At 37.3% G+C, this 57,671-nt stretch carries 22 protein-coding genes and 2 tRNA genes (2 of these 24 only partly in view); 21 read left to right on the forward strand and 3 right to left on the reverse strand.

The features are described from left to right. The 10 genes from IPJ80_09650 to IPJ80_09695 form a co-directional block, all read left to right on the forward strand. On the forward strand, nucleotides 1–3,980 hold the 3' portion of the coding sequence (locus tag IPJ80_09650; GenBank protein MBK7913749.1) for a LamG domain-containing protein. The gene continues 5,644 nt to the left of window position 1, outside the view; 3,980 of the gene's 9,624 nt are visible here — the last part of the coding sequence; its start codon lies off the left edge, out of view; its stop codon occupies nucleotides 3,978–3,980. An 8-nt stretch (nucleotides 3,981–3,988) separates the two neighbouring features. After that, nucleotides 3,989–4,957 (forward strand): hypothetical protein, encoded by a 969-nt coding sequence (locus IPJ80_09655; protein MBK7913750.1) that lies wholly within the window; start codon nucleotides 3,989–3,991, stop codon nucleotides 4,955–4,957. Between the two features lie 124 nt (nucleotides 4,958–5,081). Beyond that, nucleotides 5,082–6,215, forward strand: a complete 1,134-nt coding sequence (locus IPJ80_09660; protein MBK7913751.1) for a T9SS type A sorting domain-containing protein — start codon at nucleotides 5,082–5,084, stop codon at nucleotides 6,213–6,215. A gap of 809 nt (nucleotides 6,216–7,024) precedes the next feature. Continuing rightward, a complete protein-coding gene (locus tag IPJ80_09665; GenBank protein MBK7913752.1) occupies nucleotides 7,025–7,798 on the forward strand; it encodes a T9SS type A sorting domain-containing protein in 774 nt (257 codons plus the stop codon). Between the two features lie 1,344 nt (nucleotides 7,799–9,142). Then, a tRNA-Gly gene (locus tag IPJ80_09670) sits at nucleotides 9,143–9,215 on the forward strand. A 93-nt stretch (nucleotides 9,216–9,308) separates the two neighbouring features. Next, nucleotides 9,309–9,659, forward strand: a complete 351-nt coding sequence (locus tag IPJ80_09675) for a four helix bundle protein (GenBank protein MBK7913753.1) — start codon at nucleotides 9,309–9,311, stop codon at nucleotides 9,657–9,659. Nucleotides 9,660–9,770: 111 nt separating this feature from the next. Then, a tRNA-Leu gene (locus tag IPJ80_09680) sits at nucleotides 9,771–9,856 on the forward strand. A gap of 111 nt (nucleotides 9,857–9,967) precedes the next feature. Next, the gene (locus IPJ80_09685; protein MBK7913754.1) at nucleotides 9,968–10,315 is read left to right on the forward strand and encodes a four helix bundle protein; all 348 of its coding nucleotides are present in this window, start codon (nucleotides 9,968–9,970) and stop codon (nucleotides 10,313–10,315) included. 112 nt (nucleotides 10,316–10,427) lie between these two features. Next, nucleotides 10,428–10,775, forward strand: a complete 348-nt coding sequence (locus IPJ80_09690; protein MBK7913755.1) for a four helix bundle protein — start codon at nucleotides 10,428–10,430, stop codon at nucleotides 10,773–10,775. A gap of 112 nt (nucleotides 10,776–10,887) precedes the next feature. Continuing rightward, nucleotides 10,888–11,235 carry a four helix bundle protein gene (locus IPJ80_09695; GenBank protein ID MBK7913756.1) on the forward strand — a complete coding sequence of 116 codons (348 nt, stop codon included), beginning with the start codon at nucleotides 10,888–10,890 and terminating at the stop codon, nucleotides 11,233–11,235. Between the two features lie 678 nt (nucleotides 11,236–11,913). Here IPJ80_09695 and IPJ80_09700 read toward each other — a convergent pair. Beyond that, on the reverse strand, nucleotides 11,914–12,294 hold the full coding sequence (locus IPJ80_09700; GenBank protein ID MBK7913757.1) for a PKD domain-containing protein: 381 nt from the start codon (nucleotides 12,292–12,294) through the stop codon (nucleotides 11,914–11,916). Nucleotides 12,295–12,784: 490 nt separating this feature from the next. Here IPJ80_09700 and IPJ80_09705 point away from each other — a divergent pair, with 490 nt between their 5' ends. Together IPJ80_09705 and IPJ80_09710 are read left to right on the forward strand one after the other, a co-directional pair. Then, nucleotides 12,785–13,504, forward strand: coding sequence for a hypothetical protein (locus tag IPJ80_09705; GenBank protein MBK7913758.1), 720 nt, complete (start codon nucleotides 12,785–12,787; stop codon nucleotides 13,502–13,504). A 15-nt stretch (nucleotides 13,505–13,519) separates the two neighbouring features. After that, nucleotides 13,520–13,933, forward strand: a complete 414-nt coding sequence (locus tag IPJ80_09710) for a DsrE family protein (GenBank protein ID MBK7913759.1) — start codon at nucleotides 13,520–13,522, stop codon at nucleotides 13,931–13,933. Nucleotides 13,934–13,980: 47 nt separating this feature from the next. Here IPJ80_09710 and IPJ80_09715 read toward each other — a convergent pair whose 3' ends face one another. Further along, entirely contained in the window at nucleotides 13,981–14,601 is a 621-nt protein-coding gene (locus IPJ80_09715) for a hypothetical protein (GenBank protein ID MBK7913760.1), read from the reverse strand. Nucleotides 14,602–15,012: 411 nt separating this feature from the next. Between IPJ80_09715 and mnmA the strand changes: the two genes are divergently transcribed. The 3 genes from mnmA to IPJ80_09730 are packed head-to-tail and all read left to right on the forward strand — an operon-like array spanning nucleotide 15,013 to nucleotide 17,427. Then, on the forward strand, nucleotides 15,013–16,113 hold the full coding sequence (mnmA, locus tag IPJ80_09720) for a tRNA 2-thiouridine(34) synthase MnmA (GenBank protein ID MBK7913761.1): 1,101 nt from the start codon (nucleotides 15,013–15,015) through the stop codon (nucleotides 16,111–16,113). Between the two features lie 22 nt (nucleotides 16,114–16,135). Next, complete coding sequence (locus IPJ80_09725) at nucleotides 16,136–16,912, forward strand: hypothetical protein (protein MBK7913762.1); 777 nt, start codon at nucleotides 16,136–16,138, stop codon at nucleotides 16,910–16,912. Next, complete coding sequence (locus IPJ80_09730) at nucleotides 16,909–17,427, forward strand: hypothetical protein (GenBank protein MBK7913763.1); 519 nt, start codon at nucleotides 16,909–16,911, stop codon at nucleotides 17,425–17,427. Before IPJ80_09725 ends, IPJ80_09730 begins: the two co-directional genes overlap by 4 nt. On the opposite strand, the gene IPJ80_09735 is transcribed toward IPJ80_09730, so the two are convergent. Then, a complete protein-coding gene (locus tag IPJ80_09735) occupies nucleotides 17,424–18,731 on the reverse strand; it encodes a hypothetical protein (protein ID MBK7913764.1) in 1,308 nt (435 codons plus the stop codon). The two genes, IPJ80_09730 and IPJ80_09735, sit on opposite strands and share 4 nt — an antisense overlap. Nucleotides 18,732–18,797: 66 nt before the next feature. On the opposite strand from IPJ80_09735, the gene IPJ80_09740 reads away from it, so the two are divergent. From IPJ80_09740 to IPJ80_09765, 6 genes are all read left to right on the forward strand, one after another. After that, nucleotides 18,798–19,406: a uridine kinase gene (locus tag IPJ80_09740; GenBank protein MBK7913765.1), complete on the forward strand. Its 609-nt coding sequence runs from the start codon at nucleotides 18,798–18,800 to the stop codon at nucleotides 19,404–19,406. A 540-nt stretch (nucleotides 19,407–19,946) separates the two neighbouring features. Further along, nucleotides 19,947–23,963, forward strand: coding sequence for a hypothetical protein (locus IPJ80_09745; protein ID MBK7913766.1), 4,017 nt, complete (start codon nucleotides 19,947–19,949; stop codon nucleotides 23,961–23,963). A gap of 577 nt (nucleotides 23,964–24,540) precedes the next feature. Then, complete coding sequence (locus tag IPJ80_09750; GenBank protein MBK7913767.1) at nucleotides 24,541–37,380, forward strand: HYR domain-containing protein; 12,840 nt, start codon at nucleotides 24,541–24,543, stop codon at nucleotides 37,378–37,380. A 239-nt stretch (nucleotides 37,381–37,619) separates the two neighbouring features. Continuing rightward, a complete protein-coding gene (locus IPJ80_09755; GenBank protein MBK7913768.1) occupies nucleotides 37,620–42,932 on the forward strand; it encodes a T9SS type A sorting domain-containing protein in 5,313 nt (1,770 codons plus the stop codon). Between the two features lie 190 nt (nucleotides 42,933–43,122). After that, the gene (locus IPJ80_09760) at nucleotides 43,123–47,550 is read left to right on the forward strand and encodes a T9SS type A sorting domain-containing protein (GenBank protein ID MBK7913769.1); all 4,428 of its coding nucleotides are present in this window, start codon (nucleotides 43,123–43,125) and stop codon (nucleotides 47,548–47,550) included. A 384-nt stretch (nucleotides 47,551–47,934) separates the two neighbouring features. Beyond that, on the forward strand, nucleotides 47,935–57,671 hold the 5' portion of the coding sequence (locus tag IPJ80_09765) for an HYR domain-containing protein (GenBank protein ID MBK7913770.1). The gene runs 2,575 nt beyond the window's last position; 9,737 of the gene's 12,312 nt are visible here — the first part of the coding sequence; the start codon lies at nucleotides 47,935–47,937; its stop codon lies beyond the right edge, outside the window.

Raw genomic sequence — 57,671 nt, forward strand, 5'->3', positions numbered from 1 at the left:
CCATTCATTCACAATGCCAATATACAGGGGGTGCTGGATTTAATACGGATATTGTAGATTCTGTTTATCTATCTGCTCACTTTTTACCATCTTGTTCAAAAACAAGTCTGGCGTATCCTGAAGATCAATGGGTGTTAAATAAGTCATTCCATGATACCATGCCGGTTGCAATTGTAGATTATAACATCAACTTCTTTGATCTTGAAAATTTGCGATTTGATTATAAACCATCCAGTTCACCAAATTGGATTGGATTGGAAACATTTTATAAGGATACAACAGGATTAGGAGATCCAAATGCAAAACCCATTCCGCAAAATCAACCATTTACTTTGTATGACTGGGATGTAGCACAATTGCCGGATGGAGATTACGATCTGCGGGTTGTTTCAAATTGTGCACTCGCGGAAAAAGTTTCTGAAACACATTCAGGAGTAATTGATCGGATTAATCCGCATGCATTTGGTGCGCCATCTCCTGCAGATGGCATCTTATCACCCAATGATGAAATTTCGATCAAGTTTAATGAACCGGTAAACCTGGGAGCCATCAATCCGGCGTTTAATTTTGATATTCGAGGAGTAATAAATGGAACTGATGTAGATCATACGACCTCTTTGTATTTTGATGGAATCAATGATTGTCTTTCGATCTTAGGAGGAGTTCCTTTAGATTCAAGAGACTTTACCATAGAGTTATCGATCAAACGGGATGGATTAGGACAACAGGTGATCCTTTCTCAAGGGGTAGATGGTAACGAGCGAATTTCACTAAGCTTTGATGCCAATAATAAATTGGTTTTTACTATCAACAACACTACAGTCACTTCGACAACTGCATTTACGGATACCAAGTGGCATTATATAGCTTTGAGTTACAATTTTAAAAATGAGACGGCTACCATGTATCTGGCAGATGATATGACTACAGCAACTGTTATCAACAACGGTGCTACGAGCATTTTACCCGATTATATCGGTTCATCCCCAATGATCATTGGTAAAAATAGTGTAACAAACAATCAATTTTTTAAAGGCAACATTCATGAACTTCGTATTTGGAGTACACCGAGAAGTTTAGCACAATTCTCGTTATACAAATCAAAATTGCTTACGGGAACAGAAGCAGGCTTGTTATTTAATTGGAGAATGGATGAAGCAAGTGGAACTACAGCAGTTGAACATTTGAAACGCCGGGATGCAACGATCATAGGGCCAACCTGGCAAATAAGTCCAAATGGTTTTGCCTGCGATTTTACACCAGCAAATGCCCATTTAAAATTGAATACAGGAAATATTGCAATCACGGATGAAATGGATTGTACGCTAGAGTTTTGGTTTAAATCAAATCAAGCGGGTGCAGCCACTTTATTTTCAAATGGTACCAGTACCGGATTGCAATCAGATTCTTTGATTTCCTGGAACATTGATAAAGATGCTTCCGGAATCATACACATCAAGCACAATGGATTGGATTTTGTTGCTACTACTAAAAATTATTTTGATGGCAGTTGGCATCATTTTGCAATGGTCTTGCAGCGTAGTGGAAATTTATCAACTTTTGTTGATGGAGAATTTGAATTAGCAACACAAGCAATTAATTTCAGGCAATTGAGTGGTGCTAATATGTATTTGGCCGCAAGAGGTTATACCATAGCACAAACTGAAACCATTGGAAATTATTTTAAAGGCCAATTGGATGAATTCAGATTTTGGAATTTGGCCCGTACTACCGAGCAAATAAAACGCGATAAGCAAAACCGCATGAAAGGCGATGAATTGGGTTTGGAGTTGTATTTACCATTTGAAGCCTATTCATTGGATCCAACGGGTATTCCTTTGTTGACTCAAACTTTTATTGATCAGGCAACGGTCAAGCATTTAGTTTCACCACAAAATGGAGCTTCCTTAAATGGAATGACACCTACTATCAAAATTCAACGTCCTGTTCAAAAAATTGCATTTACTTATTCAGTTAATAATGATCAGATTATATTAACGCCAACAACTTCTCCGGAAATTATTGAAAACGTAACGCTGGATATTACTGTGGAAGGCATCCAGGATTTACATGGTAACGTAATGGAGTCGCCAGTAACCTGGATTGCATACATTGACAAAAATCAAGTCGTATGGCAAGACCAACTATTAAAGTTTACCATTACAAAAGGAGAAAATTTGGATTTTGCATCTGCTATTTTCAACAGGGGGGGATCAGTTAAGAAATTTGATATTGTGGATATACCGGCCTGGTTGACCGTTTCACCAACTTCAGGTACCATCAATCCAAACAGTTCATTGCCGATAACATTCAAAATTGATCCATTGATTAATTTAGGACAATACAATGTAAACGTGAGTTTATTGACAGATTTTAATTACAAGGAAAAACTAGCCATTGATTTAAAAGTAAATGCAAAAGAACCGGATTGGAAATTTGATCCTTCCGGCTTTGAACACAACATGAGTATCATTGGACAGTTAAAAATTAATGGTATATTTTCTGTAGATGTCAATGATAAATTAGTTGTGTATGTAGGTCAACAAATTCGTGGCCTGGCAAATGTTGAATATGTACCACAAATTGATGGGTATCGAGTTTTTATGAATATTTATAGCAATGCAACGACCGGTGAGGCCTTATCTTTTAGAGTGTGGGATGCAAGTGGTGGACGCATTTACTCAGACGTCACGGTGATCCCAGCAAACCTGACATTTGAAGTGAATACTTTAGTTGGGACTTTAATTGATCCTAAAATATTTGCAACAGGAGCTAATGTTTCTTACGAAATTCCAATTAAGAAGGGATGGAATTGGCTAAGTTTCTTTTTAACCAATCCAATACCAACTGATTTAAATGCAATTCTTGCTTCGGTTGCTATGACTGGAGATCAAATTAAAAACCGTGATGCATTTGCTAATTACAACGGGACGCTTTGGACGGGCTCATTGGTTTCAGGTGGAACGCCATATGGTATCCGACCGGAGTCTATGTATAAATTGTTTAAATCGGTTTCTGATACATTGATATTAAAAGGCACCGTTACCAATCCGACTTTAAAATTAATTAGTTTGTCAAATGGTTGGACCTGGGTTGGCTTTATTTCGATCCGACAGCAATCCGTTACACAAGCACTTGGAAATCTAAATCCATCACTTGCTGATATCATCAAAAGCAAAACCAGTTTTGCAGTTTACAATGGTCCTGCTTTAGGTTGGGTGGGAAGTTTAAAAACCATGATTCCTGGTGAAGGGTATATGTACAAATCGACTGGAGCAAAGTCATTCTATTTTCCTTTAGCAGGTATGTTTGAAAACCTGACAGATCTAACAGTCCGCACTGGAGAAGAAGCCTATTGGGAAGTTGACCACAGTGCTTATTTTTCAAACATGACAGTTATTTCAGAAGCCATCAATCCATGTACCGAATCATTTAAATCGGGTCAATACGGCATTGGATTTAAAGATGTAAAAGGAAATTGGAGAGGCAAGGCTCCGTTCGAGCAATTGTATGATAAAGATTATGGATTTATAACCATTGCAGGAGATCAGGACGAATCATTGGATGCGTATTTGATAGACAAGAAAACGGATGTCAGTTATAAATTGGATGTGAAACTTCCATTCAAGGCAAATGATGCCTTAGGCAGTATCGATTTTCCTTATCTGATAGAAATACCAAAAGCAATTTGTGAAAAATTATCGACTGAAGAAAACAAGGAACGATTCATTGTTTATCCGCATGTTTTTGATGATTTAATCAATATGGAATACAATGCAACAAATGAAGATCCAGCAGCAATTATTAAAATCAGCAATCTTCAAGGGAAGGTGTTGTTAGTAAAACAAATTGAATTGAACAGAGGATATAATCATAAGCAAATTGATTTATCAAAATTGGATTTAGTTCCTTCAGGTTATATTTTCGAATTAATTACTGCGGATAAGCAAAAGTCGCAAGCTATATTTAAAACGCATTAAGCCATTGTATGTTACATACAAAAATTTGGACTAAACTGTTTTTTGTGATTGCCTTAGTGGCAATCACAAAAAACAGTCAATCCCAACCAAACTGGAATTTTGATCCTGCACTGTATGAGTATACGATGACCTTAACAGGTGTAGCTGTAATTGAGTGCATGGAATCTATAGATGAAAATGATTTGGTAGCTGCATTTATTGGAGGCGAATTACGAGGAGTGCAACGATTTGATGGATTATTAAACAATCGGAATTACGCTTATATGGTTATATACGACAGTATATTTACCGGAAATTCAGTAAGTTTTAAATTGTATGATGCATCTCGAAATAAAATCATTGATGTTGCTCAAACTTTTATTTTTACAGAAAACAGCAATGTTGGAAATGACGAGCATCCCTTTGTATTTGAATCGACTGCTGAACCCTTGCAAGTTCATTTAAGTACATCGGATGTTTACAAGTTTGCAAATCCAGGCGATACAGTATGTCAATTATGGGTAAATAATAGTTTGCAAGATACTTTGGAGGCAAGCTATCATTTTATAAATGATACATTGGGTATAGACAATAATTATTTTAAAATTCAAAATAACTACCTCGTTTTAAATGAAGTTTTACATCAGCTAAGCCAAACTGAGTTGCATATTCATTTGGGACTTGAAACGATCAGTGGTTGTATTAAGGATTCAAGTTTCGTGTTAAATCTATCTGAGCTGGTAGCTGTAGATCCTTCAGGAGCTTTAAAAGAGGTACATGCGTATCCGAATCCAGCCGCAGATTTTATTTACTTAAGTCAAATACCGGATCATTCGAACCTATTACTCTATGACCCATTGAGGAATACCTATACAAGGCTAGAAATGGATTTAAGCAATGGGATTGCTGTGGGTCATTTAAGTAGCCAGATTTATTATTTGTTGATTCAAACTGCCAACGTTCAGAAATGGATCCGCTTTGCTTTAATTAGAAACTAATTCAGTTTATTGCAGTATCAGATTTTTTTTTTTTTTTGGAATGGCATTTATGTAAAATATCTTTGGAAGGTTAAAGTTTTTTAAAATTCCAAATAATTTTTTAATTTGCATTAAATATTCTGTTATGAAAGCAATACATTCATTGGCTTTTGTGATTGCAATGCTCCTTGCAAATTTGGTTTTAAATCCAGTTGTATTTAGCAGAAATCTGGATATTAGAAACCCCCTTAAAAAAAATGGAGCAGACCTGATACTTAACTGTCCAACAAACCAAAATGAATCGGCTTGCCAAACCCAATCTGCAATTAATACTAAATTTTCCAATTGGTTGAGTTCGGTAAGTTTTACGGGAGGTTGCAACGTTAATTTATTCAATAATAATTCCGGCGCTCCGCCAGCATGTGGAGGAGTTGCAGTGGTAACTTTTACTGCAACCAGCACCTGTGATCCAACGGTGACTTGTTCGGCTGTATTTAGTGTGACAGCTGCTCCTGCGGCAGTATTAAATTGCCCAACGAATCAGGTAGAATTGGCTTGTCAAACCCAAATAGAAATTGATACGAATTTTTCAAGGTGGTTGCGAACGGTTACGTATTCAGGAGGCTGTGATGCCAGTTTAAGCAATGACAACAGCGGAGCGCCCTCTTTTTGCGGAGGATCCAAAACAGTCCAATTTATACTCTCGAGTAGTTGTGAACCGCCCAAAACATGTAATGCGACATTTTCTGTGACTGATGCCCCACCGGTTGTATTAAGCTGTCCGCAAGATCGGGAAGAAGCAGCGGGACAAACCCAAGCTGCGATCGACACCAAATTTTCAGCTTGGTTGCAATCAGCCAGTTTTACGGGAGGTTGCAATCCCATTTTTTCTAATAACAATTCCGGTGCACCGCCAAGTACAGGCGGTACGACCCAGGTTACTTTTGAGGTAAAAAGCAGTTGTGAAGCCAATAAAAGCTGCAGTTCAAATTTTACTGTAAAATTTCCAAGTGCGCAAGAGGAAACCAATCTAATTCAAAAACTTAGCATAACCCCAAATCCAGTAAATGACCTTGGGTATATCGCGATACAATTTAATCGACCCACAGAAGCTACCATTGAACTTTTAAATTCATCCGGTCAGGTTGTATGGAATAGTTTATTGTGTAAATCGGATGAAGTGATTCCAGTAAATTTCAGGACTTTTTCACCAGGTTTATATTATTTAAGAATTGAATCCAGTCAGGCAGTAAGTTGTTTTAAGTGGTTGCATTTTTAATGGATGAAATTCCAATAAAATTCTGCAATACTAGGATGCTACAATTCTACAATCTCAGTAGTCAGCAATAAGGAGTCAGTAGTCAAAATTGCGGGTTAGAAATAAGTTCAAATAAAGAAAAAATAAATTCAGGACGTTCGAAATGCAGCGTGCGGCGAAAATTTTTCAGAGCCAAGTTAAACTAAGTATTCTATTAGTTGTAAAACTGGTGAAATTGTATAACTACCAAAAGCGTGAGAAAAATTTGAGCTGAAGCCTGCGTAAAGCAAGAACGCCTTCATTTCGAACAAGCTTTTTGGTTCTTTTGAGCGAATGCAAAAGAACAAAGCCCCTTATTATCCGTGTCATCAATTGAAGGTATCTGTTTTTTACCTTCCTTCGCTGGGCGTAGGCTTAGCCTAAGTCCTAATTTTCAATCGTAGATAAAATTAAGTTAAGCTTAAAATAAAAAGTGATCATCAAATAGGCTTAGCCTATAAAAAAAATGCATGTTTTAGATTGTAGAATATTTTTGCTTCAAATTATTTCATCACTCCATAGATTCAACCAATGCGCACCTCCCTTTTCAATTGAAATTTATTTGATTAATTTTTGAATCAACATTAGGGCTTTTGGTCAACAGTTAACAGTTAGTTTCCTGCAATTTTGACCCCTGACCCCTAATTGCTGAATACTTGACAACACCTATGTCCCGCTGAGTGTCTCGGATAAAATTAAATATTAGAATTTTTAAATAAGTGATTAAAAATTTGGATTTCAGGTATAGATTTATTTAAATTTGGTTATCTAATCACCTTAAATCCACCCGTATGAAAGCTATTGTACTTTCGTTTATTTCTATTTTAGTCTTGGGTATACTTCATGGACAAAGACAAGATTTTAAACTGGAATTCAAATTGAGATTTGAAAATCAAAAAATTTATTGTGATGTAGTACCAACGCAAGACTATCAAATTGCAGGTATGCAATTCGGAATCAACCACAATTCAGATTATGTCATTTTTGATACCGCGTATTCAAATGTGTTAGACTTTAGGAGAAAAGTATATAATGAGATTTGTCCTAAGAATGTAAGATTTCTTTGGTCTACTTCTACCGCTAACGAAAATACGCAATTGATCAAAAATGTTCCTTTTTTAACATTGGAATATGAGGAGTTAATTCCTACAAATCATTTTATATGCATGATGCAATCAGGATCTCCTTCTTGTACTACAATGAATAGAGAGGCATTTTATATTTCAGGAACTAATTTAATTTTTTATGATATTCCCGATATATGTGTTGAATATAGAATTCAAGATGGAGCCATAATTTTAGCAAATGATGATACCAAATTAAATCTATATGATCCGGTATGGTTTGATAATTTAAACAAAACCTTGCAAATAGATCAGTCCTTGATAAATCAGAATTGTGAGATCCGAATTCAATCAATTAATGGGGCCAGACTTTTTAATTTTGTTGGAAATTATTCAGGGCAGACATTTTCATTAAATGAATTGCGTTCAGGAGTTTATGTTTATTCAATTCAGACAGCCCAAGCACAATGGCAGAGTGGCAAGTTTGTAGTGCTTGATTAATAAGATTTCCCAAAACTATTGTAGTATCTACAGGATCAGTTGTCAGAGCTTCGGGGTCAGCTAAAATTCTGGAATATATCTATGCTGCAATTCTACAATTAAAAAGATTTACAATCCTATGCCCAGCAAAAATTAGTGGTCAGTAGTTAGAGGTCAGTATTCAGATGCAGAATAAGGAGTAAAATTCAAAAAAAGATTAAATAAATTCAGGACGTTCGAAATGCAGCGTGCGGCGAAAATTTTTCAGAGCCAAGTTAAACTAAGTATTCTATTAGTTGTAAAACTGACGAAATTGTATAACTACCAAAAGCGTGAGAAAAATTTGAGCTGAAGCCTGCGTAAAGCAATAACGCCTTCATTTCGAACAAGCTTTTTGGTTCTTTTGAGCGAATGCAAAAGAACAAAGCCCTTTGATAATCGTATCTTCAATTGAAGACAACTTTTTGTGCCAAGCATGTTTTATTCCTCTATAGGTTCAACCTATGCATGTCCCCTTTACAATTGAAATTTACTAGATTTATTTTTGATTCAAGTTTAGGACGTAGGCGCAGCCTACGCCCAGCTTTAATTCAGTGGTCAGTATTCAGAAATGCAGAATAAAAAGTAAAATTTATAAAAAATATAAAAATCAGGACATTCAAAATGCATCATACGATTTGATTTTATCTTTCTCCTAACAGCTGACTACTGAACTGTAGGCTCAGCCTACGCCCAGCGAAGGGATTGCAGTATTTTAAAATCACAACATTGTAGGATTTTATCGAATGTACTTTAGTTTGAAAATTGCTGTTTTATTGCACATTTTCCGTCATTTTCCGTGCTTTCTCGGTGTTTGACGCTATTACATGCAAGTATCCTGGGAGTATGTACGGGATATGTACGGAGTATCTACGGAGTATCGTGCCAGGATCTAGTAGTAAGCATTCAGTGGTCAGTGGTCAGTGTCTTGTCCTAGAATAGCTATACAAGTTAATAAATAAATCCTGTTCTGGTTATACAAGCCCCATCCGTCTAGAATAGAAATAGTGCTTTTGAGTTACCAATCAAACAAGAAACCACATTTTGGGCTGATTTTAGCGTATTTAGAAAAAATTAAAAGGGCAAGCATTCATAATATTAAGAATAAATAATTAATAATCAAAATAATATATATTAAATAAATATAGTATGTAAGATAATTTTGCAGAATATATTTACAAATTCACTAGTAGGAATTCCCTGAAATTGTATATTTGCAGTCCCTAAAAAAATAGCCATCCTATTTAATGAAATAGCTGGCAGATACCCAGGTTTTGTCAATTTTTCTAAATCAAACAGAAGAATTCCCCAAAACCCAAATTATTTGCGGGAGTAGCTCAGTTGGTAGAGCACGACCTTGCCAAGGTCGGGGTCGCGGGTTCGAGTCTCGTCTCCCGCTCAAATTAGTGGTCAGTAGTTAGGAGTCAGAAGTCAGTATTCTGGAATTTATGACCACTAATTAGAGTTAAATAACACGATTAATGAAAACACCATGTTTAATGAAAAGTATCGGGTTCGAACTTTTGATTTTGCATTAAATGTTCTGAAAACCTTGAGACAAATTCCTGATAATCAGGAATCTAGAATATTAAAACAGCAATTAATCCGATCTTCCACTTCAATAGCTTCTAATTTCAGAGCAGCTTGTGTGAGTCGTTCTGAAAAGGAATGGTATTCTAAAATTAGTATTGTAATTGAGGAAACAGATGAAACACAGTTCTGGCTCGAACTTTTTGAAAGTTTGTATTCAGAATATGAGTCTGGATTTGGTTTACTTAAGTTTGAATCCTCAGAACTTCTTAAAATATTTTCAAAAGCAAGGGGTAAACTAAATTTCAAATAATATCTTTGCGACCCTATTTATTACATAGGTAATAAAAATTCAAGTATAAAGTCAATGATTAGCATGTTCAGTCTTACTGACTCCTGACCACTGACTCCTAACTACTGAATTGCCCAGGTGGTGGAATTGGTAGACACGCAGGACTTAAAATCCTGTGGCCAGTGATGGCCGTGCGGGTTCAAGTCCCGCCCCGGGTACAAAAATCAGAATGAGTGAGAGAGCGAGAATGAAAATGAATCGAAGTCATACTCGAACTCATTCTGATTTTTTCCTCATTCTCTTTCTCTTTCTCTCTCTAACGCCTTAGCTTGATGTTTGATTTTCAAAATTTGGAAGTTTATAAAAAGGCTAAAAAACTTCATGCTACTTTAAAAATAATAGCTAAGGCTTCTTCCAGCAAGATTATTGCCGATCAATTATTCAGAGCTTCCCTTAGTATTCCTTTGAATATTGCAGAAGGTTCCGGAAGATTTACGTCAAAAGATAGACGTAACTTTTTTATTATTGCCAGAAGTTCTCTTTTTGAATGTGTTGCTATTGTTGATTCCATTTTGGATGAAGGACATTTTTCTAATGATCAATATGATGAAATTATTAAATCAGCTGATGAAATTTCAAGAATACTCTATACTATGATTAAAAATTTAGAAAAATAAATCAGAATGAGTGAGAGAGCGAGAATGAAAATGAATCGAAGTCATACTCGAACTCATTCTGATTTTTTCCTCATTCTCTTTCTCTTTCTCTTTCTCTCTCTAACGCCTTAGCTTGATGTTTGATTTTCAAAATTTGGAAGTTTATAAAAAGGCTAAAAAACTTCATGCTACTTTAAAAATAATAGCTAAGGCTTCTTCCAGCAAGATTATTGCCGATCAATTATTCAGAGCTTCCCTTAGTATTCCTTTGAATATTGCAGAAGGTTCCGGAAGATTTACGTCAAAAGATAGACGTAACTTTTTTATTATTGCCAGAAGTTCTCTTTTTGAATGTGTTGCTATTGTTGATTCCATTTTGGATGAAGGACATTTTTCTAATGCGCAATATGATGAAATTATTAAATCAGCTGATGAAATTTCAAGAATACTCTATACTATGATTAAAAATTTAGAAAAATAAATCAGAATGAGTGAGAGAGCGAGAATGAAAATGAATCGAAGTCATACTCGAACTCATTCTGATTTTTTCCTCATTCTCATTCTCATTCTCTTTCTCTCTCTAATACCTTAGCTTGATGTTTGATTTTCAAAATTTGGAAGTTTATAAAAAAGCTAAGAAACTTCATACTTCTTTAAAAATAATAGCAAAATCTTCAACCAGCAAGATTATTGCCGATCAATTATTCAGAGCTTCCCTTAGTATTCCTTTGAATATTGCACAAGGTTCCGGAAGATTTACGTCAAAAGATAGACGTAACTTTTTTATTATTGCCAGAAGTTCACTTTTTGAATGTGTTGCTATTGTTGATTCCATTTTGGATGAAGGACATTTTTCTAATGCGGAATATGATGAAATTATTAATTCAGCTGATGAAATTTCAAGAATACTCTATACTATGATTAAAAATTTAGAAAAATAAATCAGAATGGGTTCAATGTTTAAATCAATTGCAATCTTGGATATTTTAAAAGATTCAATCCATTTAAGTTCGGAACAGTATAATGATTTTGAGAAAAGTGAAGAAGAGCTGTCGAAAATTTTATTTGCTATGATACGAAATCTTGAAAAATAAGCAAAGCGATAAATAGAGCGAGAATCTGAGCGAGAGCGAAGGATTCTCGCTCAGATTTTTACTTCGTTCTCACACTGTTTCTCCAACTTTCTTCAATCCAAAGTTTGACTTCCAACAATTGGAAGTCTATAAAAAAGCAAAGGCAGTTTTTAACTTGTTCAACAATTCAAAATACACATTTTGAAAGGAGTTTTATAAGCACTTGATTTCAATAAAAGTAACTTATTTTTTATGCATATTGCATGCCCGGTAAAACCTATCGGATGCAAAGCATTGAGTTTTTAAAATAATCTGTGAATTTTTATGTGCTTGTTTTGTTTGAATTCACATTCAGATGGTGTTGTTGCAAATTGTTCCCTTCAAAGCAAAGAACAAGATATTATTCACAGGGATCATTTGAATCTATTGTTTACACACCAACTTAAATGACTCCCGTTTGTATCAAATTCTTATGCTTTAAATACAAATAAACAGCCAATTATAGCTTATCAAATTATAATCTGTCGACCATTCGATGTTTTAAACTTATATGTTATCGTGTTTACCCCCAAAAATGCAAAGTGCGACGATGTCTTTTTTGATTGTCTGGGTGCTACCATCCGCAGCGGTCACTGTCAAAGTGATGGTATAGTTGCCACAACGTGGATATGAAAACGCTGGTTGTTTTAAAGATGAAGTAGTGCCGTTACCAAAATCCCAGTAATAAGCCACAGCATTTTCTGAAGTATTGGTCAGCAACAGAACTTCTGTTTCATTGACTTTTCCGTTAGGGTTGTCAATTGTGAAACCGGCACTTAATTTATGTGCAGTTAGTGTATTTATGTCTAAATCGTTGATATTCTGTTTGTTACAAGCAGAAAATGCTGATAGACAAAGTAGGGATGCCAAATACAGAATTCTTTTCATAATTTATAAATTTATATCAATAGTAAAGATAGGTAAGTTGGGATGAAAATAAAATTGTTCATGTCAATTTTTTCAAAGGGCATATTTGTGTGTCTTAGCCCCCAATAAACTATGCAGTTTTTCTAAAGCAGTTTTGTACTAAATCATTGTTGTCCTGATCTCCATTCAAGATGATAAAATTCAGTCTGATTTGTTTTAGTTCTCTTTCTCTTTCTCTTTCTAAATTCCTTCCTACCCAATCTCCCATACTTATGGGATTGACATGCTATATTTTAAACCCCATCTTTGCTTGTAATATTTTTAATGACAATAACAGAATTGCATTGGCAACAAGGCTTTTTGGGAGTTGTATAAATTAAGTTTTAATTTATTGGTATTAAGACTTTAGAGAATTCTCGATAAATGTTTCACTTGTTGTTTGGAATTTGAAGTAAGTGTTTGTTCATTAAATTTTGGATACAAATTATTTTACGCTATAAATAAAATAAAAATGACTGAAAGCAAATTAAATCAAACCACCGAGCGCAGAGGATTTCTCGGCGCCATTGCAAGTGTTGCAACTGCACTTGGATTATCCGCCATTGCTTCTCCACTCAATCTCGTTGGACAACAACAGAAACCATCTACTTCAAAGGCACAGCCACCGGCAACGCATCCTGCTGATTTGTGGTTTAACAAAATTAAAGGGAGCCACCGGGTAGTGTATGATGCACCGCATCCAAACGGTCTGTTTCCATTTGCATGGCCTAAGGTCTTTTTATTGACCAATGCTGCAACCGGCAGTCCGGCGAGTGATTGTGGTGTGGTCGTTGTGTTGCGACACGATGCCATTGCTTATGCATTCGAAGATCGCTTGTGGTCAACTTATAAATTTGGTGAAACATTTAAAGCAGAAGATCCCAAAACAAAAGCTCCCGCTACTCGCAATCCTTTTTGGATGCCTATGAAAGGAGACTTTAAAATTCCAGGAATTGGTGAAGTTGAAATTGGAATCAATCAATTGCAATCTCACGGCGTACTGTTTTGTGTGTGTGAAGCTGCTATTACTGTATATAGTGCAGTAGTTGCCGAACAGATGGGCAAAGTGGCTGCAGATGTTAGAAAGGATTGGATCGCAGGATTGCTTCCAGGAATTCAATTGGTTCCTTCTGGTGTCTGGGCTTTGGGTCGTGCTCAGGAACATAAATGTAAATATATTTTTGCAGGATAAAATAAGCTCATTGAAATGAAAAATGCATTGCTATTTAGTTGTTTACTCTTGTGTGGCAATTTTTTAAAAGCACAATCCGCTCCGTATAACGTAGTATTTGATGTAACTTCAAAAGATACAATTGTCCACCAAATGGTCATACGTTGGATTAAAGAAATTACAAATACTGCTCCGGATGCAAACATTGAAGTCGTGTTTTATGCAAAATCAATGGATATGATTACCACCGGCAACTCGGTAGTTTCTAATGATGTTATAAAGTTTGCTGCGAAAAAAAATGTCGCATTTAAAGTGTGTGAAGTTGCACTGAAAAACAATGCATTGGATAAATCGCAACTATTACCGGGCGTGCAAACGGTACCGGATGGTATTTATGAAATCATTTCCCGCCAACACGAAGGATGGGGTTACATCAAAGCGGCGCGATAGTTAAAATGGTTTTTATAATTCATGACTTATTAAATAGAAATTGAATTCTATTTAAATTTATACTGAAATCCTAATCCATAACTCCAAACAGCTGAACTGCTGCTGAGTTTATGGTACAATCCAAGTTCAGGACGTATAGCCCATTTTTGAAGATTCTTACTTACACCAAATCCAATTGAAACGGAATAAAAACGTTCAAAGGAACCACCGACTGCAATTTCCATTTTCGGAATCAGTGAAATATCAAAATATTGACTGATTGGTTGGGTTAATATAATTTTAGGACTTAGGGTAAAGAGTTTGCCTTCATTGCCAAAATAAAAACTCAAAGGAATGCTGGCAGCAATTTTATTTTTATAAATAGAATATTTCGGACTGATACAGAAATGATGATTTAGATCCACCAAACTTAAATAAGTATAACTCAGTTGTAAATCAAATCGATTTGTAATTCCGTATCCGAGGCGAAGTCCAAAGTTCCTAATGTATTCGTTATCCGGGTATTCCGGTGAATGATCACATACCAATTGAAGACTGGAATAATAGGAACTTAGATTCATGCCTTTTTTACCCAGCGTTGAGGCAGATTCATAATTTTGATTTAACTGTGCTTTTAAACTAACAGCTAAAGCAATTAAAAAAAGAAATGAAAGGGTACATTTTTTCATGTTGCTTATTTTATGGTTTTAATTGGTTGTTGTTTATGATTTTGTTTATAATATTATAATAATTCACAAATGACAATCACCTAAGTCCCATTAGCTAATTATTTTAACGCAAAGAAGCAAAGAAGCAAAGAAGCAAAGAAGCAAAGAAGCAAAGAAGCAAGGAAGCAAGGAAGAAAAATATACCCTCATCAGCATCATTAATTTAAGTTAAAAAAAGTCAATCTATTTTAGGTAATGACATTCGCCTTCACTAAAACAATTTCACTGAAAAAATCTTATTAAAGATAAGAAATTGCAATTCATGTTGCATTCGAATCTGGAAATTGATCCTGAGAAATCTGATATTCCAAGGGAAATAAATTAATATTACTGATTATTATAATGTGTTATATCTTTGTATCTTAGTCTTTTATGAGTAAAAACGGCAAAATATTGGTGGCCATGAGTGGGGGTATTGACAGTACCGTTACTGCGCTGTTGCTGCATGAGGCCGGATATGAAGTCATCGGGGTAACCATGAAAACCTGGGATTATGCCAGTTCGGGATCTTCCAAAAAGGAAACGGGCTGTTGTAATCTGGACTCCTTACAAGATGCCCGTAGAGTGGCTGTGGATATGGGTTTTCACCATTTCATACTGGACATCCGGGATGAATTTGGTGATGCAGTTATTGAAGATTTTGTCGATGAATACTTAGCAGGAAGGACACCAAATCCTTGCATCCTTTGCAATACCCACATCAAATGGAATGCTTTATTAAAACGTGCAAATACCTTGGATTGCGAATTCATTGCAACCGGTCATTATGCACGAATTCATGAAAAGGATGGCCGTTATTTTGTTTCCAAAGCGCATGATCTCAATAAAGATCAGTCTTATGTACTTTGGGGTTTGAGTCAGGAATCCCTGCGCCGAAGCATGTTTCCTTTATCTGAATTATTAAAACCGGAAGTGCGTAAAATTGCATACGATCGGGGATACAGCGATCTGTCAAAAAAAGCGGAGAGCTATGAAATCTGTTTTGTTCCGGATAATGATTACCGGGGCTTTCTAAAACGACGCGTTGAAGGACTGGAGGAAAAAGTAAAAAATGGAAATTTTATTGACAAAAATGGAAAGGTCATTGGCCAACATGAGGGCTATCCTTTTTTTACCATCGGCCAACGCAAGGGTCTTGGAAAAGCGTTTGGCAAACCCATGTTTGTGGCAGAAATTTTTCCGGAAACCAACGCAGTGATGTTGACCGAAGAAGACGATTTAATACGTCAAAAGTGTTTTGTAAATAAAGTCAATTGGTTAAAATATCCTGAAACAAATACCAACACGGAATACGTTACAAAAATAAGATATAAAGATGCAGGTCATCAATCAATCGTTAAGTCTACAGGGGATCATTTGGAAATCGATTTTATTGGTCCGGTAAAGGGAATTGCCCCCGGCCAGTCTGCAGTGGTTTATGAAGGAGACGATGTGGTTTGTGGGGGAATTTTATATCGATCTATAATTAATTAATGCATTCATGATAAATTTCAACATGACTTTATCACTTAGAAAAAATAGAAGCAACCTCTTATACGCCTTTGTTTTAGGAATGTGGATATTGACATGTTTTGCTTGTTCAACCAATGAAACCGATCCATTGGATGATGAACAGCTTGGTTATAATTATTTTCCAATAAGCATTGGCAATGAATGGATCTATCAAACGGATTCAATTATTTATTCCTTGCAGGCTACCGTTCAAATTGATTCTTCCCGTTCGTTTATTCGCGAAGTTGTCGTTGACACGTTTAGAGATGCTGTCAATCAATTAATTTACCGGCTGAATGTATTTTATGCCAGAGACACTTCATTGGGTTGGGAATTGATCAATTCTTCGTTTATAGAAAGCAATTCCTTGCATGTAATTAAAAAAGAAAATGGATTGTCATTTGTTCGTCTGGTGTTTCCGGTGTTAGCAAACAAGGCATGGGATGGCAACAGCATGATACAACCCAAAACAAGCATCGTAATTCGCGGTGAATTGCTGGTTGCTTTTGATGATTGGTATTACCGGTACAAGTATGTAGATCAACAGGAGCTTATTGGAACAACGCTTTATGATAAAGTATGCAAGGTGATTGAAGTTGATGACGAAGACATTATCAGCAAGCGGTATTCTGAAGCACGCTATGCACGAGGCATTGGTTTGGTATATCGCGAACTGTGGATTTTGGATACCCAGAATACCAATTTGAACCAATCCTTCAGGGATCGTGCGGAAAGAGGTTTGATATTAAAGCAAACGCTTGTTTCATCTACGGTTTTATGATTCATTTAATTGAAGCAGGGCATTCTTATAAAGTATATGGACTCAAAGGAGCCCTTTGGATCTCTATCGATAAAGCATACCAGGCATTTGTTAAAAAACATAAAGTCATTTTTTTTATTGTAGAAGGAAATCCGGTTCCATATTTTATAGATAAAATTACTGCTGACGAAAGTTGGTTGGTTACCTTACGCGATGTCACCAATCCGGAAGACGCTGCCATACTGAGCAATCAAACCATTTATGTGGATCAATCCAGAATAAAAAATGTTTTAGACACAATGCCAACAGAAGAGGATATAGAACCCAGTTGGATCGGTTACCTGTTAATGGATGAGACTTCAGGACAATCGGGCATCATACAGGCTATTGAAGAATTTCCACAACAATTGATGGCGGTTATTTTGTATCAGGATAAAGAACATTACATTTTGTTGCGGGAGGAATGGATAACGGAAGTGGATGATAGTAAGAAAACCATTCACATGCAATTGCCTGATGGGATGTTTGAACTCTAAGCCTGATAGATCATACCAGCCACGCAGGCGGTCATCAGGCAAGCAATGGTCCCTCCAATCAGTGCTTTAATTCCCAACAAACTTAAATTCTCCCGTTGATTTTCAGCAAGTGTACTGATTCCACCAATTTGAATCCCGATACTGGCAAAATTTGCAAATCCTGAAAGTGCATACGTTACAATCAAGGTTGATTTTGAAAAAGGCTCTAAAATATTTTCACTCAACATTTTTGATAAGGTGCCGTATGCATAAAATTCATTGACCATCATCTTCTCACCTAATAATTGACCAACCGATAAAATATCTTGTAGAGGTGTGCCAATTAACCAGGCTAAGGGTGAAAATAAATAACCAAACAAAAGCCGCAGACTCAATCCGTCGTATCGGTTGTTGGTCCAGTCAATAATTAATGCGTTTAAATGAGTCAACGAACCAATTTTTAATAACAAAGCATCCGTTAAATAAATCAGGGCGGTAAATACAATCAGCATCGCACCCACATTGACGGCTAATTTTAAACCATCTGTTGTACCCATGGATATTGCATCCAATGCATTTCTACCCAAACTTGATTTTGGAACTTTGATATCGCGTTGCAAGTTGGATTCATCCGGATTTGGAAACATAATTTTTGATACTACGATGGCAGCCGGTGCAGAGATAATAGATTGAGTCAATAAATGAAGTGCATAATAGGATTGGGCAGCGGGGTCCGTGCCGCCAAGCATTTGTACATAAGCACCTAAAACCGAACCCGCAGTATTTGCCATGCCACCCACCATAATCAATAAGATTTCGGATTTATTCATGGCAGCTAAATAAGGTCTTATCATAATCGGTGCTTCTGTTTGACCCAGGAAAATATTTGCAGCTGTTGATAAACTTTCAGCACCCGAAAGTTTCATAGATTTTGAAAGCAACCAGGCAAATAACCAACATATTTTTTGAAGGATTCCTAAATAGTATAGCAAAGCAGACAACGCAGAAAAAATGATAATGGTGGGAAGCACTTGGATAGCAAAAACAAAAGCCCAGGCTTGTCCGGGATCTGCTAAATTCCCAAATAAAAATTCAATGCCTTTATGAAAGATTCCAATGAGGGTTACAAATCGCGAAGAGATCCACTGGAAGATGATGTGGATAAAATTTACTTTCATCACACCCAATGCAAACATAATTTGCAAAAAGCAGCCAACAGCTACTAATTTCCAATTAATATTTTTCTTGTTATTGCTAAATAAATAACTTATTAAAATCAAGGAAGCCAAACCAATCACCCCTCGAAGTATTTCAATTCCGTTCATACCTTGAATAAAAAAATGAAAAATAGAAATAAATACTCAAATTTATGCTTCTGAATTGATAAGTATATGTTTATAGGAATTTGCGGAGGAAGTGGTGCCGGCAAAACGGCATTCATAGAAAATCTGAGAAAACGGTTTTCAGAGGAAGAACTGGGATTGATTTCTGAAGATAATTACTACAAACCCAGTCAATTCCAAACGATTGACCAACAAGGGGTCATCAATTTTGATATCCCTGAAGCCATTGACCATGAGTTATTTATTCAGGATTTGTACAAATTGCAAGCCGGCGAGGCGGTGATCCATAAAGAGTATACCTTCAACAACGACAGCCAGCAATCTAAGACCATTCACATAAAACCAGCCCGTATCTATATCATCGAAGGCCTGTTTATATTGCATCATGAGGATACCAGATCCTTGTTGGATCTGTCTGTCTTGATACATGCAAAAGACAATTTGAAAATTATCAGACGAATCAACCGGGACAAAACTGAACGAAATTATCCATTAGAGGATGTCCTTTATCGGTATGAGCATCATGTAGCACCGGCATATGATAAATACATAGAACCCTATATTGATGAGCTGGATCTCATCATAAACAACAACAAGAGTTTTGAAAGGGGAGTAGATGTCCTGACGGCCTATATCAAAGCTCAGATTAATAAATAGGAATTGCAACACAGGCCTACCTGTTGAAGGATTCGAATCCCTGAAAATTATTGGTCAGCTGACATGGCTACAGACACGCAACATTCAAATTATTGAGTAAAACCCTTACAAGATTGCAGGATTTCAGCATTGCAGCATTGAACCATCGAACCATTGCACCATTGTATCAATGCATCATTGAACCATTGAACCATTGTATCAATGCATCATTGAACCATTGAACCATTGAACCATTGCAGCATTGCAGCATTGAACCATTGCACCATTTCACCATTAAACCATTGCAGCATTGCAGAATTGTACCATTGAAACATTTCTTTCTTTCAGCTACATTTTAAATTATTTAATCATATGAATTAATTATCATACATAATTATATTAATATATGTAATTAGCTAATAAACAATTATATACAATGGATAAATTCTTTAAATAGCTACCAAATCCGCACGCATTATAAATAATTGGTATATATTTTGAAGGGTATGCGGCAAGAGCTAAGCTTACACGTGATTACTCTAAACCTTAAACTGTTTATCCATGAACCGAAGTTTGATTTTATTTAAATGGCTCCGTTTGTTTTTTGTGCTGGGATGTTGGATCCCGACAATCGGAATTGCTGCCAACAAGGCAAATGCCAACTTTTTGCCACCCCTGGCATGTAATGATGTCGTTCAGATTTCATTAAATACGTTTTGCCGGGCAACGGTAACACCTGAAATGGTCTTGGAAGACATGATTGGTGTTGCTGCTGATTATACCATTCAGGTGTATTACAAAGATGGCTCTTTGCAACCCGATTTATTATTTGATGCCAGTGATATTAGACAAACCTACAGTTTTAAAATTTGGCACAATGCATCCGGCAATTCGTGTTGGGGAAAAATATTTATTGAAGACAAATATCCACCTGAGATGATATGCGAACGAGACACGGTTCGTTGTGGCGATACTATTGCTCCGGAAGAATTGGGATTTCCAATCCCTTCAAGTTTTGTAGTATCCATTGATTCGATTGGACCCACATCCTATTTGGTATATGGATGGGATTATTGTGGTTCAGTAATTTTAAGTTATACAGACATTGTAAAAACATTTCCTTGCGATAGTTATTGTATCCGCCAAATTATTCGAGAGTGGTGGGCTAGAGACGAGAGTGGAAATTCATCTCATTGCAGTGATACGATCTGTGTAATCCGACCTACATTCCAAGACATAGTCTATCCGCATCATTTCGATGATTTTGACTTGCCTCATATAGATTGTGATACCCTATATCCTAAATTGGCAAACGGACATCCTTCCCCTGATTTTACCGGTTGGCCGGTACCATCCGGATGTACAACTTTGAATGCTTCATATTCCGACTTAGTAATTCCTATTTGCGGTAGCAGTTATAAAATACTCCGTCGTTGGATCATTTTAAATTGGTGTGGTGGAGACATTATTGAATACAACCAAATCATTAAAATTGTCGATGATGAGGCTCCGGAATTTAAATGTCCAAAAGACTTAACCATGGGTATGCAAGCTTATTCTTGCAGTAGCTATGGTAAACTGCCTGTGCCAGATTCTGTATATGATTGCAGTGATTGGCATTATGAAATATTTACCATGCTTGCAGATTCTAAATCAGGGACTCCTCAAACACGAGGTAAAACTTATTTGGTTTATGATGCTGCACAGGATTGTTATTTTTTAGATGGTGCACCGGAAGGTAGAATTTGGATTATTTATCAATTAACAGATGTTTGCGGAAATCAATCAACTTGTACCATTGAAGTGGGTGTAGTTGATAATTTAGCGCCGATACCTGTATGTGATCAAAAAACAGTCGTAGCCTTAAATGTAGATGGAACTGCAAAAGCATATGCATATACTTTTGACGATGGCTCTTTGGATAATTGCGGAATTGATTCTTTTAAAGTTCGCCGAATGGACGATCCATGCAAAACGGGATCTGAGGTATTTGGAGATTATGTATGGTTTTGTTGTGAAGATGTAGGTAAAACCATTCAGGTGATCTTACAAGTTTCGGATTTTTACGGAAATAAAAATACCTGCATGATAGAAGCTACTGTACAGGACAAAGAACCACCGGTAGTCATTCCACCAACAGATATAACAGTAGAATGTACATTTCCAATTGACTGGAATAATTTAAGTCAATTTGGAGTTGTTCGATATAATGAAGCAGATCGTCAGCAAATTATTATTGCGGATCCGTATTACCAAAAATCAAATTACATTGCCGGACGCGATGGAATTGCTTTTGACAATTGTGAAGTTCAATTGGCTGAGCGTTATGAGAAATACATCCAATGTAATTCTGGAACCATTGTACGTTGGTTTGTTGCTACAGATCGACAAGGTTTAAAAGATTCAGCATATCAATTAATTACTATAATTAATTCACACAAGTTTGATTCATTAGATATTCACTGGCCGGATGATGTAACTATCCATTCATGTGATAATGTACAGACGCATCCGGATCAGACTAAGTATCCATGGTATGATAATAAAAATTGTGCTCAAATTGCTGCAAATTATACAGATACTAAATTGTTTGTAGCAGATAGTACCTGTTTTAAAATTATCAGACATTGGGTAGTTATTGATTGGTGTCAATACGATCGCAATGATCCAAGCTCTTATTGGGAACATACCCAAGTAATTGCAGTTAAAAGTTCGGAACCTCCAACCATTGAATCTTGTGGTCCGGTTGAATTTTGTGATCAAAATGCATTTTATAATACCACCACCAAGCAATGCTTAGGTAGTTATAAATTAGAAGGAAAGGGATTTGATGATTGTACCGAACCACAAAATCTGATATGGAATTACCGACTCGATGAAAACAACGACGGTAGTTTTGGTCCGGTTAAGTCTGGAAGTGCTACAGCAGGAGTGCTTCCAATTGGTACACATCGCCTGCGTTGGATCCTTACAGACCAGTGTGGAAACAGTTCGACCTGCGATCAGGTATTCACAATAAAAGAATGCAAGAAGCCGACACCTTATTGTATTAATGGAATTGTAACCGTTGTTATGCAGGGCAATGGAACTATAACAGTATGGGCGAAAGATCTCAATTTAAATAGTTTTGACAATTGCACTCAAACAGATCAATTGCGCTATTCATTTTCACCTGATATCAAAGATGTTTCGATAACCTATAATTGTGACAGTTTATTCAGACAGCGAGTGGTTACAAAAACGGTTCGGGTATACGTAACAGACGAATATGGAAATCAGGATTATTGTGAGACTACTATCCGGATTCAAGACAATAATAATGTTTGTCCGACCAATGGTCCTGGATTTAACTTATCCGGAAAAACGAATAAGGAGAATGCAGATGCCATTGGAAATGTAGAAATTGCATTTCATGAACCCACAACGGGCAGTGCCCTTTCACAACAAACCAGTAATCCAAGTGGAAATTACACATTCCAGGATTTGCAGTTAATTGAATTTTATCTTACAGCGAGCAAAAACGATGATATAACCAATGGCGTAACTACACTTGATATTGTATTAATACAGCGACATATTTTAGGATTGAAACCCTTAAATTCTCCATATAAAATATTGGCGGCTGATGTAAATAATTCAAAAAGTATTACAGCACGAGACGTTTCAGATATTAGAAGGGCTATTCTTGGAATTACCACTGAATTTCCAAATGCAACACCGGTATGGAAATTTGTTCCTGCTTACCACCAGTTTGCAGATTCCGAAAATCCCTGGGATGCTCCTTCGTATATAGACAGTAAAGAATTACAGGACCGTTTTAACAATGCAGATTTTACAGGGATTAAAACGGGAGATGTTGATTTGTCAGCCATATCTAATTCTAAAGAAGAGAAAAGTATCAACCGGGCTGAATCTTTTAGTTGGAATATTGGACCGGTTGTCCGTTTGGAAAATGGTTTGTATCGTGTAGATATACAAGCTTCCAAAGATCAACGAATCGATGGATTTCAGTTGGGCATTAAAACGCGATTTGATAATTTGCAATTCGTTGATTTAGTATCAGGAACCATTGCATTTGAAAAAGAAGAATACAAGCTTACGGATAAACAACTAAAAATAAGTTGGGCATCCAATGTAAGTATGGAAATCAAGAATTCAGACATCTTATTTTCGATTATCTTGAATGATGTTCAGAAAACGCAATTGGATAAATCACTTTTTGAAGGAATTGCTGGTTTTCTAAACGAAGTGTATTACAATGATCAAGCGTTTCCATTAAAAATAGGAGTTTCAGGAAAACAAGCAGTTGATTTACCAATGATAACATCCCATTCATTGAGTCCAAATCCGTTTTCCGAAGAATCTGTTTTGCGATTTGAATTGCATGAGCAAAGTCTTTGTCAACTTAAGCTGTTTGACCTGACTGGTAAATTGATAATGAGCAAAGAGCTGACAGGAGTACGCGGGAATAATGAAGTAATCATTCACAAGAAGGAACTAGGTTCCGGTGGATTGTTTTACTATGTTTTATCATCAAGTTATGGATCTGTATCCGATCGAATGATCGTCCAGGATTAAAGTTTATAGGTTTAATTACAGTATTTAAGCCGGTTTGGGTAGTTTCCAAACCGGCTTTTTATTTTTAGGTATCTATACTAAGCATTAAGATCATTTTACCTCTTTTTACAATGGATATCTATTGGGTTCAAAAAGAAAGTCCTCTGGCAATAAATGGAGGCAGAAGGAGCCAGGAGAATTGTAAATGGTTCTAAAAGCCAGACGAATTTTGCTGAATCAGCAGAATGGGAATCAGAAAGTATATAAGTGTATAATTATATATGTAACGAATTTATGCTTTCTAATTCTGAAAAAGGTCGTTTTAATTTATATTATCTAATATATTATTAATCAGTTAAATAAATATTACAATTTAACGTAATATTTAAATATAAATAATTCATATTTAATTTTTTTTAATGTTTTGATGATTAAATTGTAATAAGTTATATATTTGCATTGGAGATATATATAGTATTTTCATCCCACTAGTCTCCATCTCTTTAGTAATCAACGAGTTAGCAACTGGTTCGGATCGTGCTGCGCATGCAGAACGTCTGAATCACAAAATTTTGAGCCAAACTTATTGATTCATAAAATGAGAAAACTAATACGTACACACACAACTGGATTTTTTCATTTGACACGTTCCGCTATGGGATTTCGTCGGATGGCTTTGCTGTTAGTTCCAGCATTGATTTCATTTTGTCAAACACGTTCCTATACGCAATGTCAGACAAAGCCAAATGAAATCCAGGGAATTGTATTCCTGGACCAGAATTACAATGGTCAATTGGATGCACAAGATCTGCTCCAATCCCAAGTCAAGATTTTGGCTTTTGGAAAGGATGGACAACTTGTAGCACAAGCTATTTCGGATGTAAATGGGACCTACCGCCTCAGTGGTCTGGTCAATAACATCGTGTATCGCCTGGAAATGCAAAAGCCAGCAGATTTTTATTTTGCAAAATCATCTTCCCAGGGAGCTCACGACATTCGTTTTACAACCGCACCTGCTTGTGATGTCAATTTTGGATTGCAAAATAAAGAAGCACTCTGCGCACCGGAAATAGCAAACGTATTTACAAGCTGTTTTGTAAAAGCTGATGGTTCGGATGCAGCACCTACCTTAATTCAAATGCCATTTCAATTTAAGAGTTCGACAATGCCTTCTAAAATTGCGATGCAAAATCAAACCGGTTCGGTTTGGGGATTGGCATTTAATCGTTCCAGACAAGCATTGTATTCATCTGCATTTATTAAATACGGAGCCGCATTAGGAGTAGGTGGTTCAGGAGGTATTTATATTACAGATCCTGCAAAACCAAGTACAGAATTATTTTTAAATTTAAATACCTATGGTATTCAAACAGGTCCCGGACAATTTTTGAATCCTTTAGATTGCGGATACTCGAAGCTTGTTGGAAAAAGTGGTTTGGGGGACATGGATATTTCAGATGATGACCAGTATTTATTTGTGACGAATTTATACAATAAGTCTCTGGTTATTATTCCAACGGATCATCCAACGGCATCTTCTATATTGGAAATTAAAATTCCGGATCCTGGATGCAATCAAGGTGATTATGTTGTTGGTGCAGTTGAATATTACAATGGTCAGGTTTACCTAGGAGTTACCTGCACCGCTGAAACCAGCAAAAATAAAAATGACTTTGCATTTCATATTTATCAGTTTAATCTGTTATCCAAATCGTTTAATCTTATTTTTTCAAGTTCATTTGCCCGCGAGTATTGGTTATCAAATCCAACCGTGGAGCGTCCAGTTTCTCAATGGCTTACCAATATCGCTTTTGCAGATGACAACTTTATGATCCTGGGGATTGCTGATCGCACAGGACATACATATTGTGATCCAGTCTATCCCTTAACTGGAACTTATGGAGATATATTAATGCTTTATAAAAGCGGTACATCCTGGTTTTTAGAAAACAAAGGAGTAGCTGGAAGTCGCACCGGTAGCGGACCTTATAATTTTGAAGGACCGGGTGGTGGTGAATTTTTTGGAGATGATTTTTGGACTATTGGTCCTGGATTGCACCCTGAAACTTCCTTTGGAAGTGTTTGTGTATTGAAAGGTACTCCAAGTGTGGTCAATGCCGTTTTTGATCCAATTTATGAATCATTTGCTGGTGGATTACACAAGTACAGCACCCTAAATGGTAAGAAATCTTCTGCTATTCAATTGTATAATTCATCCAGTTCGTCATACGGAAAATCTTCCGGATTGGGTGACATGGCTTTATTGTGTCCACGCATTCCTTTGGAAATTGGAAATTATGTATGGATCGATGACAATGAAAATGGAATGCAGGATGCTGGCGAACAAGCCATGCGCAATCTTCAAATTTCATTGTATGACAGCCAATGCAATTTAATAGGAACAACCACAACAGATGCCAATGGAAACTATCTATTTAATAGTACGAATGTAGATCTTGATGGAGATGGAATAACCGATCCAATTAAGTCATTTGAAGATTATTATATTCTTGTCAACGATCCTGCATTTAGCAAATCGCTTGGAAAATTAATTATAGCATCCGATACATTTAAATTAGCAATTCATACGATAACATCAGGAATTGAATTAATAAATAGCGATGCTGATTTAGCTTCAGTTCCAGATTGCCCTGATTTTGCAGGATATCCAATTATAAAAGTTCATACAGGTGGATCCGGTCAAAATGATTTTAGTTTTGACATGGGTTTTGTAAAAACGAAACCTGTTCAGGTACCTGTTCCAGAAAAAATTTATGACCTTGCATTAATTAAACAAGTAAACGGTTCTAAAACAGTTAAAGCCGGAGATGTAGTTACTTTTAATATTCTGGTGCAAAATCAAGGAAATCAAGCCATCCCAAATATTGAAATTACTGATTATGTAAAAGACTATTTCACATTTGAACCTGGTTTAAATCCAGCATGGTCCTTTGACGGAACCCAAGCACGCTACAATATTAGCACAGGCTTAGATCCACAAAAAGAATTGATTGTTCCAATTCATTTGAGATTAAATAAATCATCCAAGCCATCTGAAATTATCAATACCGCAGAAATTTCCAAGATGACGGATGCATCCGGATTAAATTTAAAAGATGAAGATTCAACACCAGATACCATTGAAGATAATGATAAAGGGGGCATTCCAAATACGGAAACAGATAACGTACTGGTTTCAAATCCAAACGATGAGGATGATCATGATCGTGAGTCTTTGCCCTTGGTAGATTTGGCTTTATTAAATAAAACAAGCAATACAGCACCAGTTAAATTAAATGAGATTGTTTATTTCAATATGGAAATTTACAATCAAGGAAATGTAGCTGTAAATAGTTTAGACCTGGTAAATTATATTCCATCAGGATTTCAATTCGAACAAGGATTAAATCCTTCCTGGACATTGAATGGTACAAAGGCTTTCTTGAAATTAAATGAGATTATTTTACCGGGTCAATCGAAAACAGTAAGCATTGCACTTCGATTGAAATCCAGAGATTTGGCAAATTTGATTGATGTTGCAGAAATTGCTGGTATGTATGATGCTTCCGGTGTTAGTCTGAAAGATTACGATAGTACACCTGATCAAATTCAAGGCAATGATGCAGGAGGTGTATTGTATGCCAGTACAGATAACATGATCCAGGATGATGGAAGTATTGATGAAGACGATCAGGATCCAGCATCCATTCAAATATTGGATCTGGCTTTAATTCTTACCACTACGGAAACCAAGCCAGTAAAAAAGAACCAGGATGTTTTATTACAAGTTACAGTATGTAATCAGGCAAATACGCCTGTAAGAAATATAGGAATTGTAAATTATTTACCCCTTGGTTTGGAAGTAAGTCCATTTGATAATCACGGTTGGTTTAAAGTAGGTACTGTATTAAGAAATGTAATTGCAACTGAACTTGCACCGACTGCATGTACTACACTTGATTTATTAGTTCGTGTGAATGCCAATGCAAAACCAAATGAATTGCTTAGCAGAGCAGAAATTACCTCTATTGAAGGATTGGGTTCCGAAGATTATAGCAATCGCGATTGGGATTCTAATCCAGATTATAATGATGGAAATGATGCAGGTGGGCAGGTATTTACTGCCACTGATAATATATTTAATGGGGATGGCATTTTTGATGAAGATGATTCGGATCCGGAAGCATTGTTGCTTATGGATTTAGCATTAATTAAAAAATATACTACAGGAAGTCCATTAAAGTACAATGGAACGGCCTCATTTTCGATTCAAATAATTAACCAGGGCAATGTAGCGGTACGTGATATTGAAATTACAGACTTAATGCCTAATGGTTTTGAATTAACACCGGAATCAGCATCGAATGGCTGGAGTGCTCAAGGAAATCTATTGACCTATGCTGGAACCAATTCATTGCAAGCGGGCGCCAGCTTCAGTGTTGACCTTTCTTTAAAAAATATCGCAAGTGTTATTCCTTCCTTTTTAATCAATCGTGCAGAAATTTCACACATATTCGATTTGAAAGGTATTGATATTTCAGATCGTGATTTTGATAGCACGCCGGATACTGATCCAACCAACGATTTAGGAGGAGAAGTAAACACCATAACTGATAATGCAACTGATCTTGATGCTTCTTTGGATGAAGACGATGAAGATCCGGCCGGTATTCCAGTATTTGACTTAGCGTTAAGAAAAAAATTAATTGGAGATCGAATTGCATACCGCAAAGGAGATACTGTTGAATACAAAATTGAGGTATTTAATCAGGGAAATGTAATTGCGAAAAATATTGATGTAGTCGATTATTTACATACAAGCTATATCTACCTGCAAGAATTAAATGCAGATTGGACAGTTATAAATCCAAACGTAGTCTCTATCAAACATATAGATCAATTGAATCCAGGTGAGTCGTTTGCAGTTACCATTCAATTAGTAATTAAAGTATTGGATGAGGGGAAATTTATTCCGAATTATGCTGAAATAGCTTATGCTGAAGATAATTCTGGAAAAATTGCAGTAGATTTTGATTCAAATCCGGATGCAATCAGCAATAATGATAAAGGAGGAGTTCCAGGTTCAGCCGAAGATAATGTACTCGACGACCATGGAGCATTGGATGAAGATGATCATGATGGTGCTGAATCCAATCCTGTAAATTTTGACCTGGCTTTGGTTAAAGATATTGACCAGGCTATTGTTAAAAAAGGAGAACCCATTAAGTTTAGAATCCGGGTTTACAATCAAGGAATAGTAAAAGCAGATGAATTGGAATTGGTTGATTACATTCCTGATGGTTTAATTTTAGAAGATGCTGATTGGGAGATTCGACATGTAGAACCTGGTATTACGCGTGCTTATTACAATATGACTCCTAAAAATGGTCGATTGCCACAAGATGGATTATTACCAGGTGACAGTGTGACAGTTTTTATAAACCTCCGGGTGGATCCAAATCAACTGCCTGGAATTTTAGTAAATCGTGCTGAAATTTTCCGTGCTGTAAATTATGGTAATGTGATTGACGATGATTCCAATCCGGACGATGATTTGGAAAATGACAAAGGAGGAATTGTATTTGATGATTCAGATGGTAGTTCTGCGGATCCATTTCCTGAAGGATTAGAAGATGAAGACGATGCGGATCCTGCCGGGATTATTGTGGTTGACTTAGAACGTTCTGTTCCTTGCTTCTGTTTGGATAATGCAACGAATCAAGACGACGGACAGTTTTATGAAGAAATATCTTTTAGGTCTATTTCCGGAGATACCTGGTTTATTTATCAGGTAACTGGTTTATATCATGAACTCAGTCAATCTCCACCAAATATTCCAATTCCTTTTGTTACAGGACCTGGTGGTTATGTATTGGATGAAACTAATTTAGGTGACGGTACCAGTATTTATACCATAAGAGGAAATCATGTTGATGGCATTGGCTATTCATTCATTCTTTCAAACCAGAATGGTGTTAAATTAAGTACTGGCGTTAATAAATGTTATTATAAAGATCCAATTTTATTAAAATCTCAGAATAATGTTTGTGCTGGTCAAACCATTCGCTATGAAGTAAAAAATATTCCAAATGCTGTTTATAGCTGGACCTTATTAACAGGGGGAACGATTGTTACCAATCCATTTAAAAGTGCTATCGACGTAGAATGGACAGGTAGCATTGGATCCACCCATATCTTGACTGTAGAGGTTGACCAGACTGATTCTTGTTATAGTCCTTTGCAAATTCCGGTTACCATTGGCTCAACTTCTGGAACAATCAGTTGCATTGGAGCTATTCAGGTATCATTAGATAACAATTGCCAGGTGCAAATCACACCTCAAATGTTATTATTAGGGGGGCCGTACGATTATAGTTCGTATGCTGTAATGGTATTTAACAAAGATGGATCCCTGGTTCCAAATAATGTGTTATACTATTCGCACATTGGAAAAACATTGGTTGCAAAACTCATCAATGTATGTAATGGAAATGCATGTTGGGCAAATGTAACCGTTGAAGATAAAGTTAAACCGACCATCGTGTGCTTAAACGATACGATTGATTGCACTTTGATGCGTTCATATTTAAAACCTTTTATAAATGATAATTGTGATCCAAATCCGGAGCAAATCGTTTTGGATGAGAAAATAGAAAATACACCCTGTGATCCAAATTATTCTAAAATTGTTACTCGGGTTTATATCGCAAAAGATCATTCTGGAAATGTATCACTTCCTTGTACAACGAATGTATTTTTACGCCGCATCAATCTGGATTCAATTGTATTTCCAGATTCATTGATTCGGGCAAATTTAAATCCACTGATCTGTTCAAGATTTGCAACAGATTCATTGGGACATCCATTGCCTTCTGTAACCGGTATTCCTACATATCGCGGTTTACCAGCCTGGCCAAATACGGACAATACGTATTGCGATTATGCAGTAAGTTATGAGGATATTGATTTTATCAATGGTAAAAATTGTGTGCGTAAATTCATCCGCAACTGGAAGTTTACAATCTGGTATTGCACTACATTTGAACAACTGAATTATCCGCAATTAATTGAGATTATAGATACAATCGCACCGACCATTGAGTGCCCATATAATATTACAACTACCACAAATTCTAAGACTTGTGATCGGGATGTTTGGATTCCTATGCCAAAGGTGTTTGATAGTTGCGGAGAGATTTCACGCATTGATTTATCCTATGATGGGGGATTTGTAAAAGACTTCAAAGCTTCCTATGTAAATCTACCTGAAGGAGAATACTTGTTGAGATTTACAGTATACGATTTATGTTACAATTCATCAACCTGTAATATGGAAGTGGCGGTTTATGATCGCACACCACCTGTTGCTGTTTGCGACCGTCAAACGGTAGTGACCTTAGATCGGTTTGGTGAAGTTTGGGTTCCGGGAACTGTATTTGATGATGGAAGTTATGATGATTGCCATATTAAATCAATGCAGGTACGCCGTATGAGTCCTAATTCACCTTGTGATCGGGACGGCGAAGTTTTCAGAGATTCCATAAAATTCTGTTGTTCAGATGTTGGAAATGAAGTGATGGTTATGTTTAAAGTTACTGATGAACATGGAAACGAAAATACTTGTATGGTTCTAGTAGAAGTACAAGACAAAACCATTCCACATATTTATTGTCCACACGATGTAACTATCAATTGCGACTATCATTATGATTTAAATGATCTTTCTGAATTTGGCACACCAACTGTTTCTGACAATTGCAATGTAACTTTTAGAGACAGCCTGGATGTTCAAATCAATCAATGCCGGGAAGGCTATATTGATCGCATATTTATTGCAGGGAATTCTTTTGGATATGATGTATGTGTGCAGCGTATTACGGTAGTAAATCCTGATCCATTTAGTTCGAAGGATATTGTTTGGCCAGAGGATTTAGATACCAATACCTGTATTTCAAATGGTTTATTGCCAGAGACCTTGCCTTCAATTTATGGATTCCCACGAATTACAGAAGATTTTTGTGATTTGGTTGGTACATCCTATGAAGATCATGTATTCAGATTTATAAACGGAAGCGATGCTTGTTATAAAATTATCCGTAAATGGAAAGTTGTAGATTGGTGTAGATACAATTCTCCAATTTTCTTACCAGGCGGCAATCCAGCAATTTTCGTACACGAACAAATACTCAAAGTATTTAATACAGATCCTCCGAAATTTTTAACCGGATGCAAAGACACTACATTTGCGATCATTGATACGAGCTGTTTAGGAGGTGATGCCTATTTGGTTGCTACAGGACATGATTTATGCACACCTGATAATGAATTAATCTGGGAATACCATATTGATTTAGATCAGGATGGAATTGAAGATTATTCTGACTTAGGAGTTGGTGCAAAAATTGATGCAAGTGGTTTTTACAAACTTGGAAAGCATAAAATAAAGTATGTTTTTGAGGATCGTTGTGGTAACAAAGCAGTCTGCGAGCGAAATTTCGAAATTATAAACTGCAAACCACCAATTGCTTATTGCAGAGTTGGACTTTCAACTTCTCTGGTGCCAATGGATTTAAATGGTAATGGAAGTATCGATGCAGAATTGGTTACGATTTGGGCTAAGGATTTTGATCAGGGCTCGTATCATCCATGTGGATATCCTATTACCTATTCCTTTGGACGTGATACTTCTAATAAATCAATTACTTACGATTGTGATAGTATAGGCCGTCGTGTGGTTACTTTATGTATAACAGCATCCAATGGAAAACAAGCATGTTGCAATACATTTATTGATATTCAGGATAACAATAAAATAGACTTATGCGGTTGTGTTAAATTTCCACCAAATGTTACCATTACCGATTGCAGTCAACAGACTAATCCTGAAATAATTAACTCTAAACCTTCAATTGGTAATTGTACAGGTTGTACTCATAAATCAACAAATTACAAAGACAGTATCGCATTCAATTACCCAAATGCATGTTTTGCAGTTTATAGGAATTGGAGAGTTGATTTCGAATGTGCCGGTGAACCAAACAGAACATTTGACCGTACTCAATTGATCGTGGTCACAACAGATTTAAAAGAATCTGATATTGTTTGGCCAAAAGATTCATTTATCGTAGATAATTGTATTGGTTCTATTGATACCGCATTGATTGGTGAAGTTCCACGCTTTTGTGTACACAACGGAAATGTGATGTTGATGTACACCGATAAAGAAATCAGACGCGAACAAGATTGTATTTTCTATGAAAGAATCTGGACCGTATTTAGTAAATGCAATCCATCACAATCATATGGTTTCCGCCAAGTATTAAAAGTGCTTGAAGGAGCGGGCATACGCTTTATTGTGCCTGACAATATAACCGTCACCGATTGTAAGAAGCCCTTGTTACCGGATTCTTTAAATGGATTCCCACGCACCAATTGCCCTTGCAATTTTACAGTGCATAATTTTAAGGATTCTATTGTAAGCAATATTCCAAATACCTGTTATGTAGTTTACCGAAAATGGACTTCTACTTTTAATTGTCCACCTTTAGCAACTGGAACATTTACGGGAACCCAGATTATTACTGTACGGATTAATTTAGATCCAAATGATATTATATGGCCATCAGATTCTGTGTATGTAGATAATTGCCGAGGATCAGTGGATACTTCCATAATAAACAATGTCCCGAGATTAAGAAAGGATTATTGCGGTTATGTAAGCATTCGATTTACTGATCAGATTATCTTACAAAATGACACCTGTCGTAAAATTCGCAGGACCTGGACAGTTGGAAATGAATGTAGCGCAGGTCAATTCAGACAGCAATTCAGCTTCAATCAATTATTGAAAGTTGTAAAACCGAATGGACCGCAAGTAGATTTCCCGGATGATTTAACAGTTACAGATTGTAAAAAATCATTATTGCCAGATTCTTTAAATGGCTTTCCAAAACTAAACTGTCCTTGTAATGTATTTACGCATACTTATCAGGATTCTGTAGTGCAAAATGTTCCAAATACCTGCTATGTTATTTATAGGAAGTGGACTTCAACCTATAATTGTCCTCCAGAAGTAAGTGGAACCTTTAAAGGAACTCAAATTATTACCATTCGGATTAATCTTGATCCATTGGATATAAAATGGCCAAAGGATACCGTAGTTGTAACAAATTGTCCAGGATATGTTGACACATCCTTGATAAATAATGTTCCAAGATTAATGAGAGACTACTGCGGATATGTAAGTATTACATTTTCTGACCAGACCATTTCAACCAATGATACTTGTAAGATAATTCATCGGACCTGGGTGGTTGCCAATGAATGCAGTTCAGGGCAATTCCGTCAGCAATTTAGCTTTAAGCAAGTATTGAAAGTTACAAATCCAAATGGACCGAGAATTAATTTCCCGGCTGATTTAACCATCACGGATTGTAAGAAACCGTTTTTACCGGATTCATTGAATGGATATCCAGTAGCCCTATGTACCTGTGATTCAATTAAAGCAAGTTATAAAGATGATACTATATCTACTTCAAATGTTGAAGTATGTTATATCGTAGAGCGTAATTGGAGTGTGCGTATTCAGTGCAGGCCCAACTATGATTCTACTATTTTCCACATCCAGCGGATTACCAGAGATGTTGATTTAAATCCGAATGATATTATCTGGCCTGTGGATACAGTGACTACCTTCTCCTGCAATCCGAATTTAAATCCTGGTATTACAGGATCCCCCAGCTTGAGAAGGGATTATTGTGGATTTGTAACATTTACTTTCCGGGATTCAGTTGTTGGAAGTGGTGAATGTCGGACTGTCCTGAGAAAATGGACTGCAGTAAATTCATGCAGTCTCAGTCAGCGGCCAATGTTTACTCAACATTTAATTACAAAAAATCAGGAAGCACCATCTATAACCTGTCAACCGGATACTATAGTCAGCGCTGATCCAAATTCTTGTGGAGCTACATTCCAATTGAGGAATCCACGATTGAATAATTCTTGCAATACGGGTGTTACATTTTCAAACAATGCACCCAGTACGTTTCCGGTAGGAATGACTTTTGTGGTCTTTACAGCAAAAGACAGTTGCAATCATACGGCAACCTGTACTGTAAAAGTTACTGTAATAGAAGACATTCCGCCTCAAATCAGTTGTCCTGCAAATGTTACAGTTGATTGTAGTGTAAATACAGATGATCTGACAAAATTTGGAGTAGCAAATGCAGGAGACAATTGTCCTGGCGTAGTAATTATAGAAACAGTTACCAGATCTCAGAATATTTGTGGTATCGGATCAATTACCAGAAAGTTTGTTGCAATTGATGCTTCAGGTAATAGAGATTCTTGCTTTCAGACCATTGTAATTAACAATGCAGATCCATTGGAGGATCAGGACATTAATTGGCCGACTTCTCCAATTACAATAGATGAATGTGAAAGCATTGACCCGGCAAATACAGGATTTCCTTCATTTGATACAGCTGGAATCAGTTGTTTCAAACCATTGATAACTTATGTTGATACAAATCTCTGCAGAATTAGAAATACCTGTGACATTGAAAGGACCTGGACAATTTTTGATAGTTGCAGTAATGCTACCTTCAATTTTGTTCAACTTATCATAAGAGATGATCCTAACTCTCCAAATATTTTGGGAGTAAGTGATACTACAGTATATGCAAATGATTCAACCTGTAATAATTTTATAATCTTAAAGGCACATGTAGATAATTGTGATTCTGCTTCGATCATCATCACAAACGATTCTCCTTATGGCTTTAATGATTTTGAAGATGCCTCTGGATTTTATCCACCGGGTGTAACTACAGTGGTGTTTACTGCAGAGGATGCTTGTTGTAATATTTCATCGAAATCTGTACGGATTACTGTAATAGATACCGTTGCTCCAGAATTTACTTGCAGAAAAGTTGTAAAGAAAATTCGCGATAATGGTTGTGCAGATTTCAATGCCAGAGATTTTATAGCGAGAATTCATGATAATTGTACGGATTCTATATTGATTAAATCATCGTTCGATCGTAATGATTTTAATGATACCATTCGGACAATTTGTTGTGATTCAATTACAAATTTTGAATACACAACTGCAGTAGTAGTTTATTTTATGGACTTTGCAGGGAATATGGATTCATGCAAAACGTTCTTGCAGGCGGTGGATCAGGATACGATTTGTGGTATCACATTCTCTTCACATGTTAAGGGTTTGGTTCAAAGCAGAAAAGGTACCTATATGCCTGGAATTGATGTAATGCTTAATGATGGAATCAATGGTTTAACCCAAACCAGAACGGATGGTTTTTATGGATTTTACAATATGCCTAACGGAGGTAGTTATAAAGTGGCGGCACAACATGATATTAATCCGCTGAATGGTGTTTCTACAGCAGATATCATCCATATCCAGCGCCATATACTGGGAATTGCAACGTTTACAGATCCTTTGAAATTTATTGCGGCAGATGTAAACGCCAACAAACGCGTTACAGCGGCAGACGTTGTGGAAATCAGAAAGTTGATTTTAGGTAAAACAGATCGATTTGCAAATAGTCCAAGTTGGAAATTTTTATTGACGGATTACCAATTTAAAGATCAGGAAGATCCATTAAATGAAAACTATCCAACCAGTTTCCAGATTGACAATATCAATAAAAACCATTACATCAATTTTACTGGTGTTAAAATTGGAGATGTAGACGATTCCAATAATCCGTTACAATTCAATGACAAGGTTGCGGTTAGGAATCAAAATACCCGATTGTTAGTTGCAAATGATTTGAATCTTCAAAAGGCTCAAGATTATGACATTGAGTTTAATTTGAATCGATTTGATGAATTGGATGGAATGCAGTTTGAAATCCAGTTGGACCCATCAAAAGCGAGTATTGTGAGTGTTTTAGAGGATGCAACAGGAACACTTTCTGAGGAAATGTACCAGTTGAATGCTCAAACCAATAGCATACGCGTATCCTATGTTAAAGGGGAGCATAGCGAAAATGATTGGGTCATTAAACTCCGAATTCGTGCAAATGCTAATTGCAAATTGAGTGATATAGTTGAAATGAATGCAAATGCATTTAACTGTGAAGTTTATTATACCAATGGGGAATCAGCACCTTTGCGGGTTGATTTTATAAATCAGTATAGTGGACAGGAAGGAATCAGTTTGTTCCAGAATATTCCGAATCCATTTAAGCAGTCTACAATTATACCATTCCAAATATCAGAACGATCTGATATTGAAATTCGAATTGTGGATATAAATGGTAAGCTAATTTATGAAACAAGAGCAAACTATAATAAAGGGTATCACGAAATCGAAATTCAGAAGAATCAATTAGATCGGAGCGGAATCTATTATTACCAGCTTAAATCAAATAAATACAATTTATTCAGACGCATGATTTTAATCGACTAAGGTCTGAAGAAATAGTGTGTAGTAATCGGTTTCGTTTTTCAGCTCCTGTAGGAATACAGGAGCTGTTTTTTTTTTTTTTTTTTAAGGTTGAACTTAATTTTTTCAAAATAAAATATGTAAAAAATATATAATATGTTAATTATTTGATTTATGTTTGCCACAGATTTCCCAAAATCTATACTTATTAGGGCTTTTGCCGGATTTAGCGAAGATTTTTTTTCGTATTCAAATTCTCAAGAATGAAAATTACTACTTCGCTGATTTTAACCATTGGCATTTGTGCTTTTATGTTTAATAATGTTACGGTTGCACAAGTAAATTGTGCAAATGATGTGACACCTCCAACTGTGTTGACTTGTCCACAGGATTTTACAATGGCTATTTCAAATGGTGTTTGTGTACAATCAATTTATTGGCCACCCCCAACGGGTTTTGATGATTGCCATTCAACTACTTATGGATTTACCAATACCACTTCATTTGCAAATTGGACTCAAGTTGTATCCGGAGCAGGAGGAACAGCCCAGTTTAGTGATTTTACACCGGATTCTATTAGAATTCGAGGTACATTAGGTGGAACTCCTGCCAATAATTCCAATGCTGTTATGTGCTATACAGCACCCTGTTTTGGGACCATTACCTTTAATTGGAGAGCAAGAAAGACAGGCATAAGTGCATCATTCGCTGGAGACCATGCATTTTATTCAATCAATGGAAATACTGTTCAACTTACTCCGAATGGTCTGGGATCATTTGCAAGCGGTACCGTTACCATTAATGTTAATCAAGGCGACATACTTTGCTTTACCGTGCAATCAAATAATTTGGGACCTCAAACGTTATTGACCATTCATAATTTTGTATATGATAATTTGTTAATTATACAAACTGCTGGTCCTAGGCCTGAGACTTCACCAGGAGCAGGTAATGGAACTCCAGTGGGTGCAGGAACCTACCCCGTTGAATATCATATCCGGGATTGTGCTGGTAATATTAGTTTATGCACATTTACATTTACACTAACGGATGCTCCACCAACCATAACATGTCCTTCAAATGCAACGATCTTGTTAGATACGTTTGATTGCAATCGTGTGTACTGCTATAATGTAGAGGCATCTGATAATTGTATCAATACCAATCCGGTACTTCCTCCTGGATATCAATTTTTAGGAATTCATAATGGGAATACTTATTTTATTTCTCCTCCCGGATTGGCAAACCAAACCAATTGGTTAACTGCCAATACCATTGCAGCGCAACTTGGAGGTCATTTGGTTACAATTGAAGATGCAGCAGAGAATAATTTTTTAACTTCAAACATTTCAACCCTTGTTGGATTATTTGACAACCAGTATTGGATCGGTTTAAGATATTTTCCGATACTTGGTGATTATAAATGGACAACCGGTGAGCCTTTAGGGTTTACTAATTGGGGACCGCTGCAACCTGGTATTATTGACGGAGATTATGTTTTCTTTTGGGATTTAATTGCAGGGACCTGGTATGATTTGCCAAATGATTTTTTTAGCAGAAGACATATTATAGAATTTGAAGGTGGACTCCAAATAAAATTAATTAGTGGGATACCTTCAGGCAATCCTTTTCCACCGGGAGTTACTACCAATGTGTATCAAGTATGTGATGCAGTCGGACAAACTGCAACTTGTAGTTTTACTGTTAATGTGATTGGCTCAACTAGTATTTCATGTAAGAATATCAATGTATCCCTTGATGAAAATTGTCAGGCTTTAATTACACCTGAAATGTTACTCGCAGGTACTTATAATTGTTACGATGTGTTTAATGTGAGTTTAACTTATTATGGTCAACCGGTACCCAATCCTGTTGATTCACACTATTTAAATAAACACCTAGTTGCTACAGTTACGGATCCAACTACTGGAAATAGTTGTTGGAGTGATGTAGTCATTGAAGATAAATTGGCACCGACCATCATATGCAGGGCTGATACTGTGGATTGCAATTTGTTTGTTGAGAAATTCCCTCTGCAATATGAAGGCAAAGACTGTAGTCATTATACTGTAAGTACGATAGATGAGCACATTGAGCATTTATATTGTGATACTGCATTTTTAAAAGCAGTTTATAGAGATGTTGAGATTAAGGATGATCAGGGTCTGTCAAGTTATTGCACGGATACAATTTTTGTAAGAAGAATAAAAGCAGAAGATGTTGTATTGCCTTCACTTAATTTTACTAATTTTAGTTGTACTACAAAGTATTTAAAAGATAAAGATGGACATCCAAGTCCAGTAGTTACCAGAGTGCCATACATCATTCAAAGCGATGGGACTCAGAATGAAATATGGCCATTAAATGAGTTGTTGGATTGCAATATAATGATAACTTATGAAGATCAGGATTTAGGTGAGATCAATTGTGTTTGGAAGATCATGCGTTTATGGACAGTCCGTGAATGGTGGTGCAATCAAGAAATTGTAAGACACAGTCAACAGCTGATAATAATCAAAGATGTTGAGGGTCCGGAAATCACACACATGCCATACGGATTTGAAGCGACAACAGGAAGACGTGATTGCGAAGCGCGGGTATTGTTACCAAGCATCGAGGCAGTGGATGCGTGCCATAATAATTTGCGAATCGATATCATCTATCCAGGAGGAGTATTGGAAAACCAAAATGGCGGTTATGTAAATTTACCTGTAGGAGAAGATACAGTATATTATAGAGTGTATGACGGCTGTTACAATTTAACAGAAACGTATATAATCGTTCATGTAAGAGATGAAACAGAACCTGTAGCGGTATGCGATCGCAATACGGTAGTAGCATTAAATCATAGCGGCTACAATTGGGTACCTGCAGAAGTATTTGACGATGGCAGTTTTGATGAATGCCAGTTACACCACTTTGAAGTCAGACGGATGGATGACGGAGCGTGTGGAGCGAGAGGAGCCGACGATTGGGGTCCGGAAGTAGGATTTTGTTGTGAGGATGTAGGCAAGACGATCATGGTAGGATTTAAAGCGATCGATCACAGCGGAAATGAAGCGATCTGCATGGTAAGTGTAGACGTACAAGATAAAGACATTCCGCTAATCAGCTGTCCACCAAATATTACAGTAGATTGTCGATTTGATATAGACCGGAATCATTTAGAAGTATTTGGAAAAGTAGTAACGGAACAAAGTTTAAGAGAGAAGATCGTAATCGATCCAAACTACTGGCATAATATCGGAGGCCACCCATTAGATGGCTTGGCACAAGATAATTGTCCACCGGAAATAATAGAAGAACAAGACTATGGCGGATTGAATCAATGCGGACTAGGTTATTTCTATAGATATTTCACGGCGGTAGATCAACAAGGCAACAGAAGCCCGTCATGTTATCAATTAATCACAGTAATCAATCACGAAAGTTTTGATGCCAGTGACATCGACTTTCCGGATGATCTGGATACATTTGGAATCTGCAATCCGGATGAGTTGATCCCAGAGCGATTAGCATACCCATATGGAAAACCAGTAGTGAATGATGACGAATGTAGTTTAGTCGGATATGCCTATCACGACCACGTATTGTCAGCAACTGTACCCGGGGATCCATGTTTTAAAATCATACGGGTATGGAAAGTAATCGATTGGTGCCAGCGGGATATAGATAACAATGTGATCATCTGGCAGGATACGCAATATATCAAAGTAAGAAATTTAATAGATCCGACAATAGATCGTATTACGAAGGATACAGTAATATGTAGTTACGATGTAAACTGTAGACCGATTCCAGTAACATTTTCAATAGAAGCAGGAGACGATTGTACAGATCCGTTGTTGATGTTGTATACGTATAAGATAGATTTTGACAGCGATGGAACGATCGATGTAGTGAGAGCAGGAATCGGAGAACGAGTCGCAAGTGGAACGTGGCCCTTGGGCAGACATACGGTGAAGTGGGAAGTAGAGGATCGATGTGGAAACACAGCGAAGGAAAGTTTTGTAATGGATCTAAGGAATTGCAAACCACCGGTAGCGTATTGTTTGAATGGAGTATCGACCAATCTAACGCCAATGGATTTAGATGGAGACGGCATACCAGATACAGCAATGGATACTGTATGGGCAAAAGATTTTGATGCGGGCTCGTATCACAATTGTGGGTATTATGTAGCATTAAGTTTTTCAGCGGATACGAATGATAAATACCGGGTGTATGATTGCGATGACCGTGGCTTACAAGCAGTAGAGTTGTGGGTAACGGATATCAATGGCAATACCTCATTCTGCAGAACGTTTATAGACGTACAGGATAACCTGGGATTTTGTCCACCGAATATCAGAAATTCGAATGTAGAAGGAATCATAGCAACGGAAAAAGATGACCGTGTACAAAATGTGTCGATCAATTTGGTAAACAGCGGACTGAATGAAGTGAAGACAGATATCGAAGGCAAGTATTCATTCTTACAATTACCAAACGGACAAAGCGTAACGGTAAGTCCAAGTAAAACAGACGGATGGTTGAATGGAGTAAGTACTGCAGACATAGTAAAAATCCAAAGACACATATTGGGATTGGAACCCTTGAGTACAGCATATAAAATGATTGCAGCGGATGTAAACCGTAGTAAGAGCATCACAGCAAAAGATATATCCGATTTAAGAAGATTGATCTTGGGCGTGACAAATGATGTACCAGGAAATACAAGCTGGAGATTTGTACACCAGTTGTATTCATTTAATGATGTAACCAATTCATTGAATGAAAATTTCCCGGAGAGTTACGAGATCAACGGATTGACATCCGATATGAAATTGGATTTCTTTGCAATCAAAACGGGAGATGTAACAAATAATGCATTGACCAAAGGATTTGGAAACAGCACGACACGAAGTAATAAGACACTGGAATTAGAGACAACAGAACAGCAACTGGAAGTTGGTCAAACGGGAGAAGTATTGATCAAAGTTAAAAACGGTTCGGATTATGAAGGAATGCAGTTTACCATGCAGTGGGATGCAAGAAAGTTGGATTTGGAAGGAGTAGAAGGTAACACAGCGATACGCGTACGGGACGATAATTATTCAACGCAACATGCATCTGAAGGGAAATTGACATTTAGTTACAATGGCCCGATGACAAATGGAGAATGGATCATGAAGTTGAAGTACAAAGCCAAACAAAACATTCGGATGTCAGAAAGCCTTATAGTAAATTCAGGAATCACACCAGCAGTATCGGTAGTAAAGGGAAGTGGAGAAGAAGGTCAGGTGGTGATGAATTTTGCAGGTATGAGCGAACAGGAATTTGTAGTAATGCAAAACGAACCCAATCCATGGACGCAAGAGACGACAATAGGAATGATGTTACCGCAAGCAGGAGAAGTACAGATCAGTATCTATGACCTTGCAGGAAAAATACAGTTAAAGGAACGTGTAGAGATGAAAAAAGGATATAATGAATACCAATTATCCAATGCAAAGATCAATCAGGCAGGAGTATACTATTACCAGATTGACTATCAATCAAATACCGTTACTAAAAAGATGATAATTACAGAGTAAGAAATCAAAAATAGAAGTAGTGAAAAGCCCTTGGATGTAATTCCAGGGGCTTTTATTTTAAAAAATATGAGAAAAAATTATAATATATAAAAAAAAGACTTAAGTTTGCAGTAGGAAACATCCCAATTGTATTCCTTTTAGCACAGTTCTCGGATTTAGCGAAGTAATTTATTTACTAAAATCCATTCAAATGAAATTTACTACTTCGCTGATTATCAGTTTATTATTTCTCCAATTTACGGTGGTTTCTCCGACAAATGCAGGTATTGTATTTGATGGGAGCTTTGGTACAAATGCACCCGGTGCGTTTGTTGGACCCTATCTTATGACACCCTTTGCACCGGATACTAGACCATATGCAAGTGAAACTCAAGTATTTGCCGATGCCAGTCAAACAACAGCCATAGATTTTTCAGCAGCTGCCGGTCATACAGCCATTGGTGTTGGATGGGCTACCTGGTCACATGGATATCTGGGGGATGTTTACTTTGTAAATGATCAAACAATAACCATTACGCTGCCTTTTGGTACCAATGCATTTTATGTTTATGTGGAGCCAAATGTATTTGCAGATTTTGATGTAGAGGCATTTGCAAATGATGGAACCTCTTCAGGATTAATTTCTGTTTCAGGGATTGCTGGAGCTACAGGTTTTGCATTTTATACAACTCCGGGTTGCACTTTGACATCCATAACGATCAATGTTGATCCAAATGCATCAGGATTTGCAATCGGAGAGTTTGGTATCAATCTTTGTGCTCCGAATGGCGCCTTGTCTTGTAAAAATATCAATGTTTCTTTGGATGAAAATTGCCAGGCCACAGTTACGCCTACCATGGTGTTAACTGGTAGTTATACATGTTATCCGGCATTTGAAGTGAATCTTACTCATTATGGTAAACCAGTTCCAAATCCTATCAACGAACTTTATTTAGGTCAACATATCACTGCAACTGTATTGGATACAATGACCGGTAATAGTTGTTGGGCGGATATAGTCATTGAAGATAAATTGGCACCGACCATCATATGCAGGGCTGATACTACGGATTGCTATTCATTTCATCATTTTTTTCCATTAACTTATGATGGATTTGACTGCAGTCATTACTCAGTTAAAACAATAGATGAACGGATAGAACATTTTGATTGCAATGATGAATATTTAAAAGCAGTTTATAGGGATTTGCAAATTACAGATTACAACGGACTTACAGATGTATGTACGGATACCATTTTGGTTGAGCGAATTGAAGCATCCGATATTTATTTGCCATTTTATCCCTTTGATTTTTATTGCGATCAGCCTTTTGAAGAAGATGCTAATGGTCATCCAAGTCCAACAATAGCAGGTGTCCCATATTTTTATTTACATAATGGTTCATTTCAAAATATATGGCCACTTAATTCCTTGTTGGATTGTAATATTTGGATAGGTTATGAAGATTTGGATTTGGGTGAAATCAATTGTGTTAGAAAGATCATGCGCACCTGGACAGTCCGTGAATGGTGGTGTAATCAGGAAATAGTAAGCAATTCATTACAGATTCTAATTATTCGTGATATCACCGGTCCGGAAATCACACACATGCCATACGGATTTGAAGCGACAACAGGAAGACGTGATTGCGAAGCGCGGGTATTGTTACCAAGCATCGAGGCAGTGGATGCGTGCCATAATAATTTGCGAATCGATATCATCTATCCAGGAGGAGTATTGGAAAACCAAAATGGCGGTTATGTAAATTTACCTGTAGGAGAAGATACAGTATATTATAGAGTGTATGACGGCTGTTACAATTTAACAGAAACGTATATAATCGTTCATGTAAGAGATGAAACAGAACCTGTAGCGGTATGCGATCGCAATACGGTAGTAGCATTAAATCATAGCGGCTACAATTGGGTACCTGCAGAAGTATTTGACGATGGCAGTTTTGATGAATGCCAGTTACACCACTTTGAAGTCAGACGGATGGATGACGGAGCGTGTGGAGCGAGAGGAGCCGACGATTGGGGTCCGGAAGTAGGATTTTGTTGTGAGGATGTAGGCAAGACGATCATGGTAGGATTTAAAGCGATCGATCACAGCGGAAATGAAGCGATCTGCATGGTAAGTGTAGACGTACAAGATAAAGACATTCCGCTAATCAGCTGTCCACCAAATATTACAGTAGATTGTCGATTTGATATAGACCGGAATCATTTAGAAGTATTTGGAAAAGTAGTAACGGAACAAAGTTTAAGAGAGAAGATCGTAATCGATCCAAACTACTGGCATAATATCGGAGGCCACCCATTAGATGGCTTGGCACAAGATAATTGTCCACCGGAAATAATAGAAGAACAAGACTATGGCGGATTGAATCAATGCGGACTAGGTTATTTCTATAGATATTTCACGGCGGTAGATCAACAAGGCAACAGAAGCCCGTCATGTTATCAATTAATCACAGTAATCAATCACGAAAGTTTTGATGCCAGTGACATCGACTTTCCGGATGATCTGGATACATTTGGAATCTGCAATCCGGATGAGTTGATCCCAGAGCGATTAGCATACCCATATGGAAAACCAGTAGTGAATGATGACGAATGTAGTTTAGTCGGATATGCCTATCACGACCACGTATTGTCAGCAACTGTACCCGGGGATCCATGTTTTAAAATCATACGGGTATGGAAAGTAATCGATTGGTGCCAGCGGGATATAGATAACAATGTGATCATCTGGCAGGATACGCAATATATCAAAGTAAGAAATTTAATAGATCCGACAATAGATCGTATTACGAAGGATACAGTAATATGTAGTTACGATGTAAACTGTAGACCGATTCCAGTAACATTTTCAATAGAAGCAGGAGACGATTGTACAGATCCGTTGTTGATGTTGTATACGTATAAGATAGATTTTGACAGCGATGGAACGATCGATGTAGTGAGAGCAGGAATCGGAGAACGAGTCGCAAGTGGAACGTGGCCCTTGGGCAGACATACGGTGAAGTGGGAAGTAGAGGATCGATGTGGAAACACAGCGAAGGAAAGTTTTGTAATGGATCTAAGGAATTGCAAACCACCGGTAGCGTATTGTTTGAATGGAGTATCGACCAATCTAACGCCAATGGATTTAGATGGAGACGGCATACCAGATACAGCAATGGATACTGTATGGGCAAAAGATTTTGATGCGGGCTCGTATCACAATTGTGGGTATTATGTAGCATTAAGTTTTTCAGCGGATACGAATGATAAATACCGGGTGTATGATTGCGATGACCGTGGCTTACAAGCAGTAGAGTTGTGGGTAACGGATATCAATGGCAATACCTCATTCTGCAGAACGTTTATAGACGTACAGGATAACCTGGGATTTTGTCCACCGAATATCAGAAATTCGAATGTAGAAGGAATCATAGCAACGGAAAAAGATGACCGTGTACAAAATGTGTCGATCAATTTGGTAAACAGCGGACTGAATGAAGTGAAGACAGATATCGAAGGCAAGTATTCATTCTTACAATTACCAAACGGACAAAGCGTAACGGTAAGTCCAAGTAAAACAGACGGATGGTTGAATGGAGTAAGTACTGCAGACATAGTAAAAATCCAAAGACACATATTGGGATTGGAACCCTTGAGTACAGCATATAAAATGATTGCAGCGGATGTAAACCGTAGTAAGAGCATCACAGCAAAAGATATATCCGATTTAAGAAGATTGATCTTGGGCGTGACAAATGATGTACCAGGAAATACAAGCTGGAGATTTGTACACCAGTTGTATTCATTTAATGATGTAACCAATTCATTGAATGAAAATTTCCCGGAGAGTTACGAGATCAACGGATTGACATCCGATATGAAATTGGATTTCTTTGCAATCAAAACGGGAGATGTAACAAATAATGCATTGACCAAAGGATTTGGAAACAGCACGACACGAAGTAATAAGACACTGGAATTAGAGACAACAGAACAGCAACTGGAAGTTGGTCAAACGGGAGAAGTATTGATCAAAGTTAAAAACGGTTCGGATTATGAAGGAATGCAGTTTACCATGCAGTGGGATGCAAGAAAGTTGGATTTGGAAGGAGTAGAAGGTAACACAGCGATACGCGTACGGGACGATAATTATTCAACGCAACATGCATCTGAAGGGAAATTGACATTTAGTTACAATGGCCCGATGACAAATGGAGAATGGATCATGAAGTTGAAGTACAAAGCCAAACAAAACATTCGGATGTCAGAAAGCCTTATAGTAAATTCAGGAATCACACCAGCAGTATCGGTAGTAAAGGGAAGTGGAGAAGAAGGTCAGGTGGTGATGAATTTTGCAGGTATGAGCGAACAGGAATTTGTAGTAATGCAAAACGAACCCAATCCATGGACGCAAGAGACGACAATAGGAATGATGTTACCGCAAGCAGGAGAAGTACAGATCAGTATCTATGACCTTGCAGGAAAAATACAGTTAAAGGAACGTGTAGAGATGAAAAAAGGATATAATGAATACCAATTATCCAATGCAAAGATCAATCAGGCAGGAGTATACTATTACCAGATTGACTATCAATCAAATACCGTTACTAAAAAGATGATTATTACAGAGTAAGAACTTTAACTTAAACTGTCAAAATACAATAGCCCTTACAATTTGTAAGGGCTATTGTATTTTAAGGATATACGATTGGTTTTTTAATAATTCTGGATGGAATATGTGTGAAAATGATATTAAAAATTATTATATTAAAAAAAAACTATATATATTTGCCTGAATATTCACCCTTAAACTGAATTCTTTGGTACAGGCGATTTGGTAAAACCAAAACTACCGAATCACATGTATTCAAAAACCGATCTAATTGCTAAATATAGCATTACGGCTAATTCTTTTTTCCAAGCTATTGGAAAAGAAAGAATTTACAATAAAGAATTTGAATCACTATACCTAATAGTTCTACAGATTATAAATGGAATTAAATGCCACCATAGGCAATTGGTCTCATTAATTTGTTTTGTTTTTATTTTGGGCTTTAAGGTCGATGCACAATTTACCTGCGGTACGCCGCCGAATATTTTTTTCATCAATGCTACGGATACAGCTCAATGCTTTATAGCAACTACTGCAAGATTAGGTGAAGACTGCTGTGGTGGTAACAATCGATGTGTGCGGTTTAATATTACTTTTTCTCAACCCTTATGTTTTAGCTTAACACATACTGGAGGTACCCATGATGTTTGGCAAGATGATTGTACAATGCCGGTTGCAGACCTTAATAAAATTGTGCCTACTCTTCCTGGTACAATGAGTTTGCTGGTTTGTAAATCCGGTAATGATGCTCAAACGTATACGATTTGTTCCAAATTTTGTTGCACCTTAGATGTTGATTGCCCGCCTGATGAAAATTTTCAATGTGCCGAAGATGTTCCAGCTCCTGCTTTAGATACAGCGGCCTTTAGAGCGTTAGGAGGTGGTGTAAACGATTTTTGCGATTCAGTAAAAATCAGCTTTACAGAGTCTCGCAATATGGGAACTGCTTGTATTGGAGATACACTTCAAATTATAAGAGTTTATAAAATAAAAGATTCAAAGGATTCAATAAGTTGTGCTGTTACTTATAATGTTGTAGATACCACCAGACCAATCATCACCTGTCCGATTGATGTAACTGTAAATTGTGATGCAAACAATCAACCACCGGCAACAGGTGTAGCAACAGCTACAGATAATTGTACGAATGTGGTAACAAATATCAGTTCATCAGACAATCGTACCAATGGTTCCTGCAATGACAATTATTTAATCACACGGACCTGGACAGCAGTGGATAGTTGTGGAAACACAAACTCCTGCAATCAATTGGTGACAGTACAAGATACGACAAGACCAATCATCACCTGTCCGATCAATGTAACTGTAAATTGTGATGCAAACAATCAACCACCGGCAACAGGTGTAGCAACAGCCACAGATAATTGCACGAATGTGGTAACAAATATCAGTTCGTCAGACAATCGCACCAATGGCTCCTGCAATGACAATTATTTAATCACGCGGACCTGGACAGCAGTCGATAGTTGCGGAAACTCAAATTCCTGCAATCAATTGGTAACAGTACAAGATACGACAAGACCAATTATCACTTGTCCGATCGATGTAACTGTAAATTGTGATGCAAACAATCAACCACCGACAACAGGTGTAGCAACAGCAACAGACAATTGTACGAATGTGGTAACAAATATCAGTTCATCAGACAATCGTACCAATGGCTCCTGCAATGACAATTATTTAATCACGCGGACCTGGACAGCAGTAGATAGTTGCGGAAACTCAAATTCCTGCAATCAATTGGTAACAGTTCAAGATACAACAAGACCAATCATCACCTGTCCGATCAATGTAACTGTTAATTGTGATGCAAACAATCAACCACCGGCAACAGGTGTAGCAACAGCTACAGATAATTGCACGAATGTGGTAACAAATATCAGTTCATCAGACAATCGTACCAATGGTTCCTGCAATGACAATTATTTAATCACGCGTACCTGGACAGCAGTCGATAGTTGTGGAAACTCGAACTCCTGCAATCAATTGGTGACAGTACAAGATACAACCAGACCAATCATCACCTGTCCGATCAATGTAACCGTTAATTGTGATGCAAACAATCAACCACCAGCAACAGGTGTAGCAACAGCTACAGATAATTGCACGAATGTGGTAACGAATATCAGTTCATCAGACAATCGAACCAATGGTTCCTGCAATGACAATTATTTAATCACACGTACCTGGACTGCAGTAGATAGTTGTGGAAACACAAACTCCTGCAATCAATTGGTGACAGTACAAGATACGACAAGACCAATCATCACCTGTCCGATCGATGTAACTGTAAATTGTGATGCAAACAATCAACCACCAGCAACAGGAGTAGCAACAGCTACAGATAATTGCACGAATGTGGTAACAAATATCAGTTCGTCAGACAATCGTACCAATGGTTCCTGCAATGACAATTATTTAATCACGCGTACCTGGACAGCAGTAGATAGTTGTGGAAACACAAACTCCTGCAATCAATTGGTAACAGTTCAAGATACAACAAGACCAATCATCACCTGTCCGATCAATGTAACTGTTAATTGTGATGCAAACAATCAACCACCGGCAACAGGTGTAGCAACAGCTACAGATAATTGCACGAATGTGGTAACAAATATCAGTTCGTCAGACAATCGCACCAATGGTTCCTGCAATGACAATTATTTAATCACGCGTACCTGGACAGCAGTCGATAGTTGTGGAAACTCGAACTCCTGCAATCAATTGGTGACAGTACAAGATACAACCAGACCAATCATCACCTGTCCGATCAATGTAACCGTTAATTGTGATGCAAACAATCAACCACCAGCAACAGGTGTAGCAACAGCTACAGATAATTGTACGAATGTGGTAACGAATATCAGTTCATCAGACAATCGCACCAATGGTTCCTGCAATGACAATTATTTAATCACACGTACCTGGACTGCAGTAGATAGTTGTGGAAACACAAACTCCTGCAATCAATTGGTGACAGTACAAGATACGACCAGACCAATCATCACCTGTCCAGTCAATGTAACTGTAAATTGTGATGCAAACAATCAACCACCGGCAACAGGTGTAGCAACAGCTACAGACAATTGTACGAATGTGGTAACAAATATCAGTTCATCAGACAATCGTACCAATGGTTCCTGCAATGACAATTATTTAATCACGCGTACCTGGACAGCAGTAGATAGTTGTGGAAACTCGAACTCCTGCAATCAATTGGTGACAGTACAAGATACGACCAGACCAATCATCACCTGTCCGATCAATGCGACCGTAAATTGTGATGCAAACAATCAACCACCGGCAACAGGTGTAGCAACAGCCACAGACAATTGCACGAATGTGGTAACAAATATCAGTTCATCAGACAATCGTACCAATGGTTCCTGCAATGACAATTATTTAATCACACGGACCTGGACAGCAGTGGATAGTTGTGGAAACACAAACTCCTGCAATCAATTGGTGACAGTACAAGATACGACCAGACCAATCATCACCTGTCCGATCAATGTAACTGTAAATTGTGATGCAAACAATCAACCACCGGCAACAGGTGTAGCAACAGCCACAGATAATTGCACGAATGTGGTAACAAATATCAGTTCGTCAGACAATCGTACCAATGGTTCCTGCAATGACAATTATTTAATCACGCGTACCTGGACAGCAGTAGATAGTTGCGGAAACTCAAATTCCTGCAATCAATTGGTAACAGTTCAAGATACAACCAGACCAATCATCACCTGTCCGATCGATGTAACTGTAAATTGTGATGCAAACAATCAACCACCAGCAACAGGAGTAGCAACAGCTACAGATAATTGCACGAATGTGGTAACAAATATCAGTTCGTCAGACAATCGTACCAATGGTTCCTGCAATGACAATTATTTAATCACGCGTACCTGGACAGCAGTAGATAGTTGTGGAAACACAAACTCCTGCAATCAATTGGTAACAGTTCAAGATACAACAAGACCAATCATCACCTGTCCGATCAATGTAACTGTTAATTGTGATGCAAACAATCAACCACCGGCAACAGGTGTAGCAACAGCTACAGATAATTGCACGAATGTGGTAACAAATATCAGTTCATCAGACAATCGTACCAATGGTTCCTGCAATGACAATTATTTAATCACGCGTACCTGGACAGCAGTCGATAGTTGTGGAAACTCGAACTCCTGCAATCAATTGGTGACAGTACAAGATACAACCAGACCAATCATCACCTGTCCGATCAATGTAACCGTTAATTGTGATGCAAACAATCAACCACCAGCAACAGGTGTAGCAACAGCTACAGATAATTGCACGAATGTGGTAACGAATATCAGTTCATCAGACAATCGAACCAATGGTTCCTGCAATGACAATTATTTAATCACACGTACCTGGACTGCAGTAGATAGTTGTGGAAACACAAACTCCTGCAATCAATTGGTGACAGTACAAGATACGACAAGACCAATCATCACCTGTCCGATCGATGTAACTGTAAATTGTGATGCAAACAATCAACCACCAGCAACAGGAGTAGCAACAGCTACAGATAATTGCACGAATGTGGTAACAAATATCAGTTCGTCAGACAATCGTACCAATGGTTCCTGCAATGACAATTATTTAATCACGCGTACCTGGACAGCAGTAGATAGTTGTGGAAACACAAACTCCTGCAATCAATTGGTAACAGTTCAAGATACAACAAGACCAATCATCACCTGTCCGATCAATGTAACTGTTAATTGTGATGCAAACAATCAACCACCGGCAACAGGTGTAGCAACAGCTACAGATAATTGCACGAATGTGGTAACAAATATCAGTTCGTCAGACAATCGCACCAATGGTTCCTGCAATGACAATTATTTAATCACGCGTACCTGGACAGCAGTCGATAGTTGTGGAAACTCGAACTCCTGCAATCAATTGGTGACAGTACAAGATACAACCAGACCAATCATCACCTGTCCGATCAATGTAACCGTTAATTGTGATGCAAACAATCAACCACCAGCAACAGGTGTAGCAACAGCTACAGATAATTGTACGAATGTGGTAACGAATATCAGTTCATCAGACAATCGCACCAATGGTTCCTGCAATGACAATTATTTAATCACACGTACCTGGACTGCAGTAGATAGTTGTGGAAACACAAACTCCTGCAATCAATTGGTGACAGTACAAGATACGACCAGACCAATCATCACCTGTCCAGTCAATGTAACTGTAAATTGTGATGCAAACAATCAACCACCGGCAACAGGTGTAGCAACAGCTACAGACAATTGTACGAATGTGGTAACAAATATCAGTTCATCAGACAATCGTACCAATGGTTCCTGCAATGACAATTATTTAATCACACGCACCTGGACAGCAGTGGATAGTTGTGGAAACTCGAACTCCTGCAATCAAATGGTGACAGTACAAGATACGACCAGACCAATCATCACCTGTCCGATCAATGTAACAGTAAATTGCGAGCCAGGATTGCAATCTTCAGCAACTGCTTCTGATAATTGTACTAATGTAGTGACTAATATCACATTTAGTGATGATCAGGTCAACAGATTATGTGATCATACTTATGATTTAATCCGTACCTGGACTGCACAGGATAGTTGTGGAAATGAAAATTCTTGTATTCAAATCATCTCAGTACAAGACACCACGAATCCTATTGTATTATGTCCAAGTTCTCCTCAAATAAGACCCGTTGAATCAGGAGAATGTTCTTATTATATTTTAGGAACTGAGCTGGACGCAACGGGTTCTGATAATTGTACAGATGCAATGGACTTGGCATTTTTTAATTCTTTCAACGGAAGCAACACACTTGATGGTCAATTATTTTTAAAAGGAACGCACTTAATAGAGTGGACCGTATATGATAATTGTGAAAATGCAAATACATGCAGTTTTGTATTAAGTATAGTAGATGAGGAAAAGCCAGAAATTGCTTGTCCTCAAAATATTGTAATACCATCCAATCAACAAACATGTACTGCAACAGTAAGTTATCCAGATCCAACGTTGTTTGATAATTGTCCTTGCACTTCAATTAAAACAATTCCAGGTTATATTTTAATGGATACGTTTGGGGGGCATGCTTATTATTATTCGATAATACCAACAAGCTTTGTAAATGCTGCTGCGAATGCTATTTCTGCCGGAGGTCATTTGTTAACCATTACCTCTCCTGCTGAAGATTTTTTCATAGCAGCCAATAGTTATTTTGAACGATGGATTGGCTTATCTGATCAAGCCACTGAAGGAACTATGCAATGGATTAATGGAGAACCATTTGTCTATAATAATTTTTGTCCGGCACCGGGATTTCAGAATGATCCTGCACAGGATTTCGTTTTTGTGGGTCAACTGAGCTGCAGTCCGGATCAATGGGCATTTAGTCAGGATAATGTATTAAGACAATCCATTTTGGAATTTGATTATGTACCATTGGATACCTGCCGGATTGAATTACTGAGTGGATTAAGCAGTGGTTCAGAATTTCCATATGGAATAAATAATGTACAATGGATTGGTTATGATGCATCTGGAAATACCGATACTTGTACATTCAGTGTAACTGTGAGCGATGGGGGTGCACCAGCAATAACCTGTCCGCTGGCTATTTCCATTAATTGTGATATAAGTCCAACACCTGTAAATACGGGGAATCCAATAGTGCTTGATAACTGTGATCCAAATCCAAGTGTTATTTTTAGAGACGTTTTGGATAATGGTCAATGTCCTCATACCTATTCTTTCACAAGAACCTGGGTTACATTTGATGCGGCAGGCTTAAGAGATAGTTGCGATCAATTCATAGTTGTTCAGGATACAACTCGCCCAACAATTAGTTGCCCAACTAATCGAACAATTAATTGTGAAGATCTGGCTCAAATTAATGCTTCAGGAACTGCTACTGCAACTGATAACTGCACAAGTATAGTTACCAATATTACGTTTAACGATCTATTGAATGCGGGTTCGTGTTTGGATAATTTTACGATTAACAGAACCTGGACCGCTGTAGATAGTTGTGGAAACAGTATAAGTTGTGTGCAATTTTTAAATGTTCAGGATACAACAAGGCCTCAGCTTAGTTGTCCGCCAAATATGACCGTAAATTGTGATGCAAACAATCAACCACCTGCAACAGGTGTAGCAACAGCCACAGACAATTGTACGAATGTGGTAACGAATATCAGTTCGTCAGACAATCGTACCAATGGCTCCTGCAATGACAATTATTTAATCACACGTACCTGGACAGCAGTAGATAGTTGTGGAAACTCAAATTCCTGCAATCAATTGGTAACAGTACAAGATACAACAAGACCAATTATCACCTGTCCGATCGATGTAACTGTAAATTGTGATATAAGCAATCAACCACCTGCAACAGGAGTTGCAACAGCCACAGACAATTGTACGAATGTGGTAACGAATATCAGTTCGTCAGACAATCGTACCAATGGCTCCTGCAATGACAATTATTTAATCACACGTACCTGGATAGCAGTAGATAGTTGTGGAAATTCAAATTCCTGCAATCAATTGGTAACAGTACAAGATACGACCAGACCAATTATCACCTGTCCGATTGATGTAACTGTAAATTGTGATACAAACAATCAACCACCGGCAACAGGAGTTGCAACAGCAACAGACAATTGTACGAATGTGGTAACGAATATCAGTTCGTCAGACAATCGTACCAATGGTTCCTGCAATGACAATTATTTAATCACACGTACCTGGACGGCAGTAGATAGTTGTGGAAACACAAATTTCTGCAATCAATTGGTGACAGTACAAGATACGACCAGACCAATCATCACCTGTCCGATCGATGTAACCGTTAATTGTGATGCAAACAATCAGCCACCGGCAACAGGTGTAGCAACAGCAACAGACAATTGTACGAATGTGGTATTGAATATTAGTTTTAGTGATTCAAAATTAAATGGAGCCTGCAACGACAGGTCCTTGATTTCAAGGACTTGGTTTGCTACGGATAGTTGTGGAAATTCTTCAAGTTGTTTACAAACTATCTTAGTCCAGGATACCACTCGTCCGGTTATAAATTGTCCAATTGATTTAACCTTTGATTGCGATGTTTTTAATCAGGCACCTAACACAGGTGTTGCAACAGCAACAGATAATTGTACCAATGTAATTACGAATATTGTTGTTACTGACAACAGAATTGATGGAACTTGCAGCAATAACTTTCAAATTGAAAAAACTTGGATTGCAACAGATAGTTGTGGTAATACGAATCGTTGTATACAAACCATTACGGTACAAGATACCACCAGACCAGAAGCTAACTGTCTTGATATTGATATAGAATTTGATCAGGATAGTGTCGTTGTACTAGACCCATATCAGATAAGTGATGATAGCCGTGATAATTGCGATATCGAACCGGTTTTAGACCTTGATATGGATACAATCCGTTGCAATTTGGGAATGACAAGTGTAAATGTTACATTGACTGTAACGGATAGTTGTGGAAATTCTTCAACATGTATTTCGGTTGTTTCTATAATCGATCGTGTAGAGCCGGTTATGAATTGCATTGGAGATTATGACCTTGTGCTTGATGGTTGTGAGTGCTTTGGAAATCTTTTAAGAGATCATCCATTGAATTTTTATCTTAATGCAACAGACAATTGTGATACCAGTTTGACATTCGTCCAATTAGCTCCAGCGGGAATTCCGGTTGACTCAATTCCAGTTGGAACTCATATTTTTACATTTGTAGCAATTGATGATTTTGGAAATGATGACACATGTTCGTTTACTGTTCATGTATTGGGTGCAATTACAGGTGATATTGCTTGTAAAGCAAATGTCAATGTATCATTAGATCAAAATTGTGAAGCATTGATTACTGCACACGCAGTATTGGCAGATAAAAATTGTGAAGAACGGTTTTATGATGTTGAGTTATTTACTAAGTATGGAATTCCATTACCCAATGACATTGTAACATCAAATTATGTAAATACAGAATTGATTGTTAAAGTTACAAGTATATGTAATTTTAACTCATGTTGGTCAACAATTAAAGTTGAAGATAAGTTTCCTCCTATTTTAATTTGTTATTCAGATTCAGTTTATTGTGGTTTAAATGCAATTGATCCTTTACCAAAAGTGATTGAAAACTGTGGCCCTTATTCTTTAAATCTAATTGATGAAATTCATGAAGTTATTTCATGTGATGTAAACGTTATTGGCCTGGTGAGAAAAACCTATCAGGCAATTGACGCTTCAGGAAATGTAAGCGACACATGTACTATGGAAATTTATACAAAGCGCTTACCATTGGATTCAATTATTTTTCCTGTCTCGTTGCGAATACCATGTTCAAATAAACTCTTTCTGGACAAGAATGACAATCCTGATCCTTTGATTACAGGAACACCGTTCTTTAATAGCATCGATTTATATTATCCTAAAAATTTTATTTGCAACCTATTTACGACGTATGAAGATTTGGATTTAGGTGAAATTAATTGTGTCCGTAAAATCATGCGTGTTTGGACGGTCCGCGAATGGTGGTGTAATACTGAAATTGTGAGAACGGGTATGCAGGTGATAGAGCTTTTTGATGATCAGGGTCCGGAAATCACACACATGCCATACGGATTTGAAGCGACGACAGGAAGACGTGATTGCGAAGCGCGGGTATTGTTACCAAGCATCGAGGCAGTGGATGCCTGTCATAATAATTTGCGAATCGATATCATCTATCCAGGAGGAGTATTGGAAAACCAAAATGGCGGTTATGTAAATTTACCTGTAGGAGAAGATACAGTATATTATAGAGTGTATGACGGCTGTTACAATTTAACAGAAACGTATATAATCGTTCATGTAAGAGATGAAACAGAACCGGTAGCAGTATGCGATCGCAATACGGTAGTAGCATTAAATCACAGCGGCTACAATTGGGTACCTGCAGAAGTATTTGACGATGGCAGTTTTGATGAATGCCAGTTACACCACTTTGAAGTCAGACGGATGGATGACGGAGCGTGTGGAGCGAGAGGAGCCGACGATTGGGGTCCGGAAGTTGGATTTTGTTGTGA

It is taken from the genome of Saprospiraceae bacterium (assembly GCA_016714025.1).
GTDB lineage: Bacteria > Bacteroidota > Bacteroidia > Chitinophagales > Saprospiraceae > Vicinibacter.

Excerpts from the sequence above, each read along its gene's own strand:
- IPJ80_09760 (MBK7913769.1), top strand. The coding sequence starts at position 43,123 with ATGAAATTTACTACTTCGCTGATTATCAGTTTATTATTTCTCCAATTT.
- IPJ80_09660 (MBK7913751.1), top strand. The coding sequence starts at position 5,082 with ATGAAAGCAATACATTCATTGGCTTTTGTGATTGCAATGCTCCTTGCA.
- IPJ80_09655 (MBK7913750.1), top strand. The coding sequence starts at position 3,989 with ATGTTACATACAAAAATTTGGACTAAACTGTTTTTTGTGATTGCCTTA.
- IPJ80_09750 (MBK7913767.1), top strand. The coding sequence starts at position 24,541 with ATGAGAAAACTAATACGTACACACACAACTGGATTTTTTCATTTGACA.
- IPJ80_09675 (MBK7913753.1), top strand. The coding sequence starts at position 9,309 with ATGTTTAATGAAAAGTATCGGGTTCGAACTTTTGATTTTGCATTAAAT.
- IPJ80_09725 (MBK7913762.1), top strand. The coding sequence starts at position 16,136 with ATGACTTTATCACTTAGAAAAAATAGAAGCAACCTCTTATACGCCTTT.
- IPJ80_09730 (MBK7913763.1), top strand. The coding sequence starts at position 16,909 with ATGATTCATTTAATTGAAGCAGGGCATTCTTATAAAGTATATGGACTC.
- IPJ80_09665 (MBK7913752.1), top strand. The coding sequence starts at position 7,025 with ATGAAAGCTATTGTACTTTCGTTTATTTCTATTTTAGTCTTGGGTATA.
- IPJ80_09740 (MBK7913765.1), top strand. The coding sequence starts at position 18,798 with ATGTTTATAGGAATTTGCGGAGGAAGTGGTGCCGGCAAAACGGCATTC.
- IPJ80_09710 (MBK7913759.1), top strand. The coding sequence starts at position 13,520 with ATGAAAAATGCATTGCTATTTAGTTGTTTACTCTTGTGTGGCAATTTT.
- IPJ80_09715 (MBK7913760.1), bottom strand. The coding sequence starts at position 14,601 with ATGAAAAAATGTACCCTTTCATTTCTTTTTTTAATTGCTTTAGCTGTT.
- IPJ80_09705 (MBK7913758.1), top strand. The coding sequence starts at position 12,785 with ATGACTGAAAGCAAATTAAATCAAACCACCGAGCGCAGAGGATTTCTC.
- IPJ80_09735 (MBK7913764.1), bottom strand. The coding sequence starts at position 18,731 with ATGAACGGAATTGAAATACTTCGAGGGGTGATTGGTTTGGCTTCCTTG.
- IPJ80_09755 (MBK7913768.1), top strand. The coding sequence starts at position 37,620 with ATGAAAATTACTACTTCGCTGATTTTAACCATTGGCATTTGTGCTTTT.
- IPJ80_09745 (MBK7913766.1), top strand. The coding sequence starts at position 19,947 with ATGAACCGAAGTTTGATTTTATTTAAATGGCTCCGTTTGTTTTTTGTG.
- IPJ80_09700 (MBK7913757.1), bottom strand. The coding sequence starts at position 12,294 with ATGAAAAGAATTCTGTATTTGGCATCCCTACTTTGTCTATCAGCATTT.
- mnmA (MBK7913761.1), top strand. The coding sequence starts at position 15,013 with ATGAGTAAAAACGGCAAAATATTGGTGGCCATGAGTGGGGGTATTGAC.